Annotated in this window: 51 protein-coding genes, 2 pseudogenes and 1 riboswitch (1 of these 54 only partly in view); of the genes and pseudogenes, 21 read left to right on the plus strand and 32 right to left on the minus strand. The window is 66.4% G+C overall.

Features of this window, described 5'->3' with window-relative positions; translation table 11 throughout:
* Both AB4061_RS05970 and AB4061_RS05975 read left to right on the plus strand, forming a co-directional pair.
* Positions 1-351: pseudogene (locus tag AB4061_RS05970) on the plus strand (copper resistance protein CopQ); the annotation flags it as partial.
* Between the two features lie 318 nt (positions 352-669).
* Positions 670-1,236 carry a TetR/AcrR family transcriptional regulator gene (locus AB4061_RS05975; protein WP_441631845.1) on the plus strand — a complete coding sequence of 189 codons (567 nt, stop codon included), beginning with the start codon at positions 670-672 and terminating at the stop codon, positions 1,234-1,236.
* Positions 1,237-1,343: 107 nt separating this feature from the next.
* Here AB4061_RS05975 and AB4061_RS05980 read toward each other — a convergent pair.
* Together AB4061_RS05980 and fliD are read right to left on the minus strand one after the other, a co-directional pair.
* Positions 1,344-2,622 (minus strand): annotated as a pseudogene (locus AB4061_RS05980) (MBL fold metallo-hydrolase).
* A 140-nt stretch (positions 2,623-2,762) separates the two neighbouring features.
* The gene (fliD, locus tag AB4061_RS05985) at positions 2,763-4,193 is read right to left on the minus strand and encodes a flagellar filament capping protein FliD (RefSeq protein WP_441631847.1); all 1,431 of its coding nucleotides are present in this window, start codon (positions 4,191-4,193) and stop codon (positions 2,763-2,765) included.
* A 606-nt stretch (positions 4,194-4,799) separates the two neighbouring features.
* On the opposite strand from fliD, the gene AB4061_RS05990 reads away from it, so the two are divergent.
* Positions 4,800-5,063, plus strand: coding sequence for a hypothetical protein (locus tag AB4061_RS05990; protein WP_441631849.1), 264 nt, complete (start codon positions 4,800-4,802; stop codon positions 5,061-5,063).
* 19 nt (positions 5,064-5,082) lie between these two features.
* Here the strand turns inward: AB4061_RS05990 and AB4061_RS05995 are convergent, their stop codons facing one another.
* The gene (locus AB4061_RS05995) at positions 5,083-5,547 is read right to left on the minus strand and encodes a DUF4126 domain-containing protein (protein WP_441631851.1); all 465 of its coding nucleotides are present in this window, start codon (positions 5,545-5,547) and stop codon (positions 5,083-5,085) included.
* A gap of 357 nt (positions 5,548-5,904) precedes the next feature.
* On the opposite strand from AB4061_RS05995, the gene AB4061_RS06000 reads away from it, so the two are divergent.
* The 9 genes from AB4061_RS06000 to AB4061_RS06040 all read left to right on the plus strand — a co-directional run bounded on the left by AB4061_RS06000 (position 5,905) and on the right by AB4061_RS06040 (position 15,635).
* Positions 5,905-6,972 (plus strand): porin, encoded by a 1,068-nt coding sequence (locus AB4061_RS06000; protein WP_441631853.1) that lies wholly within the window; start codon positions 5,905-5,907, stop codon positions 6,970-6,972.
* Positions 6,973-7,138: 166 nt separating this feature from the next.
* Positions 7,139-8,326 carry an alpha/beta hydrolase gene (locus AB4061_RS06005; protein ID WP_441632124.1) on the plus strand — a complete coding sequence of 396 codons (1,188 nt, stop codon included), beginning with the start codon at positions 7,139-7,141 and terminating at the stop codon, positions 8,324-8,326.
* Positions 8,327-8,422: 96 nt separating this feature from the next.
* On the plus strand, positions 8,423-10,123 hold the full coding sequence (locus AB4061_RS06010) for an AMP-binding protein (protein ID WP_441631854.1): 1,701 nt from the start codon (positions 8,423-8,425) through the stop codon (positions 10,121-10,123).
* A 1-nt stretch (position 10,124) separates the two neighbouring features.
* Positions 10,125-10,997: a VOC family protein gene (locus AB4061_RS06015; RefSeq protein ID WP_441631856.1), complete on the plus strand. Its 873-nt coding sequence runs from the start codon at positions 10,125-10,127 to the stop codon at positions 10,995-10,997.
* A 20-nt stretch (positions 10,998-11,017) separates the two neighbouring features.
* Positions 11,018-12,175 (plus strand): FAD-dependent monooxygenase, encoded by a 1,158-nt coding sequence (locus AB4061_RS06020; RefSeq protein ID WP_441632126.1) that lies wholly within the window; start codon positions 11,018-11,020, stop codon positions 12,173-12,175.
* Positions 12,172-12,636, plus strand: a complete 465-nt coding sequence (locus AB4061_RS06025) for an acyl-CoA thioesterase (protein ID WP_441631858.1) — start codon at positions 12,172-12,174, stop codon at positions 12,634-12,636. The genes AB4061_RS06020 and AB4061_RS06025 overlap by 4 nt, the downstream gene beginning before the upstream one ends.
* A 28-nt stretch (positions 12,637-12,664) precedes the next feature.
* Positions 12,665-13,420 carry a maleate cis-trans isomerase family protein gene (locus AB4061_RS06030; protein WP_441631860.1) on the plus strand — a complete coding sequence of 252 codons (756 nt, stop codon included), beginning with the start codon at positions 12,665-12,667 and terminating at the stop codon, positions 13,418-13,420.
* 29 nt (positions 13,421-13,449) lie between these two features.
* The gene (locus AB4061_RS06035; protein ID WP_441632128.1) at positions 13,450-14,712 is read left to right on the plus strand and encodes an MFS transporter; all 1,263 of its coding nucleotides are present in this window, start codon (positions 13,450-13,452) and stop codon (positions 14,710-14,712) included.
* Positions 14,713-14,807: 95 nt separating this feature from the next.
* The gene (locus AB4061_RS06040; protein WP_441631862.1) at positions 14,808-15,635 is read left to right on the plus strand and encodes a TetR/AcrR family transcriptional regulator; all 828 of its coding nucleotides are present in this window, start codon (positions 14,808-14,810) and stop codon (positions 15,633-15,635) included.
* A gap of 109 nt (positions 15,636-15,744) precedes the next feature.
* On the opposite strand, the gene AB4061_RS06045 is transcribed toward AB4061_RS06040, so the two are convergent.
* The 6 genes from AB4061_RS06045 to AB4061_RS06070 form a co-directional block, all read right to left on the minus strand.
* Positions 15,745-16,191 (minus strand): MarR family winged helix-turn-helix transcriptional regulator, encoded by a 447-nt coding sequence (locus tag AB4061_RS06045; RefSeq protein ID WP_441631864.1) that lies wholly within the window; start codon positions 16,189-16,191, stop codon positions 15,745-15,747.
* Complete coding sequence (locus AB4061_RS06050) at positions 16,188-16,412, minus strand: hypothetical protein (protein WP_441631866.1); 225 nt, start codon at positions 16,410-16,412, stop codon at positions 16,188-16,190. The genes AB4061_RS06045 and AB4061_RS06050 overlap by 4 nt, the downstream gene beginning before the upstream one ends.
* Before the next feature lie 129 nt (positions 16,413-16,541).
* The gene (locus tag AB4061_RS06055) at positions 16,542-18,200 is read right to left on the minus strand and encodes an FAD-dependent monooxygenase (protein WP_441631868.1); all 1,659 of its coding nucleotides are present in this window, start codon (positions 18,198-18,200) and stop codon (positions 16,542-16,544) included.
* A gap of 81 nt (positions 18,201-18,281) precedes the next feature.
* Positions 18,282-18,707, minus strand: a complete 426-nt coding sequence (locus AB4061_RS06060) for a rubredoxin (protein ID WP_441631870.1) — start codon at positions 18,705-18,707, stop codon at positions 18,282-18,284.
* Between the two features lie 58 nt (positions 18,708-18,765).
* Positions 18,766-19,470, minus strand: a complete 705-nt coding sequence (locus tag AB4061_RS06065; protein WP_441631872.1) for an alpha/beta hydrolase — start codon at positions 19,468-19,470, stop codon at positions 18,766-18,768.
* Positions 19,471-19,535: 65 nt separating this feature from the next.
* Positions 19,536-20,366, minus strand: coding sequence for a dioxygenase family protein (locus tag AB4061_RS06070; protein WP_441631874.1), 831 nt, complete (start codon positions 20,364-20,366; stop codon positions 19,536-19,538).
* Between the two features lie 153 nt (positions 20,367-20,519).
* Between AB4061_RS06070 and AB4061_RS06075 the strand changes: the two genes are divergently transcribed.
* Complete coding sequence (locus tag AB4061_RS06075; protein ID WP_441631876.1) at positions 20,520-21,416, plus strand: LysR family transcriptional regulator; 897 nt, start codon at positions 20,520-20,522, stop codon at positions 21,414-21,416.
* A 20-nt stretch (positions 21,417-21,436) separates the two neighbouring features.
* Here AB4061_RS06075 and AB4061_RS06080 read toward each other — a convergent pair whose 3' ends face one another.
* On the minus strand, positions 21,437-22,294 hold the full coding sequence (locus AB4061_RS06080) for an IclR family transcriptional regulator (protein ID WP_441631878.1): 858 nt from the start codon (positions 22,292-22,294) through the stop codon (positions 21,437-21,439).
* A 102-nt stretch (positions 22,295-22,396) separates the two neighbouring features.
* Between AB4061_RS06080 and AB4061_RS06085 the strand changes: the two genes are divergently transcribed.
* The 6 genes from AB4061_RS06085 (at position 22,397) to AB4061_RS06110 (ending at position 31,058) form a co-directional block, all read left to right on the plus strand.
* The gene (locus tag AB4061_RS06085; protein ID WP_441631880.1) at positions 22,397-23,401 is read left to right on the plus strand and encodes a tripartite tricarboxylate transporter substrate binding protein; all 1,005 of its coding nucleotides are present in this window, start codon (positions 22,397-22,399) and stop codon (positions 23,399-23,401) included.
* A 21-nt stretch (positions 23,402-23,422) separates the two neighbouring features.
* Positions 23,423-24,976, plus strand: coding sequence for a class I adenylate-forming enzyme family protein (locus tag AB4061_RS06090; RefSeq protein ID WP_441631882.1), 1,554 nt, complete (start codon positions 23,423-23,425; stop codon positions 24,974-24,976).
* Positions 24,973-25,770: a citryl-CoA lyase gene (locus AB4061_RS06095; protein WP_441631884.1), complete on the plus strand. Its 798-nt coding sequence runs from the start codon at positions 24,973-24,975 to the stop codon at positions 25,768-25,770. Before AB4061_RS06090 ends, AB4061_RS06095 begins: the two co-directional genes overlap by 4 nt.
* Before the next feature lies 1 nt (position 25,771).
* On the plus strand, positions 25,772-26,644 hold the full coding sequence (locus tag AB4061_RS06100; RefSeq protein WP_441631886.1) for an SDR family NAD(P)-dependent oxidoreductase: 873 nt from the start codon (positions 25,772-25,774) through the stop codon (positions 26,642-26,644).
* Positions 26,645-27,014: 370 nt separating this feature from the next.
* Positions 27,015-28,589, plus strand: coding sequence for a methyl-accepting chemotaxis protein (locus AB4061_RS06105; RefSeq protein ID WP_441631888.1), 1,575 nt, complete (start codon positions 27,015-27,017; stop codon positions 28,587-28,589).
* Positions 28,590-28,664: 75 nt separating this feature from the next.
* Positions 28,665-31,058 carry a DNA polymerase II gene (locus AB4061_RS06110; RefSeq protein WP_441631890.1) on the plus strand — a complete coding sequence of 798 codons (2,394 nt, stop codon included), beginning with the start codon at positions 28,665-28,667 and terminating at the stop codon, positions 31,056-31,058.
* Positions 31,059-31,277: 219 nt separating this feature from the next.
* Here AB4061_RS06110 and AB4061_RS06115 read toward each other — a convergent pair whose 3' ends face one another.
* On the minus strand, positions 31,278-31,910 hold the full coding sequence (locus AB4061_RS06115) for a LysE family translocator (protein ID WP_441631892.1): 633 nt from the start codon (positions 31,908-31,910) through the stop codon (positions 31,278-31,280).
* Between the two features lie 20 nt (positions 31,911-31,930).
* A riboswitch (ZMP/ZTP riboswitch) is annotated at positions 31,931-32,014 on the minus strand.
* 163 nt (positions 32,015-32,177) lie between these two features.
* Entirely contained in the window at positions 32,178-33,098 is a 921-nt protein-coding gene (locus tag AB4061_RS06120) for a LysR family transcriptional regulator (protein ID WP_441632130.1), read from the minus strand.
* Positions 33,099-33,259: 161 nt separating this feature from the next.
* Here AB4061_RS06120 and AB4061_RS06125 point away from each other — a divergent pair, with 161 nt between their 5' ends.
* The gene (locus AB4061_RS06125; RefSeq protein WP_441631894.1) at positions 33,260-33,625 is read left to right on the plus strand and encodes a nuclear transport factor 2 family protein; all 366 of its coding nucleotides are present in this window, start codon (positions 33,260-33,262) and stop codon (positions 33,623-33,625) included.
* A 30-nt stretch (positions 33,626-33,655) separates the two neighbouring features.
* On the opposite strand, the gene AB4061_RS06130 is transcribed toward AB4061_RS06125, so the two are convergent.
* From AB4061_RS06130 to AB4061_RS06220, 19 genes are all read right to left on the minus strand, one after another.
* On the minus strand, positions 33,656-34,153 hold the full coding sequence (locus AB4061_RS06130) for a VOC family protein (protein ID WP_441631896.1): 498 nt from the start codon (positions 34,151-34,153) through the stop codon (positions 33,656-33,658).
* A 399-nt stretch (positions 34,154-34,552) separates the two neighbouring features.
* On the minus strand, positions 34,553-35,947 hold the full coding sequence (locus AB4061_RS06135) for an MATE family efflux transporter (RefSeq protein ID WP_441631898.1): 1,395 nt from the start codon (positions 35,945-35,947) through the stop codon (positions 34,553-34,555).
* A 159-nt stretch (positions 35,948-36,106) separates the two neighbouring features.
* Entirely contained in the window at positions 36,107-38,071 is a 1,965-nt protein-coding gene (locus tag AB4061_RS06140; protein ID WP_441631900.1) for a sigma-54-dependent Fis family transcriptional regulator, read from the minus strand.
* A gap of 125 nt (positions 38,072-38,196) precedes the next feature.
* The gene (locus tag AB4061_RS06145; RefSeq protein WP_441631902.1) at positions 38,197-39,771 is read right to left on the minus strand and encodes a GMC family oxidoreductase; all 1,575 of its coding nucleotides are present in this window, start codon (positions 39,769-39,771) and stop codon (positions 38,197-38,199) included.
* Positions 39,772-39,850: 79 nt separating this feature from the next.
* On the minus strand, positions 39,851-40,435 hold the full coding sequence (locus tag AB4061_RS06150) for a gluconate 2-dehydrogenase subunit 3 family protein (RefSeq protein ID WP_441631904.1): 585 nt from the start codon (positions 40,433-40,435) through the stop codon (positions 39,851-39,853).
* 145 nt (positions 40,436-40,580) lie between these two features.
* Positions 40,581-41,357, minus strand: a complete 777-nt coding sequence (locus AB4061_RS06155) for a lipoyl protein ligase domain-containing protein (RefSeq protein ID WP_441631906.1) — start codon at positions 41,355-41,357, stop codon at positions 40,581-40,583.
* On the minus strand, positions 41,357-42,094 hold the full coding sequence (locus AB4061_RS06160; RefSeq protein WP_441631908.1) for a 2-oxo acid dehydrogenase subunit E2: 738 nt from the start codon (positions 42,092-42,094) through the stop codon (positions 41,357-41,359). The genes AB4061_RS06155 and AB4061_RS06160 overlap by 1 nt, the downstream gene beginning before the upstream one ends.
* The gene (locus tag AB4061_RS06165; RefSeq protein ID WP_441631910.1) at positions 42,091-42,342 is read right to left on the minus strand and encodes a lipoyl domain-containing protein; all 252 of its coding nucleotides are present in this window, start codon (positions 42,340-42,342) and stop codon (positions 42,091-42,093) included. Before AB4061_RS06165 ends, AB4061_RS06160 begins: the two co-directional genes overlap by 4 nt.
* Positions 42,339-43,412, minus strand: coding sequence for an alpha-ketoacid dehydrogenase subunit beta (locus AB4061_RS06170; protein WP_441631911.1), 1,074 nt, complete (start codon positions 43,410-43,412; stop codon positions 42,339-42,341). Before AB4061_RS06170 ends, AB4061_RS06165 begins: the two co-directional genes overlap by 4 nt.
* A 13-nt stretch (positions 43,413-43,425) precedes the next feature.
* Positions 43,426-44,454: a thiamine pyrophosphate-dependent dehydrogenase E1 component subunit alpha gene (locus tag AB4061_RS06175; RefSeq protein ID WP_441631913.1), complete on the minus strand. Its 1,029-nt coding sequence runs from the start codon at positions 44,452-44,454 to the stop codon at positions 43,426-43,428.
* A gap of 314 nt (positions 44,455-44,768) precedes the next feature.
* Complete coding sequence (locus tag AB4061_RS06180; RefSeq protein WP_441631915.1) at positions 44,769-45,917, minus strand: hypothetical protein; 1,149 nt, start codon at positions 45,915-45,917, stop codon at positions 44,769-44,771.
* Between the two features lie 168 nt (positions 45,918-46,085).
* Complete coding sequence (locus AB4061_RS06185) at positions 46,086-47,159, minus strand: 2,3-butanediol dehydrogenase (RefSeq protein ID WP_441632132.1); 1,074 nt, start codon at positions 47,157-47,159, stop codon at positions 46,086-46,088.
* Between the two features lie 346 nt (positions 47,160-47,505).
* Entirely contained in the window at positions 47,506-48,411 is a 906-nt protein-coding gene (locus AB4061_RS06190; protein WP_441631916.1) for a sigma-54-dependent Fis family transcriptional regulator, read from the minus strand.
* Positions 48,366-49,544 (minus strand): sigma-54-dependent Fis family transcriptional regulator, encoded by a 1,179-nt coding sequence (locus tag AB4061_RS06195; RefSeq protein ID WP_441631918.1) that lies wholly within the window; start codon positions 49,542-49,544, stop codon positions 48,366-48,368. Before AB4061_RS06195 ends, AB4061_RS06190 begins: the two co-directional genes overlap by 46 nt.
* Positions 49,545-49,807: 263 nt before the next feature.
* Positions 49,808-50,521, minus strand: coding sequence for an orotate phosphoribosyltransferase (locus AB4061_RS06200; protein ID WP_441631920.1), 714 nt, complete (start codon positions 50,519-50,521; stop codon positions 49,808-49,810).
* 64 nt (positions 50,522-50,585) lie between these two features.
* Positions 50,586-51,839 (minus strand): hydantoinase/carbamoylase family amidase, encoded by a 1,254-nt coding sequence (locus AB4061_RS06205; protein WP_441631922.1) that lies wholly within the window; start codon positions 51,837-51,839, stop codon positions 50,586-50,588.
* Between the two features lie 73 nt (positions 51,840-51,912).
* Positions 51,913-52,863, minus strand: coding sequence for a dihydroorotate dehydrogenase (locus tag AB4061_RS06210; protein ID WP_441631924.1), 951 nt, complete (start codon positions 52,861-52,863; stop codon positions 51,913-51,915).
* Positions 52,856-53,704, minus strand: coding sequence for a dihydroorotate dehydrogenase electron transfer subunit (locus tag AB4061_RS06215; RefSeq protein WP_441631926.1), 849 nt, complete (start codon positions 53,702-53,704; stop codon positions 52,856-52,858). Before AB4061_RS06215 ends, AB4061_RS06210 begins: the two co-directional genes overlap by 8 nt.
* Before the next feature lie 65 nt (positions 53,705-53,769).
* Positions 53,770-55,041 carry an MFS transporter gene (locus AB4061_RS06220; RefSeq protein ID WP_441631928.1) on the minus strand — a complete coding sequence of 424 codons (1,272 nt, stop codon included), beginning with the start codon at positions 55,039-55,041 and terminating at the stop codon, positions 53,770-53,772.
* Between the two features lie 431 nt (positions 55,042-55,472).
* On the opposite strand from AB4061_RS06220, the gene AB4061_RS06225 reads away from it, so the two are divergent.
* Entirely contained in the window at positions 55,473-56,210 is a 738-nt protein-coding gene (locus tag AB4061_RS06225; protein ID WP_441631930.1) for a TetR/AcrR family transcriptional regulator, read from the plus strand.
* 28 nt (positions 56,211-56,238) lie between these two features.
* Here the strand turns inward: AB4061_RS06225 and AB4061_RS06230 are convergent, their stop codons facing one another.
* Positions 56,239-57,120: the 3' portion of a carotenoid oxygenase family protein gene (locus tag AB4061_RS06230; protein WP_441631932.1), read on the minus strand. It continues 540 nt past the right edge of the window; 882 of the gene's 1,422 nt are visible here — the last part of the coding sequence; the start codon falls outside the window, past its right edge; the stop codon is at positions 56,239-56,241.

The raw sequence follows: 57,120 nt of genomic DNA on the forward strand, positions 1-57,120 counted from the left end.
CTCTTCGCCAAGACCCTGATCACCGCCGCCGCCCTTGCTGCCGCTTTCGTTGCCGGCACCGCTCAGGCTTCGGGCCCGAAGGACAGCACCTTCGCCGGTGACAAGTACGGCTACGTGTTCCGCACCACCACGCCCGACGCCTTCACCGATGGCGCCCGCAGCGGCAAGTTCGACCCGTTCACCGAAGGCGCACGCGTTGGCAAGGCTGACCCGTACACGGACGGTGCGCGCATCGTGGCCGGCCTGGATCGTAGCGGCGTGTCCGCCAGCCCGGCCCGCAGCGTTGACGCCTACACCGATGGCGCGCGTGGCGGCAAGTTCGACGTGTTCAGCGAAGGCGCCAATGCCTGAGCGCGGCAAGGGTATCCCGGCGATCGCCGCCTGGATGCCCGATACCCGATAGCAGTCGGGAAACAGAGTGAGCGTGAAATAGAGTAGGGGTGCATCATGAATTTACGGGACAGCTTCCTGATCCTGGCCGGCTGGGTGGTTCTCTGTGTCGCCAGTGGCTCTGCCATCACCGTGGTGGCGCAAGTGCTCCCGGCGTGAGCCGGCACAGGGCGGTAATAAGCGCAATGAAGGCGTAACTTGGGGCCAACTAAGCCGCCTTGTTGCGACTGCACACGAAATTGGCTTGAGGATCTATCGATAGATAGATAAGATCACGCTATGAAAACGCAATCCGTACGCGAACAACTGCTCGAACACACGCTGGTGCTTATTCGCCGGCGCGGTTTCAATGGTTTCAGCTACCGCGACCTGGCCGAACTGGTTGGCGTGAAGACGTCAAGCATCCACTATTACTTCCCCGCCAAGGACGACCTGGTGCTGGAGGCGGTGAAAGAATACAGCGCCCGCATCGCCGAGCGGCTGCGTAGCGTGGATGCCTCGCTTCCCCCTGCCGTGCAAGCCGAGGGCTACCTCAACTTCCTGCGTACCGCGGCCTGCGGCGACCAGATCTGCCTCGCGGGCATGCTGTCCACCGAGACGCTGTGCCTGCCGGAGTCGGTCCACGCCGAGCTCAAGGCGTTCTACCGCATGAACGAGAACTGGCTGATGGGGCTGATCGAGCGCGCGCAGAAGGAATACGGCAAGGTCTACCCGGTGACGGCTCGCGCGCTGGCGCAAGTGATCTACGGCGCGCTGCAGAACGGCCTGATCGTTGCGCGGCTGTTTGGGGCGCCCGAGCGGCTGGAGTCCGCCGCCGACCTGCTGATGGCTTCGGTATCCGAGTAATACGTATAAGACATCCGGGAAGTATCAGACGACATAGCAGCCCGCTGCTGGCACATGAAAAAGCCGACCCATCGAGGTCGGCTTTTTGTTTGCATTGCCCGCGCGTTTCAGCTTGCTGCGTGCTTCAGCACCTGCCACTTCTCGCCGGACTCCTGCACGCGGCCGTCCTGCACCAGCTTGAGCAGGTGCGCCAGCAGCGAGCGCTTTGCCACCGGGAGCATGCGCTCCGGCACGTCGTCATAGACCCGCAGGAGCAGGATATCGATGCCGGTTTCGCCAAGCTCTCGCAACGCGTTGAGCACCTTTGCCTCGCGCTGCATGCGATGGCGGATCAAAGTGCGGATGGCATCCGCGGGCCGGGGCATCAGGAAGCCGTGGCCGGGCGCAAGCCATTCCAGGTCCTCGTCCTGCAACGCGGCGAGCGAGCCCAGGTACGCGCGCATGTCACCGTCGGGCGGGTTGATGACGACGGTGGAGCCCTGCATCACGTGGTCGCCGGTGAACAAGGTCTTTTCTTCCTCGAGCAGGAAGCAAAGATGATTGGATGCATGTCCCGGCGTGTGGACGACGCGCAGCGTGCAGCCTTCGCCCAGCGCCAGGCGTTCGCCGTGCGCCAGGATGCGCTCGGGCTGGAAGGTCTGGTCCTGGCGTGGCGTCTGCGGCGCGGGGCGGCCCAGCACCGGCGCGCCGGTGGCGGCCTTGAGCCTGGATGTCGCCGGCGAGTGGTCGATGTGGGTGTGGGTGGCCAGGATCCAGCGGATCGGGCCGGGCATCGCTCGGGCGTATCCAGAGATGCTCCACGGCCTCGTCGCCATCGTGCGTGGCGGACTGGCCGGCGGGCGCCACGGCCACGAAAAAGCGTGTGTCGAAGCGCTTGGGCAAACCGGGTGGCGTCAGCCAGTGGCTGTGATACGCCAGGCGGTCCACCGCCAGGCGCACGCCAAGCCGCTCGCAGAGCTGCGCCATGCCCGGGCCGCCGCTGCGCGCGGACTGCCGCAGCCATGCCTGCTGCGCGGCATCCAGCGTGTCCAGCGCGATCAGCTTGCCGCCGGCATCGCTCGCGAACAGCAGGCCGGCTTCCTCGAAACACTCGCGCACGGCTGCCAGGTAGAAATCCAGGCCGCCGTCAGGCAGCTTGAGACGGGCGCTGGCCGCGGCATCGTCCAGGCCGGCGCAGACATCGTGCAGGGTTCTGTCCTGGGGGTCGAGCGTGCCGCCGGGAAAGACGAAGGCGCCGCTGCTGCGGTCGTCGTTGCGCTCGGGGCGGCGCACCAGCAGCACTTCCATGCCGGCCGCGCCATCGCGCACTACCAGGATGCTTGCGGCTTGACGCAGCGAGGGGGGGCGTGAGGGAGGAGGGCTTCCGCTCTGTTCTTGTTCGCGCATGTGGGGCGGTTCCTGATTGACTGGCTAGTATCAGGCGACAGTGTAGCGGCATCGCACGGTTATGCCACCAAGGGAAAGCGAGACGGTAAGCCGTGGGCGGGGCCGTCCCGCACTTGCGGGCAGGACGGCTGCGGTGGTGATTACTGGTTGGACGTCTTGTTCATCGCCGCGAATTGCTGCGTGAGGTAGGTTTTGGTGGAGTTCATCCGGCTCATCATCAGGTCAAGCTGCTGGAACTGCGCGCGATAGCGCGACATCGTGGCGTCGATCCCCGCGGAGGTGCGGGTGTAGGCGCTGTCGAGGTTCTTCAGGTCGGTGTTGATGCCTTCGGTGGCCGTCGTCAGCGCGCCCTTTGTCGCGCTGAACGATTTCACCATTTCCGCCAGCTGATTGCCATAGCCGGACTTGCCGTCGGCACCGCTGAACAGCTGCGCCACGCCGGTCCGGTTGGAGCCGAGTGCCTTGTTCAGCTTGGCGGTGTCGAGCCCCATGGAGCCATCGGCCTTGAACGAGATCCCGATCTGGGTCAGGTTGACCAGGCTGGCGTCGCCGGTGCCGGTCTGCGGCGTGTTGAACACGGAACGCAACTGGTTCTGGATCGTGCGCAGCGTCGCGTCGCCCAGCAGCGGCGACTGCGTGCCCTTGTTGTTCTTGTCGAAGGCGGACAGCTTGGCGGCGGTGCTTTGCAGCGTGTTGTAAGCGGTGACAAAGCTCTGCACGGCGCTAGACATCGCTCCGGTGTCGGTGACGGCGGTCACCGTGCTGTCGCCCTTGCTCAGCAGGTTCAGCGTCAGGCCCGGCGCGGCGCCTTGGACCGAGTTGGTCGGGCTGCTCACGTCGATGCCGTTGATGTTCAGCTTGGCATCGAGGGCCTCGATGTTCTGCTTCATGGCCTTGGTGCCGGCCGGGTCATACGCCAGCAAGCCGGCAATGGTGCTGGGGTCGCCGGCGCCGTTGCTGTCCACGGAGACGCGCATGCTGGATTTGGCGCCCGTGGCGTTGGACGTCAGCACCATGCGGTACGGCGTGCTGCCGCCATCGTTGACGATGCTGGCGGTCACGCCGGAATTGGATGCGTTGATCGCATCGCGGATGCCGGTCAGCGTGTTGTTGGTGCCGTTGATGTTGATCGAGGCGGGCTTGCCGGTGCCGGGCGTGAAGACGGCGCCCTCGGTAGTGCCGAACTCGATCGTGATCTTGGCGCTGCCCAGCAACATGCCCGTGCTGTCGGCGATGCCGTTGGACACGAGCGTTTGCGACTGCGCCAGCTGCGACACCTTGACCGCATAGCTGCCCGCCATCGCGGACTTGTCGGCCACGACGCCCAGCACGTTGGTGCTACTGGAGGTGGTAGTGGTGCTGTTGTACAGGCTCGCCGTGCCAAGCGCGCTGGCGGCATTCTGGAACGAAGCCAGCGCCCCTTGCAGCAGACCATAAGCGGAGAGCTTGGTGGTGTGGACGGTGGCCTTCTTGGTCAGGGCAGTGAGCTTGGTCTCTTCCGCCTTTTGCAGATTGTCCAGCAAGGTGCTCAGGTCCAGCTGGGACCCGACTCCTATCGAGGAAATAGCCATGGTTGCAATCCCTTAGTTGCGTGTTGGAGGAGGTCGGCCCGCCGAAGCGGCCCGGCTAGTCAGGAGAGCCAGTTGCGCGCGGATGATACGGCCGGCACGCAGGGCTTCCTCGGGCGAGGTACTGATCGATGGCGTCGCCATAGGCGTGCGCTGTATTGCGACAAGCCGCTGGTTCGTGGCAGGAAATCCGGTGCCCGTGGCCTGGCTGTCGCGTCGCCCTTGATGCTGTCGACACGAGGTTAGATACGGGTGCGCCGGGACAGCCGTGGGACGCCACTGGCCATTGAGATGTTGCTGACTTCACCCCGGCTCGCTGATCTGTCGGCTGTGTGCGCCGATCTTGTCCTCGTCTCGCGCTGAAGATGTGCGCATCGACCGAAAACAGGGGGTAACCCCGATCGTGTGCTTCACTCTTCACGCTCAAGATCGTAGTGGCGTGGACCTGGGGCCAATTGAGAGAATAGGGGGGGAAAGTCCGCGCATATCGTTTGGGTTGGCGCCGCGCACGGCGTGTCGCCAACCACAGCGAAACCCATCGCCGGGCCTGCAAAAAAATGCACCGCGGGACCGCTCATTTGCCATTAAGTTCGAGAGGGAGATGCCGATATGGACCGCAAGGGTTTGCTCGACGCAGCGGCAGTACTGGAAGACCTGGCGTCCGGCCTGCAGCCGGACCCGGCGCGCCTGGCGGCTGGCGCGCAGGCGCTGGAGGCCATGCACGCCGACCACCCCTCGTGGCGCGACATGACCGACGCTGCGTTCGGCCTGCAGGCGCTGGCCGCGGGCGGCGCGCTTGGCCTGGACGCGAAGGGGCGCGCACGCGCGGCCCGCCTGGCGGAGGTCGTGCGCAGCCTGGTCGATCCGTTGTAGGGCCAGCTGGCGGCGGTGCCTAAGCCAGCGACAGGACGAGGACCGCTGCGCCAACGACGGCAACCAGGTCCTCGATGACCGCCGCCGGCAAGTCCCTGCCGAATACCGCCGCAAGGCGCGCGCGCGCAGCCGCGCCGCCGAGCGTGCCGATCACCGCGCCCACGGCGCCAAGAATGCCCCCGCCCACCAGCATGCCGCCACCCGCGCCGATCGTGGCCCCGCACAGCGCTCCCGAGAGAATGCGCGCGCCGAACTGCGACGGCACCTTGCGGCTCGGCGTGCCGGGCAGCTTGTCGGTGATGAGCTCCACCGCGGCCAGCACGCTGAAGATCCATGGCGTGAACCGGTAGCCCATGAAGGCAAGCCAGCTGCCCGACAGATCCAGCAAGCCCGCGTGGACCGCCCAACTGACAGCGGCGGGTGCCGTCATGGCGCGCAGGCCAGCCACGATGCCGATAAAAAGCGAGAGCAAGTACAGGGTCATGGCGGCTGTCCTCAATCAAGGCTGGCAAAGGTGGCACGGCTGACGCAGTGCGCCTAAGCCGGTGCCGTGCGCGGGTACGTGCGCCAACCCGCTTGGCGAGTATGCCAGCGGCGCTTGTCGAAGCAAGCGTTTGAGCAAKAAGACGCGACCCCGCCCGGGGCTTGTGGCGCATCAGGCTGCGGTGCCGCGGCACCGGGAAAACCATTATTTAACACCATATCAAAAAACAATAACATTTATTGAGTGTATATCAATTGATTGGGCGGACATCCGTTGTCGAGGCTGCCTGTCAGGCGACGGCACGATAGCCCGCGGGCCGATCGCAGCTCGCGGACCAGACCCGATCAAGGAGGAACAATGAAGAAAGCACTGGCCATGGCCGCGGCCACGCTCGCGGCACTGACCCAAGGGCAGGCGCAGGCCCAATCGTCCGTCACGATGTATGGCGTGGTGGACGCGGGCGTCGAATACCTGAACCGCGTGCCGAACACGGCAAAGCAGGGGGACAGCCTGTTCCGCATGACTTCCGGCAACATCGCCGGCAGCCGCTGGGGCATGCGTGGCGTGGAGGATCTCGGTGGCGGCCTGAAGGGTGTCTTTGTACTGGAAGGCGGCATGGTGCTCGATACCGGAGCGTCCTCGCAGGGCGGCCGGATCTTTGGACGCAAGGCCTATGTCGGCCTGGACAGCAGCACCTATGGCCAGTTCACGCTGGGCCGGCATCACAACCTGATGTTCGACCTGATCATCTCGTTCGACCCCATGTTCTTCGCGCCGAAGTACTCGTCGTTCAGCCACGACAGCTGGCTGGCGGGGCGCGTGGACAACGCGGCCAAATACACCGGCAAGTTTGGCGGGCTGACCGTAGCGGCGCTGTATAGCTTCGGGGTGGATTCCACGGTGGCCAACGGCTCGGAAGTGCCGGGCAACAGCCGCGTGGGGCGCGACATGAGCGCCGGATTTACCTACCAGGCCGGCCGTTTTCGCGTGGGCGGCGTGTATGACCAGCTCAACGGCAACAGCGCGGCGACAGCCGGCAAGACCGAGCGGCGCTATGTCGGCACGGCCGCGGTGGATCTGGAGGCGGTCAGCATCTATGTGGGCTACCGCAGGCTGGCGAGCCAGTTGCTGGCGTCGATGTCGCGCACGGACCTGATGTGGACCGGCGTGAACTGGAACCTGGCGCCGGCCGTTGCGCTGACCGGCGCCGTGTACAAGACCAATGACCGCACCTCGGGGAAGGACCCGATCTCCTTTGTGCTGTCGGCCGACTACCGGTTCTCCAAGCGTACCGATGCCTACCTGACGGCTTCCTACACGAAGAACAACGGCGGCTCCGCACTCAGCGCCAACGGCTATGACGGCTCGATTGTCCCTGGCGCCAATCCGCTTGGCGCGGTGGTGGGCCTGCGGCACAGCTTTTGAGCGGCGGCGCCTGTGGTGGGGCAAGGTTTACCATTATTTGACATGCACTCAAATAATGACTAAATTATTGAGACGGTAGCATTTAATCAAAGGAGACGTCGTGGCGGAGCAGAACAAGGCACAGGTAACAGCGGGCATGCGTGGCGCGTCGTGGGATGCACAACTGATGACGCGCCCTTACCAGATGGTCCCCTATGCGCTGGGTACCGCGGACGGCCAGCGCACGCTCGGCTTTCTCTTCACGGCGACCGGCAAGGAAAAGACGGTCGTTTCCATCATGCATCCCCGCGAGATGGCGATCACGCACTATCTCGTGCCGTTCATTCTCGACGCCGGCTGCGCCTGCTGGGTGCAGGGCCCCCGCTCCATCGGCAACGACCTGCGGCTGGAGCATGAGATCGCGTTGTTCGACGTGGCGGCAGGCATGACGCACCTGCGCGATCTGGGTTTCGCGCGCATCGTGCTGCTGGGCAATTCCGGCGGCGCTTCGCTGTACACCTTCTACAACCAGCAGGCGCTCACGCCGGCTGCGCAGCGCATCGCGCGGACCCCGGGCGGCCGTCCGACCAACCTGGCTGAGCTGCAGATGCCCACGGTTGACGGCATGATCCTGGTCTCTCCCCATCCCGGGCAGGGCAAGCTATTGATGACCGGGCTCGATCCCTCCGTTGTCGACGAGAACGACCCGATGCAAACCGATGCGTCGCTCGATCCGTTCTCCGCGGCGAACGGCTTCGACGCCGCCAGTGGACGCGGCAGCTATGCGCCGGACTTTGTCGCGCGCTACAGCGCCGCGCAGGAAGAGCGGGTGAAGCGGATCGACGAGCACGCCAGGCAACTGCTGCGCCGCAAGCAGGCCGCCCGCCAGCGCATCAAGGCAGGCGCCGGCAGCGAGCTGGACCGGCGTGTGGCCGCGCATGCGCCCATCTTCCACGTCTGGCGCACGGACGCTGACCTGCGGTCCTGGGACATTACCCTGGACCCGTCGGACCGCCAAACGGGCACGCTGTGGGGCAAGGACCCCTTTGTTTCCAACTGGGGCAGCGTTGGCTTCGCACGCGTGGTGACGCCGGAGTCCTGGCTGTCGACCTGGTCGGGCCTGACTTCCAACGCATCGCTGTACAAGACCATCGGCGCGGTGCACCAGCCCACGCTGCTGCTGGAATACACCGGCGACCAGTGCACGTTCCCCGCCGATATCGAGTCCATCTACGCGCAGATCGGCAGCACGGAGAAGCGCCACATCCGCGTGCGCGGCAATCACCATGGCATGGCACTGAGCCGCGACGAGGAGCCGGGCCAGCGTATCGCCGGTGCGCACATCGTCGAGTGGCTGCGCGAACTGATGGTGTAAGGAGAGTCATCCCGCGCGCCGCAGGCCAATGTGGCGCGCTGACAGACAACAACAGAAAACAGAAAACAGAAATCTGACAAGCAAGGGTAGAGAGACATGATGCAATCCCAATCGGTACGGCCCCAGGAATTGCTGGCGGGGGTCAGGTACCCCGACGAAGACCGGCTGCGGCGCTATGTTGCCGACGGCGTGCTGACGCAAGAAACGCTGACAGGGGCCTTCCGCGCATCGTTTGCGACCCATGCGGACCGGCTCGCGCTGGTGGGCCCGGAAGGCCGGCTGACCTACCGCGACCTGGACGAGAAGACCGAACGCCTTGGCGCCGCGCTGCTGGCGCTGGGCCTGCGGCCCCTGGATCGCGCGGTGTTCCAGTGCGGCAACAGCAATGAGCTGCTCCTGGCGTTCCTGGGCTGCCTGAAAGCGGGCATCATTCCGCTTTGCTCGCTCCAGGCGTTCCGCAAGCTGGAACTCGGCTACCTCGGCAAGCTCTGCGAAGCCCGTCTGCATGTCGTGCAGGGCGACGACACCAAGTTCGACGACGTGGCCTTCGCGCAGGAAATACAGGCCGAAGTGCCGAGCTTATCCATCATCCTGCAAACACGTGGCGAGCGTCGTGGCAGCGCGCTGCTGCTAGCCGACCTGATTGAAGAGATGCCGCTGGCCCACGCGCGCGCGATCCTGGCGGGCGTGACGCTCGATCCCTTCCAGGCCGCCGTGTTCCAGCTCTCGGGCGGCACCACGGGCGTGCCGAAGATCATCCCGCGCTTCCAGAGCGAGTACCTCTACAACATGCGCGCAGTGGCGGCGTGCAATGGCTACACGAAGGACGACGTGCTGTTCTTCCCCACGCCGTACATGCACAACCTCAACATGGGCTGCTTCTTCGGCCCGTTCCTGCTGACTGGCGCCACATTGACGGTCACGCCGGATCTTGGCGAGGAAAGCCTGCGCGGCCTGGTGCGCGACTACCAGCCTACCTGGTTCGGCGTGGCCGGGCCGATCCTCACGCGCATTGCGCCGGAACTGGAGCAGTCGGATGCCAGCGCGCGGGCGCGCAGGAATTTCGTCGCCCCCAAGAACGCCGCGGGCCTGACCCGCCTGACGGGCTCGCCCACGCACCATATCTTCGGCATGACCGAGGGCGTGATCATGTTCACCCGCAAGGATGACCCGCAAGAGATCCGCGACACCTCCGTCGGCAGCCCGGTGTCCACGCATGACGAGGTCAAGCTCGTGTCACCGGGCACAGAGGATCCCGTGGCCGACGGCGAACCCGGCGAGGCCCTGTTCCGCGGGCCTTACACCATCCGCGGCTACTACAAATCCGAGAAGGAGGACGTGACGCGCTTCACCGCGGACGGCTTCTACCGCTCCGGTGACCTGATGACGTCGCGCGTGGTGGACGGCAAACGTTACTACTTCTTCTTCGGGCGCATCAAGGATGTGGTGGATCGCGGCGGCGAGAAGATCAATGCCGAGGAGCTGGAGAACGTCGTCAACCTGCACCCGGGCGTGTTGGCCTGCGCTGTAGTGGGCATGCCCGACCGCGTCTATGGCGAGCGCGTGTGCGCCTTCGTCATACCCAAGCCGCCCGCAAGCGACCTTACGCTGGCGCAACTGACCCAATACCTGCAGGAAGCCGGCCTGGCCAAGTTCAAGTGGCCAGAGCGGCTCGAAGTCGTCCAAGAGTTCCCGCTGACCGCATCCGGCAAGCTCAGCAAGGTGCTGTTGCGCCAGCAGATCATCCAGTTGCTCGAGGCCGAGACGGCTGGCAACACCGTAACCGAAGGGAAGTGAAATGACCGAAGCGAAACACCTTGTCGGCGTGCCGTCCGTGCAGTTGCATGGCGTGCATCACACCGCGCGTCCCACCTGGAAGCTGGCCCAGACCGTACATTTCTACCGAGACCTGCTTGGCCTGCCGCTGGTCCACGCCATCTCGGCCAAGGGCTGGGGCCCGGACAATCATGCGGACTTCCTGCACTTCTTCTTCGATAGCGGCAACAGCAGCACCATTGCCTTCTTCTACTACATCGGCACCGAGCGGCCGGACTGGCTGGCGGTGCGCGAGCACTACCAGGATCGCGCCACGCACACCGCCTGGCGCGTGCGCGACGAAGCGGAGCTGCTGGAATGGCGCCAGCGCGTGGAAGCGGTCGGCATTCCGGTGCGCTACCAGATCCGCCACGAGGTCATCGAGTCGATCTACTTCAACGATCCCAACGGCTATCCGATCGAGATCACCTGGCAACTGCGCCCGTTCAGCGAGGCCGATGCGCTTGACGCGGCGCTGACCATCGAGGCAGCCATGCAGCTGGAGAAGGCGGCGGACGCCGCCACGGCTTTCACGTCCATCGAGCCGGTCTGGCAACGCAAGGCCGTGCAGATCGGCACGGCACCGGAGCAGGCTGGCAAGGCATCGGTCTATGTGCTGGACGTGCCGGAGTTTGCCGCGCTGATTAGCGTGGCGCGTACTACCGACGGCTATGCCACCACCTCGCTGAAAAACGGCTATGTGCGCATCGACGGCAATCCGCAGATCTGCTTCCGGCGCAAGGCGCTAGGCTTCAAGCCGGCAGTCTGGTATGGCGCGCTGACCGGCGGCCTGGTCGGGCGCATCGTCCAGTTCGATATGGACGCGCTGGTGATTTCCCCGGAGGAGGCGCAATGAAAGCCGCAATGAAAGCCGCGATGAAAGTGGCCATCATCGGGGGCGGCCCTTCCGGGCTCTTCCTCTCCATCCTGCTCAAGGAGCGGCTGGCACCGGTGGAGATCGACATCTACGAGCAGAACCCGGAGGACGCCACCTTCGGCTTCGGCGTGGTGCTCGCCGACACCGGCCTGTCCAACCTGCGCGCCGCATCCCCGGCGGTGGTCGACGAGCTCGCCAAGGCGATGCGCTTCAGCGACCGGCACACCATCGTGAGCCACGAGGCGCCGATCACCATGAAGCGCCCCGGCGCGGGCGGCGGCGCGATTCCTCGCATCCAGCTGCTGTCGGTGTTGCAGGCGCGTGCCCGCGAGCTCGGGGTGCGCGTGACTTACAACAAGCGCATCAGCGACTTTGCGGCCATCGAAGCCGACCTGATCGTGGGTGCCGATGGCGTCAACTCGCTGCTGCGGGCGTCTAACGAGGGGGGCTTCGGCACCACGCGCCACAACCTGACCAACCACTTTGCCTGGTACGGCGTGGCGAAGGCGTTCCCGAATCCGGCCCTGGTGTTCCGGCAGTACGAGGGCGGCTATTTTGTCGCGCATTACTACCCGTATTCGGACGCCATGAGCACGTTCGTGGCTGAGTGCGACCACCGGACCTGGCAGGATTTCGATATGGACGCAATGTCCAACGCGGCGCGCCAGGCCTTGTTCGAGACGGTGTTCGGCGCGGAGCTGGGTGGCTACAAGCTGGTCTGCAACAACTCGAACTGGCGCCAGTTCCCGGTCGTGATCAACCAGACCTGGCACGTCGGCAACCAGGTGCTGATCGGGGACGCGCTGACCAGCGCCCACTTCTCGATCGGCTCGGGTACCCGGATCGCCATGGAAGACGCGATCGCGCTGGCCGAGGCCATCGTCGCCTTCCCCGGCGATGTGCCGGCGGCGCTGCAGCGCTACGACGAGGTGCGCCGCCCGCAAAAGGCCAAGCTCATCCGCGCCTCGGAGGCTTCGTACAACTGGTACGAGCGTATCCGCGAATGGATGAACCTGGCGACGCCGCATGAGTTCGTCTACCGCTTCATGACCCGCACCGGCCGCGTGGATGTGAGCCGGCTGCGCGAACAGTATCCCACCCTGATCGCCGAGCTGGCGGCCGCGGGCGTCACCGATCTCACCGCGCCGCAGCCATGATGCGCGCCACCGAATACGTGCTGAGCGAGCAGCCGTTCGTGGTGCGCCGCACCGTGCGCTGGGGCGATTGCGATCCCGCTGGCGTGGTGTACACGGGCCGCTTCACCGACTACCTGCTGGGCGCGGTCGGGCTGTTTGCCGACCACATGGCCGGCGGCGCGGGGCGGCTGGGCGAGGCGCACGGCGTGGGCACGCCGTGCAAGGCGATGCGCTTCGAGTTCATCGGCACGTTGTGGCCGGACGACGTGATCGACATCGAGTGCTTCGTCGAAGCCATCCGTACGCGCTCCTATGACATCCGCTGCATCGCCAGGCGTCCCGGCGGGGCGCCGGTGTTCGATGCCGTGTTTTCCCCGGTCTGCGTGCGGCTGGACGAGCGCGTGGGCACGCCGATCCCGGATTCCCTGCGCGCCGCGCTAGGCGCGTTCCTGCGCAAGCCGGCCGCAGAGCCCCGGACTTAACGAGAACAAGCGAACAAGCGAACCCAAGATGAATTACCGAATTGGCCAGATCGTCCCCAGCTCCAACATCACGATGGAGCGCGAAGTGCCCGCCATCTTCGCCGGGCGCATGCAGCAACTGCCACAGCGTTTCTCCTTTCATTCCAGCCGCGTGCGCATGCACCGCGTGGTGGCGCAAGAGCTGGAGCGCATGAACCGCGACATGGGCCGCTGCGCGCTGGAGCTTGCCGATGCGCGCGTGGATGTGATGAGCACGGCCTGCCTGGTGGCCACGATGTGCATGGGCAAGGGCTACCACCGGCAAGTGATTGAAGACCTCAACGCGGCTATCGCCGATGCACCTTACCGGCCCGCGATCATGACCTCGGCCGGCGCGCTGGTCGAAGAGCTGAAGGACTTTGGCGCCAGGCGCATTGCGCTGATGGCGCCCTACAGCGATGCGCTGACGCGCACCGTGGTCGAGTACATCGAAAGCGAAGGCATCGAGGTCAAGGACGCGATCAACTTTTCGATCCTCGATAACCTGGAGGTCGGCGAGCGCGATCCGCTGCAATTGCTGGAGGACGTGAAGCGCCTGGACACCGCCGGCGTGGACACGGTGGTGCTGTCCGCCTGCGTGCAGATGCCGTCGTTCGCGGCGATTGAGCGCGCGCAGCTGGCGCTGGGCGTGCCCGTCACCTCCACGGCTGTCTGCACGGCGCGGCAGATGATGCGGCGCCTGGGCCTCGAAGCGGTGGCGCCGGATGCCGGCGCGTATCTCGGCAGCAAGACCGGGCTGGTGTAAGGGCCGTAAGTGCCCGAGGAGACGACATGATGCAAGAAACCGATGGAACGGCGTCCCGGACTGGACGTTGGCCTTATATCGCGGTAGTGCTGGGCGCGGCGCTGGGCATGCTGGCCGGCTATGCGCCGCTGTTCAATGCCACCGCTGGCGTGTTCGTGCGCCCGCTGGCCGCTGAGTTCGGCTGGGGCCGCTCGGAGGCGTCGCTTTCCTACGCGGCCTCGATGTTCGGGCTGGCGGTGGTGAGCCCGCTGGTCGGGACCATGATGGACCGCTACGGCATCCGGCGCGTGATCGCCGTGTCCGCGGTGGTCTTCGGCATCGCCACGGCGTGCATGGCACTGCAGGACGGCAGCAAGGCCATGTGGATCAGCCTGTCCGTGGTGGTAGGCGTGTTCGGCGCGGCCACGTCGGTGCTCGGCTATCTCGCCGTGCTGCCGCAGTGGTTCGACCGCCGTCTTGGCCTGGCGCTTGGCGTTGCCATGTGCGGCCTGGGGGCCGGCACCATATTGATGCCAGCCGCCGCGCAGTATCTGGTGACCGGATATGGCTGGCGCACTGCCTATGTGGCGCTGGGCGCCGGGTCGATCGTCTTGTCCTTGCTGGCGTGCTCGCTGTTGCGGGAACGCAAGACGGCGGGAAGGCCGCAGGGTGCCGCGCGCGGCCAGGTGGTTGACGGCGTGCCGTTTGCCGAGGCGCTGCGCAGCTATCGCCTGTGGGCCATCTGGGCGGTGTTCGTGCTGGGGTCCTCCGCTACGCTGTCGCTTGGGCCGCATCTGCCGGCAATGTTTGCCGATCGGGGCTTCAGCCCGGCGGACGCAGCGCGCAGCGCCTCGATGGTTGGCATCGGCCTGCTGATCGGCCGCATCCTGACCGGCGTGCTGATCGACCGGATCCACGCACCATTCGTCGCCTGCGTGTTCTTCGGCGGTGGCGCGCTGGGCATCTTCCTGCTGCGCTCGGCGCATGACTACCAGGCGTTGCTGCTCGCCACCTCGCTGATTGGCCTCACCATCGGTGCGGAAGGCGACCTGATCTCGTACCTGGTGCGTTCGTACTTCGGCTTGCGCTCCTTTGGTGCCTTGTTCGGCATCGCGTTTTCCGGCTATGGCTTTGGCGCGGTGCTCGGCCCGATCGGGCTCGGCGCCTGGTTCGACCGCCATGGCAGCTACGATGCGCCGCTGCTGGCACTGTCCTGCATGCTGTTGCTGGCCGCCGCGCTGACGCTTTCCCTTGGCCGCTACCGGCGGGCGGGCGAGCTGCCGGCCGTGACGCCGGCGGCCGCCGGCGCCTGAGCACGGGTCAGGACCGGACCTGGCCCGTTGACAGGTAGAATTAGCACGGGCGCAATTATCAAGCCGCGCCACCTGTGCCGATCCGCCACTGACCTATGCCAGCCGCCAAGAAAACCGCCACCGTAGCCGAACCCCCTCCCGCCATGCCGCGCCGCCGGGGCCGTCCGCCCAAGACGGACTCGCCGATCGGCGCGGAGGCGACGCTGAGCCGGGTCGCCATCCTGCAGCGCGCCATTGAACTAACGAAGACCATGCCGCTGGACCAGATCTCCATGGTCCAGCTGGCCAAGGATTTCGGCGTGGCACCCGGGCTCATCCACTATTACCTGGGCGGGCGGGATCAACTGGTTTCCGGCGTGCTGAATGACTACTACCGGCAGCGGCTGGGCCGGCTCTCGTCGCTCACCGGGGACTGGCGCCGCGACGTGGAGTCTTTCTCGCGGCTGAGTTTCCAGGTGGCGATCGAAAACCCCGGCGTGAGCATCTATGTGGCCTCGCACAACCGGTTCCGGCTGTTCCAGGATGTGCAGCCGGGGGAGACCGACTACGGGATGGAGTTTTTCAACCGCATGACGTCGGCCATGATGCAAGGCGGGTTCAATGCGGACCAAGTCGCGCTTGGCTATCACCTGCTGGCGCAATACCTTGTTTCCGCCAGCATGGCGGAGGCTTCCCGCCAGTTGCCGGCCTACCACCAGGCCTTCATCGAGAACAAGCTGGAGTCCGTGTCGCCGCTGCAATATCCCGGCGCCCGCTTTGTCAGCAAGTCGTTCTCGCGGTTGAGCTCGGACATGGCGTTCGAGGAAGGGCTGCGCATTACCTTGGACGGCATCGAGGGATGGAAACGGGGTGCAGGCCTTGCCGCCATCCCAGTGGCCAGCGGTGCCGCCACGCCGCGCAAGCCCCGCGTCAAGAAAGCCTGACTTTTCCACGCCTTCGGGCTCGATGACGGCGAGAGCGCATTGCGCCTCGCCGCGTCCGCTGATTTCCCTCTCCGCTTGCACAGGCCCCCGCCGAGCAACGCAGGCATCCCTACAGCATCGACTCCACCTGCGCCAGCAGCTTGCCCAGCGCGAGCTCCATCACCGCGCGCTCCTGGGGGGAAAGCGCGGACATCAGCGTCTCGTGCCGGCTGGAGGCGATCCGCATGATCTTCTCAAACAGCGGCTTGCCTTCGGCTGACAGCGAGATCAGCACCGCGCGGCCGTCGGTGGGGGATGGCTCGCGCCTGACCAGGCCTTGCTTGATGAGGTGATCGGCCGCGCGGCTGGCCTGGCTTTTGTCCAGGTTGGCGAAGCGCGCAAGGTCGATGACCAGGAAGGGGCCGAACTCGCCGATGGCGGCGAGCGTCCTGGCTTCGCTGAGCGACAGGCCTAGCGCTTCCGAATAGGCCTGCGCGATGCCGCGGTCGAACTGCTTGACGATGCGGTGCAGGCGGTACGTGGCGAAGCCGGAGAGGGAGAGCTTGGGGCTCGTCATGATGCGCGGCCAGGCGTGTTGTCCGCGTCCGTTGCTTCGAAGCTGCGCGAGACCTCATCGAGCAATCGCGTCGCATCGGCAAAGCCGGCATGGCGGCTGAGCGCCAGCAGCGCTACGCGGGCCAGGTAGAGCGGAGTGTCGTGCTCGCCGAGCGCGGTCATGCGGTAGCACATCGCCGTGTAGATTTCATCGAGCTCGGTCGGGCTCATGGTCGTTTGCATAGGGTTCTCCGGCCTAGAGGCCATTTCCAAAAGATGCTGGCGTCGTTGCGCGGCCTTGGCCGTACCACTTGTACTGTCTGCGGCCGCGCGCCTAGCCAGAACCGCTTCGCTTCATTTTGAAACAGCCTCTTAGGCGATCTGCATGGCAAGGGCGATGGCGTTGCGCACATCGCCGGCGCGGGCTTGTCGCCAGCGGCCGCTGACGTAGCCATCCGGGCGGACCAGGTAGAGCGTACCGTCGACGGCGTCCAGTGCGCGCCGCACGGCATCCTGCGGATCGGTCAGCCGTCCCGCCGCGGGCGCCGTGCCCGCAATCAGGTGGCAATCCAGTTCCAGGCCGCTGTCGCATAGCTGGCGCAGCCCGGGCACGGCGTCGTCCAGGTCCTGGCCGGCGCCGGCAAAGCAAAACGCGGTGAAGCCTTTGCCGATGCAGCGGACCAGCGAAGTCGGTGCGCCGTGCGGGCCGACCAGCGGCATGTCAGTCAGCGCGGCGCCCGGCGCCGGACCGGCCTTGAAGGCAGGGTCGTCCGTCGCGGCAATGGGCGAGTCGGCAAAGACCGCCGGACTGGTCTGGCGCGGGTTGATCAGCGAACGCAGTTCCGCGTGCGCCGCCGATAGCCCCAGCACGGCTTCACGCATCAAGGCAAAGGCAGGCGAGGGCGGGGCCATGAACTCCGTGCTCTTCGCGCCGAAGCGCATGTTCTCGCGCGCCGCCGCCACGCGCTCCGTGGAGTAGGAGGGCAGCAAGCCGGGGGAAGCCTTGCCGCGCACGGCAAGGGCGAGCTTCCAGGCGAGGTTGAAGGCATCGTCGAAGCCGCTGTTCAGGCCGCGCACGCCAAAGATGGGCACCAGGTGCGCGGCGTCGCCGGCAAAGAGCGTGCGGCCGTGCACGTAGCTATCCAGCGTGAGGCACTTCGCGTTGTAGATCGAGATCCACAGCGGCTCCCACGGCGCGGTCACGCCCATCATCTTGAGGTGGCTCGCCACGCGCGGCAGCACGTTTTCCGGCTTGACGGCCTGCTCCGCATCCTCGTGCTCGCCGACCTGGTAGTCGATGCGCCACACCTGGTCCGGCTGCTGGTGCAGCAAGATGGTGGAGCCGGGGTTGGACGGCGGATCGAACCACGCCAGCCGCTCGACCTCGCGCGGGGCGTCGATAGCGATATCCACGATGACGTAGCGGCCCTCGTACTGCATGCCGCGCAATGACAAGCCTAGCGCATCGCGCACGGCGCTGCGGCCGCCGTCGGCTGCCACCAGCCAGTCCGCACGCACCGTGTAGGCATGGTCGCCCGCGGCTACCGCCAGCGTCACGCCGTTGCTGTCTTGCGTGACGGCGGTAACGCGGTTCTGCCAGCGGATTTCGATCAGGTCCGGGTAGCGCGCGATGGCGTCGAGCAGGTATTGCTCGATGTAGTACTGCTGGATGTTGACCATGGGCGGAAAGACCTGCCCGGGTTCGTGCGCCATGGTGAAGTGCAGCACCTCCTCGTTGCGGTAGTAGCTGCGGCCGCCCGCCCAGGCGAGGCCTTTGTCCAAGACCGGGGCGGCGACCCCGAGCGCGTCGAGGATTTCCAGCGAGCGCCGGGAGATGCAGATGGCCCGGCTGCCTTCACAGGTGCCGTCGTCCGCCTCCAGCACCACGCTGGGGATGCCGTGGCGGGCCAGGGCTAGCGCGGCGGCCAGCCCGACGGGCCCGCCGCCGGCGATGACGACCTGGCGCGGGGCATCCATGCCGCCGGGGTGCAGCACCGGCAGGGATGCGGCGTGGACTTCGCGCTGGTACATGTCTTGTCTCCTGGTTGTGTGCGCAACCAGTTCAAGATAATCCAATCTAGTTGCGTGCGCAACCAGATTGCCTGGTCCCGATCAGAATGCCACCATCGCAAAGTCTTCCTTGCCCACGTCGCACAGCGGGCAGCGCCAGTCGTCGGGAATGTCTTCCCAGCGGGTACCGGGTGCGATGCCGTCCTCCGGAAGGCCTGCGGCCTCGTCATAGACCCAGCCGCAGATGATGCACACCCATTGCTTGAACGCGCCGGTGGCGGCGGATGCGGCCTTTGCCGCGATGGGGGCTTCCGGCTGCGCGGCGGCCTTCTCTTGTTCCGGCTCGTCCAGGCTGAAGACAAGCGGCGCCGCCGTGGCTTCGCCGCCGGGCGCCAGGCGCGCCTGCAACAGTGCAAGCAGCGCCTGTGCCTCTTCCGTGGTCAGGTCGATCCAGTATGGATCGCCCGCGCCGTCGTTCAGGCGCTTCGGGGAAAACTGGATCTCTACTGCGGTGCCTTTCGTGTACATGCGATCAGGGGGGCGGGTATCGGGTTTCTTGGTTTTTGGGTTTTGTGCAGGGTAAGGATTAGACAGGAAAAAGCACGCCGGCAAGCCATTGCTGGAAATCGGCTACCACGTCGGCGGTCAGGTCATGGCCAATGGGGTAGCGCCGCGACTGATGCGGCACACCCAGCGCGTCCAGCCACTGGTCCGCGCGCTCGGCCCACGCGACGGGCAGCTTGTTGTCGAACTCCCCGTGCGCGATAAAGGCCGATAACCCGGCAAGCGTCTCAGGCGGGGCGAGGTGCGGCTCGATCTCCGGCAGGATGCGCCCGCTCAGCACGGCAAAGCCCGCCACGTCGGCTGGCGCGCTCAGGCCAACGCTGGCGCTGAGGATGCCGCCCTGGCTGAAGCCGGCGATCACCGTGCGCGCGGGCAGGGCGCCATCCTGCGCATGGAGGGCACGGACGAAGGCAATCAACTGCTGGCGGCTGCGCTCCGCCTGGACTGCGTTGATGGCGGGCGCGCCACCGGCGAAGCTGACCTCGAAAAAGCCATGCTGGCCGGGCCCGAAGGTGAGCGGGCCTTGCACCAGCACCACGTCCACGCGCGGGTCGATACGGGTGGCCACCGGCGCGAGGCTGGTCTCGTTGCTGCCTACGCCGTGCAGCAGCAGGAGCCGCGCGGCAGGCGCTGCGGCCGCATCCGCTTGCGCCTTTCGCAAGCGATAACGCAGGCCGGTCGCGGGGTCTTCGGCCAGCGGGCCGATTTCATTGCGGGTGGTGTTCATATCGTCTCGCGTGGCTGTGAACAAGGAATCGGGCAAGGGGATCAGGCAAGGGTTCAGGCAGGGAATCAGGCCGCAACGGGCTGCGCGGCTAGCGGCCGGACTTGGCCGAGTACATACGATTCCATCGACAAGATCCCGTAGGTGATGCCGCCGTCTATCACCGCCAGCGGCTCGCCTGCTTCGGCTGCGCCGATGGCCACCAGCAGCGGCAGGAAGTGCTCGTCGGTCGGGTGCGCGCGCTCCGCGTGCGGGGCCTGGCGCCGGTAATCGATCAGCGGCTGCAAGTCTGCGGTGCGCATGGCGCTGCGCACCGCCTCGCGTACCCACTGCGTGAATGCTGCCACGTACGGGGCATCGCCGCCGCCATGGCCGCGGAATTCATGGAGGTTGTGCGTCATGCTGCCGGAGGCGACGATCAGCACGCCCTGCTCGCGCAGCGGCGCCAGCGCACGGCCCAGCGCCAGCGCGCCGGCCGGGTCCAGCGGCTGCGGCAGCGACACCTGGAACACCGGCACCTGCGCATCGGGATACAGGTGGCGGATCGGCACCCAGGCGCCGTGATCCAGGCCGCGCTGCGGATCCAGCCCGGCGTTGAACCCGGCCTGCGCCAGCAGCGCCACCGTGCGCTCGGCCAATGCCGGATGCCCGGCCGCCGGGTAGCGGATCTCGTACAGGGCACGCGGGAAGCCGCCGAAATCGTGGATGGTCTCGGGCTGTGCACTTGCCGTCACGCGCACGCCGCCTCGCGTTTCCCAGTGGGGCGAGACCACCAGCACCGCCTTGGGCGCCGGCAGCACACGGCCTAGCGCGGCGAGTTGCGGGCCGGCCAGGCCCGGCTCGATGGCGAAGGTGGGCGCGCCATGGGAGACAAACAGGACGGGAAGTGCGGTAGACATCTCGGATTCTCCGGTGGCCACGGCAAAACCCGCGGCGTGCAACGACATAGGGAATCTCGCTAGTCTATTGATTCATCCGGCAGTCATAAACCGCCGTTCGTGTGATATATAGTCCCGATTATCGAGACAATGAGCCAATGCCGAGGCTACCCCATGGACCGCGCCCTGGAAATGACCGTATTCACCGCCGTGGTCGACGCCGGCAGCTTTGTCGGTGCGGTCGAGGGCCTGCGCATGTCCAAGGCCGCGGTCTCGCGCCATGTGGATGCGCTGGAACAGCGCCTGGGCGTGCGCCTGCTGCAGCGCACCACACGCCGGCTGTCGATGACCGAGGAAGGGCGCATTTTCTACCAGCGCGCGCGCGAAGTGCTGGCGGCGCTGGATGATGCCGAATCCGAGATCACGTCCCGCAAGCAGGAACCCAGCGGGCTGATCCGTATCAACGTGCCGCTCACATTTGGCATCCTGCACCTCGCGCCGCTCTGGAGCGCCTTCATGGCGGCGTATCCGCAGGTTGATCTCGATATCACCCTCAATGACCGTGTGGTGGACCTGGTCGACGAAGGTTACGACCTTGCCGTGCGCATCGGCGACATGCCAAGCTCCGCGCTGATCAGCCGCAAACTGGTCGCAACCCGCATGGTGCTATGCGCGTCGCCCGCCTACCTGGCGCAGCACGGCGCGCCAACCCATCCGCATGAACTGGCCGGGCACCGCGTGCTGGCCTATACCAACTGGTCCGGGCGCGACGAATGGCAGTTCGATGGCCCGCACGGCAAGGTCAGCGTGAGCACCCGCGCCCGGGTGTATTCCAACAATGGCGACACGTGCCGCGCCATTGCGCTGGCGCATGGCGGCATCATGCTGCAGCCGAGCTTCATGCTCCAGGACGACTTGCGGCGCGGGGACCTGGTTGAACTGATGCCCGAGTTCCGCGCGATCGAGATCGGCGTGTACGCCGTGTATCCGACGCGCAAGCAGTTGCCGCTCAAGGTGCGCCGGCTGGTGGACTTTCTGGTGGAGGCGTTTCGGGATGTGTCTTGGGGGTAGGGGGCTGCCACTTATCGCTTTCACAGTCCCTTAGGCAACAACGCCGCCCGCGATTCACGCATGGCCCGCGCAATCAGTTGCTGGCGCTCGCGCGGCATGCGGGCCAGCGTGGAGGCCACGCTGATGCCCGCCACCGGCTCGCCGTCCGTGTTGTGCACCGCCATGCCCACGGCCAGCACGCCGCGGGTGGCGTGATTGCCGATCACGGACCAGCCGCGCTCGCGCGTGGCGCGCACCAGGATATTCATGCGCTCGGGCGTCATGCCGCCATAGTGGCCTAGCGCCGCGGCATTGGCGGCGATGCATTGCGCCACGTCGTCTTGCGGCAGCGCCGCCAGCAGGGCCAGCCCGGCGGCGCCGACGCCCAGCGGCTGGCGCGTGCCGACCTGGATCACGAGGATCTGCACCGGGTGCGTCCCGACATGGCGCGCGATGCAGTGCGAGATCGCGCCTTCGCGCACGATGGCGAAGGCGGCATCCCCACAGGCGGCACTCACGCGTGCCAGCACTGGCTGTAGCCGTGCCGCCAGGCCATCGGTGGCATGCGGCTGCGCAAGCGCCGACAGGCGCGGCCCCGCCACGTAGCGAAAGCGCCCGCGCTGCGCCACATAGCCGCTTTCCATCAAGGTGGCCAGCAGGCGGTAGACCGTGGCGCGCTCCAGCGCCGCGATGCGGCACAGGTCGACTACGCGCAGGCCTTCGCGGCCGCTGGCCAGCACCGCATCCAGCAATTGCAGGCCGCGCCGCAGCGTGCGGCTGCCGCTGTCTTCGGCGGGCTGGGCAGCATCGGCGGCGTCGGGAAGGGGGCCGAGGGCTGCCTTGCCTTTGGCAGAAACGTCCGACAGGCGGACGTTTTGATTGGCGGAGCGGGCAGGCATGGGGAAGAATTTCTCGGTCGATGGAAGCCACCCGCAGTATGCCGCAGCGCGGCCAGAAGGGGGCCAGCTACGGCATTGCACTGCCAAAACAGGAGACAAACCATGACCTTGCATCATGCCCCGCGCCGGCGCCTGTTGGCGTTCGCGGCGGCCCTCAGCCTGGCCGCCGGCCTGGCGCTGCCGCTTCATGCCCAGCCCAGCGCCCAGGCTGCCTGGCCCACCAAGCCCATCAAGCTCGTGGTTGGCTACGCCGCCGGCGGCGSMACGGACGTGATCGCGCGCATCATCGCGCTCAAGCTGGGCGAGCAGCTGGGCCAGCCGATGGTGGTGGACAACCGGGCGGGCGCCAATAGTAACGTGGGCGCCGAGGTGGTGGCCAAGTCCGTGCCCGATGGTTACACGCTCTACGTCTACACCATCGCCAACACCATCAACGCGTCGCTGTACGACAAGCTTGGCTACGACCCGCAAAAGGACTTCGAGCCCATCGGGCTGATCGCCAGGATTCCCAACATCCTGGTGGTGAACCCCAAGCTGCCGGTGAAAACCCTTGCCGACTACATCCGTTTTGCCAAGGCGTCGCAGGACGGCATCACCTTTGCGTCGTCGGGCAGCGGCTCGTCCATCCACCTGTCGGGCGAGATGTTCAAGATGCAGGCCCGGCTGAACATGCTGCACATCCCGTATCGGGGCAGCGCGCCGGCGGTGACCGACCTGCTGGGCGGGCAGGTGCAATCGATGTTCGACAACACGCCTTCGGCCCTGCCGCACGTGAAGGCGGGGCGGTTGCGCGCCATTGCCATCACCAGCGCCCAGCGCTCGCCGCTGCTGCCCGAGGTGCCGACTGTTGCCGAGTCGGGCTTTCCCGGCTTTGACGTGCAATCGTGGTTCAGCCTGGCCGCGCCCGCCGGCACGCCGCGGCCGGTGATCGAGCGCCTGAACTCGGCCCTCAACAAGGTGCTGGCCGCGCCCGACGTGCGCCAGCGCTTGCAGGATCTGGCGGCCACCCCCGAGCCTGGCACGCCTGAGCAATTGCGCCGCCTGATCGCGGCGGAAACCAAGCGCTGGCATGACGTGGTGAAACAGTCCGGCGCCAAGGCCGAATAACAAGCAAGGAGCGTTGCCTACATGTACCCGATCGACTTCTTCTGGCGCGCCGCGGCGCGCTGGCCCGGCAACATTGCCATCGACGCCCCCGAAGGCGCGATCCGCTACGACGCGCTGGCCGCCCAGGTGGCCGCGCTGGCCACGGCGCTCAATGCGCTTGACAACACCCTGCAGAGCCGCGTGGGCATTTGCGCGAAGAACAGCGCCGAGCACATCGTCGCGCTCTTGGCGGTGCTGGCCTGCGGCAAGGTCTGGGTGCCGCTGAACCCCAAGAGCACCCGGCCGGAGATACGCCGCATCATCGACGCCACCGAGCCCTCCATCCTGGTGCTCGATGTGGCCTGCGCCGGACTGCTGGAGGGCGCGGCCGGCGCGCGCATCTATAGCGGCTCGCCGCCACCCGGGGAGAGCTCGGTGGCCGCGCTGATCGCGCAGCATGCCGGCGCATCGCGCCCGGCCTTTGCGCTGCCGGAGGAGGCCACGCAGGCGATCAAGTTCACCGGCGGCACCACGGGCGCGCCCAAGGGCGTGATGCAGCCGTACCGCGCCTGGATGACCAACGTCTCCAACCAGATCCACGCCTGGGGCTTTGACGAGCACGAGCGCTACATCGTGGCCGCGCCGATCACGCATGGCACGTCGACCTACCTGTTGCCCATCCTGGCGCAGGGCGGCTGCCACGTGGTGCTGGCCGAGGCCGGTGCGGAGGCGGTGCGCACCGCGTTTCGCGAGCGGGGCGGCACCGTGTGCTTCATGCCGCCCACGCTGGTCTACATGCTGATGGCGCTGCCCGGCGCCACACGCGCGGACTTCCCCTGCCTGCGCCGCCTGATCTACGGCGGCGCGCCGATGCCGCCCGAGAAGATCCGCGAGGTGCGCGCGTTCTTCGGCCCCGTGCTGGGCACCACCTACGGGCAAACCGAGGCGCCGCAGAGCCTGACCGTGATGCGCCCTGCGGATTTCGAGGACGAGCGCAACTGGGCCGCTGTAGGCCTGCCCACCTGGTTCAGCGACGTGGCCATCATGGCCCCGGACGGCCGCCTGCTGCCCCCGGGCGAGGTCGGCGAGGTGGTCGCGCGCGGCGACCTGGTGATGAGCGGCTACTGGCGCTTGCCGGAGAAATCCGCCGAGACGCTGGTGGACGGCTGGCTGCACACGGGCGACCGCGGCCTGATCGACGAACGCGGCTACCTGTACCTCAAGGACCGGCTCAAGGACATGGTCATCACCGGCGGCTTCAACGTTTATCCGGTGGATGTGGAGAACGCGCTGGGCCAGCACCCGGCGGTGCACGAATGCACGGTGTTCGGCGTGCCCGACGAAAAATGGGGCGAAGCGGTGCAGGCTGCCGTGCAGCTGCGCCCCGGCCAGCATGCCACCGAAGGCGAACTGATTGCCTTTGTGCGCGAGCGCCTGGGCCCCGTGCAAACGCCCAAGCGCGTCCACTTTCATGCGAGCCTGCCGCGCTCCGCCGTGGGCAAGGTGCTCAAGACCGCCGTGCGCGAACGCGCCATCGGCCCCGAAGCCCCATCGGCCCCGACCCCTGCCAACGCATCCACTGAGAACCCATCATGACTTCCCCAGCTTCCTCCAAGCCCGTCACCCGCCTTTGCACCCACACCCTCACCAGCCTGCATTACCGCGACGCGGACCTGGTCGAGGACCTAATGGGCAAGAAGACCTTTACCGAGGTCATGCTCATGCAGATCCTGGGCCGCGAGCCGCGCCCGGTGGACCTGCGCATCACCGACGTGGTGCTGATCGTGCTGATGGAGCACGGCCTCACGCCTAGCGCCATCGCCACGCGGCTGATCTACATGAGCGCGCCCGAGAACCTGCAGGGCGCCGTATCCGCCGGCCTGCTAGCCGTAGGCAGCTCCTTCGTGGGCACCATGGAGAACTGCGCGCAACTGCTCGACCGCATCGGCGCGGCCGCCGATCCCGATGCCGAGGCCATGGAGATCGCGCGCCACTACAAGTCCATCAAGAGCCATGTGCCCGGCTTTGGCCACCACCTGCACAAGCCGGTGGACCCGCGCGCCTACAAGCTGCTGGAAATGGGCCGCGCCGAGCCCGACCTGGCCGGCGACAAGATCCGCGCGCTGGAGCGCCTGTCCAGCGCGGTGGATGCCGTGGCCGGGCGGCCCATCACCATCAACGCCACCGGCGCCGTGGCCGCCTTGCTGGGTGAGCTGGGCGTGCCCACGGCCGTGATGCGCGGCTTTGCCGTGATCTCGCGCGCGGCCGGGCTGGTGGCGCATATCGTGGAGGAGCAGCAAAGCCCCTCGGGCCGTTTTATCTGGGACACCATCGAGCACGCGATTCCTTACGTGGGCGAAGGCGGGCACCGGCCAGGGGAGGGCGCGTGAAATGACGAACGTATCGAACCTAGCGGACCTAGCGAACCCAGGCGACAGCGCAGCGGCGGCGCGCCCGCCAGCGTTGCCGCTCGATCTCACGGGCCGCACGGTCTTTGTCGCCGGCGCGGGCTCCGCGGGGCCGGGCTGGAGCATCGGCCGCGCGGCCAGCGTGACCTACGCGCGCCTGGGCGCGCAGGTCTGCGTGGTGGACCGCGACGCGGCCTCGGCCGAAGAAACCACGGCGCTGATCCGGGCCGAGGGCGGCATCGCCGAGACCTTCACGGGCGATGTGTCCGTGGAGGCTGAAGTGGCGCGGCTCTTCGCCGCGGCGCGCGAGCGCTTCGGCATGGTGGACGTGCTGCATCACAACGTAGGCATTGGCAAGACCGGTGGCCCGATGGAGACCACCGCGGACGACCTGGACCGCATCCACGCCGTCAACGTGCGCAGCCTGCTGCTGGCCAGCCAGCAGGTGCTGCCCGACATGGTGGCGCGCGGGCGCGGCGCCATCATCGCCATCTCGTCGGTCGCCGGCATGCGCTACGTGGGCTATCCGCACCTGGCCTACAGCGTGACCAAGGCAGCCGTGACGCAGTTCACGCGCATGCTGGCGCAACAATATGCGCCGCATGGCGTGCGCGCCAACACCGTGGTGCCGGGGCTGATCGACACGCCGCGCATCGCCACCACGGTGGCGAAGATGTTCTCCGGCACCAGCCTGGAAGAGGCGCGCCGTGCACGCGCCGCGCAAGTGCCGATGGGCCGCATGGGCAGCGCATGGGACGTGGCCCACGCCTGCGCCTTCCTCGCCTCCGATGCGGCGGCCTATGTCACCGGCACGGAGCTGGTGGTGGATGGCGGCCTCACCGGGAAATTCGTGTGACACGCAATCCGTCGCCCCATGTCCAGTAGTTGCTTAAAAGAGAGGATGGCTGGCTAGCCATATCCGCAGCGCGGATATTCGCGCAACGCCATTGCGCGAGGGACTAAAGAGCCACTCAACCTTGCCGATATGTAGTCATCGGCATGAAGAACGCCGGCATTCCTTGCCGGTACGAGCCGATGTCTTTCTCCCGAAGCCGACACTCGATCGGTTGCCACGACAAGCGAAGATCAGGCATCCGTGCAGGCGGCGTTGCCACGCAGCCGCCTGCCGGTCTCTCGCTTGTTTTTCCGGGATGGCTCTGGCCGATTACCTCTTGCATTCCTCCTTTCTTTTTCCAGGACGACGGACAACCATGCGTTTCAGTGACATGAAAATATCGACCCGCCTAACTGCCGGATTCGGCATTCTGGTTCTGTTGATCGCCTTCATGGGCGGCACATCGATCATCAAGATTCATACCGTGGAAGATGCATTGCACACGGTATTAAGTGACCACTACAGAAAAATAGCGGATCTCAACGACATTGAGGGAAACCTGAACCAGATCGCGCGATCGCTGCGCAATATGGTGATCATGACGGTGGCGACGGATATCGAGAAGGAACGTGAACTGACAGCCGCCACGCAAAAGACCATTGCCGCCCAATGGGCCCGGCTGGAGACCAAGATCACCTCTGATAAGGGGCAGGCCGAGCTCGCCAAGGTGAAAGAGGCGCGCGGCGCGTACGGGGCCCTGCAGGACAAGTTCACCGGGCTGGTGGCGGCAGGCAATGCCGACGAAGCCAGGAACATGCTGCTGGGCGAGTTGCGCCCGGCCCAGCTGGCCTACTTCGCCGCGGTGGAAGGCCTGATCCAGCATCAGGACAAGCTGATGGAAGCGTCCACCAGCGAGGCCATCGATGCCGTCGAGCGCATGAAGGCCACGATCTGGGCTTCGGGTGCCATCGCGCTGCTGGTCGCCGTTTGCATGGCCACATGGATCATCCGCGCCATCACCCGGCCAATCAATCAGGCGGTGCGGGTGTCGGCTGCCGTGGCTGCGGGTGACCTGAGCCTGCAGTTCGATGCCAGCGGCAACAATGAAACCGCCAAGCTGATGCGCGCGCTCAAGGATATGCAGGCTAGCCTGGTGCGCGTGATCGCCAACGTGCGCGAGAACGCCGAGGGCGTCGCCAGCGCGAGCCAGCAGATCGCCGATGGCAACCGCGACCTGTCCGGCCGTACCGAGGAGCAGGCCAGTGCGCTCGAGCAGACCGCGGCCTCGATGGAGGAGCTCAGCTCCACGGTCAGGCAGAACGCCGACAACGCGCTGCAGGCCAATCAGTTCGCCATCGGCGCCACCACGGTGGCGCGCAGGGGTGGCGACGTGGTCGGGCAGGTGGTGGGCACCATGAAGGACATCAACGACAGCTCGCGCAGGATTGCCGACATCATCGGCGTGATCGACAGCATCGCGTTCCAGACCAACATCCTGGCGCTGAACGCCGCCGTGGAGGCCGCGCGCGCCGGCGAACAGGGGCGTGGCTTTGCCGTGGTGGCGGGTGAGGTGCGCAATCTCGCGCAGCGCAGCGCCGAGGCGGCCAAGGAGATCAAGACGCTGATCAACGCCAGCGTGGAGCGCGTGGAGCAGGGCACGGCCATGGTGGACCATGCCGGCGCCACCATGACGGAGATCGTCGCGGCGATCAAGCGCGTGACCGACATCATGGGCGAGATCAGCGCAGCCAGCACGGAGCAGAGCGCGGGCGTGGCGCAGATCGAAACCGCCATGAGCCAGATGGACCAGGCCACCCAGCAGAACGCCGCACTGGTGGAGGAAAGCTCGGCAGCGGCGGAAAGCCTGCATGCGCGGGCACGGCAGCTGGTGCAGGCGGTGGCCGTGTTCAAGCTGCATCAGGAACGTGGAGGGCGGGGCGCGCCATCCGGCCTCACCGGGGCCTGAACGGGGCTTGAGCGGGGCTTGACTGGCCAAGGACCAGTAAAATAGCCGGCCAGGGTGGGTTTTCAAAGGCGGCAGGTGGCTCAACGACAACAGGGTTTTCTTCTGACTCGGCACTGGCGGGATACGGCCGCCGGGACGGAAGTCGAGTTCTGGCTGGCAACCGACAGTGGCCCTCGGCATATCCGCCTGGCGCATCAGCCCTCGGTGGCGTTCGTCCCGGCCGAGCAGCGCGAGACCGCCGAGGCGGTCTTGCGCGGCGAGCGCAACGTGGTGTTGCGCGAACTCCCGCTCGCGGATTTCCATCGCCGCCCGGTGCTGGGCCTGTACTGCCAGCACTACCGCCAGCTCACCAAGCTGGAAAAATTGCTGAAGGAAGCCGGCGTCAGCGTCTACGAGGCCGACATCCGCCCCCCGGAGCGCTACCTGATGGAGCGCTTCATCACCGCGCCCGTCTGGTTTGCCGGCGAGGCCAACGAAGCTAACGACGCTAACGAGGCTAACGGCAAGGGACCCCTGCTCAACAGCCAGATGAAACCCGGGCCGGCATATCGGCCCCGGCTGAAGCTGGTCTCGCTGGACATCGAGACCACCGCCCACGGCGACCTGTACTCGATCGCGCTGGAAGGCTGCGGCCAGCGCCAGGTGTATATGCTCGGCCCACCCAACGGCGACGACAGCGCGGTCGACTTTGACCTGGAGTATTGCGCCAGCCACCCGCTGATGCTGCAAAAGCTGAACCAATGGCTAGCCCGGCACGATCCCGATGCCATCATCGGCTGGAACGTGGTGCAGTTCGACCTGCGCGTGCTGCAGAAGCACGCGGATCGCTATCAGGTCCCGCTGCTGTTTGGCCGGGGCGGCAATGTGCTGGAGTGGCGCGAGCACGGCTTCAAGGAGAACCATTTCTTTGCCTCCGCCGCTGGCCGCCTGATCATCGATGGCATCGAGGCGCTGCGGTCCGCTACCTGGAACTTCCCGTCCTTCAGCCTGGAGAGCGTGGCGCAGACGCTGCTAGGCGAGGGCAAGTCCATCGACAACCCGTATCAGCGGATGGCGGAGATCGACCGCCGCTTCGCCGAAGACAAGCCGGCGCTGGCCCGCTACAACCTCAAGGACTGCGAACTGGTGACCCGGATCTTTGCCAAGACCGAGTTGCTGACCTTCCTGCTGGAGCGCGCCGCTGTCACGGGACTGCCGGCGGACCGCAGCGGTGGCAGCGTGGCCGCCTTCACGCACCTGTACATGCCGCTGATGCATCGCCAGGGCTATGTTGCCCCGAACCTGGGCGAGGTGCCGGAGGGCGCCAGCCCCGGCGGCTTTGTCATGGATTCGCAGCCCGGGCTGTACGATTCGGTGCTGGTGCTGGACTACAAGAGCCTGTACCCGTCCATCATCCGCACTTTCCTTATCGATCCGCTCGGGCTGGTGGAAGGGTTGCAGGATCCGTCCGACAAAAGCTCGGTGCCGGGATTTCGCGGCGCGCGCTTCTCGCGTACCCGGCATTGCCTGCCGGCCATCGTCCAGCAGATCTGGCAAGGCCGCGAAGCCGCCAAGCGCGAAGGCAACAAGCCCTTGTCGCAGGCCCTGAAGATCATCATGAATGCGTTCTACGGGGTGCTAGGCTCCAGCGTCTGCCGCTTCTTCGACCCACGCCTGGCGTCGTCGATCACCATGCGCGGCCACGAGATCATGCACCGCACGCGCGAGCTGATCGAGGCGCAGGGCTACCAGGTGATCTATGGCGATACCGATTCGACCTTTGTCTGGCTGAAGCAGCCGCACGCGGAAGCGGACGCCGACAGGATCGGCCACGCCCTCGTCCAGCAGGTGAACCAGTGGTGGCGGCAGCATCTGCAACAACAGTACGGACTGGAGAGCGCGCTGGAGCTGCAGTACGAGACCCACTACCGCCGCTTCCTGATGCCCACCGTGCGCGGCGCCGAGCAAGGCAGCAAGAAGCGCTACGCGGGGCTGGTCGTCAAGGCGGACGGCAGGGAAGAGATGGTCTACAAGGGCCTGGAAACGGTACGCACGGACTGGACGCCGCTAGCCCAGCAGTTCCAGCAAGCGCTTTATCAACGCGTGTTCAAGCAGCAGCCGTACCGGGAGTACGTGCAGGACTATGTCCGCCGCACCATGAGCGGCGAGTTCGACGCGCAACTGGTCTACCGCAAGCGCTTGCGCCGCACGCTCGAAGACTATCAGCGCAACGTGCCGCCGCATGTGCGCGCGGCACGCATCGCGGACGAGTTCAACCGCAAGGAGGGCCGTCCGCTGCAATACCAGAACGGCGGCTGGATCAGCTATGTGATGACGGTGGCCGGCCCGGAGCCGCTGGAAACCCGGCGCTCGCCCATCGACTACGACCACTACCTGACGCGCCAGCTGCAGCCGGTGGCCGACGCCATCCTGCCGTTCCTGGACGACGCGTTCGAGGCGCTGGTGACGGGGCAGAAGGCGTTGTTTTGACGGGGCCTCAGGCGTCGGGGTTTATCCAGTACTGAACAAAAGTCCACGAGCTTCAAAGCCATGCGAGGATATGACCGGCGACTCCTCGTCCAGCTTGCCTAGGCGTGGCCGTTGTACCCCAAATCCCGCCATCGGCTCCAGGCCCACCCGAAGGACTGCTCAGGGTGGGCCACGGACGTTGGCCGCTGGCTGTTGCGCCGACGTATGGGCAAGGTGTCGCTATTTCTTGGATTCGTATGCCATGCGCACCGCCAAGCCTGTCAGCACGCTTCCCATCAGCCAGCGCTGCACCAATAGCCATTGCGGGCGTCCTGACAGGAAGGTAGACATCGATCCGGCCGTCACGATGATCAGTGCATTCACAGCGAGGCTGATCGAAATCTGAACGCCGCCGAGCGCCAGCGATTGGGTAAGAACACTGCCGTGTCCTTCCGTAATGAATTGGGGAAGCAGAGACAGATACATGACGGCGATTTTGGGATTCGCCAGGTTGGTGATAAACCCCATGCTAAAGAGCTTTCTTGGGGTATCGACCGGCAGGTCGCGCACTGCAAACGCGGACCGTCCGCCCGGTTTGACCGCTTGCCAGGCAAGATAGAGAAGGTACAAAGCGCCGCCAAAGCGAAGCGTGTCGTATGCGTAAGGTACCGCAAATACGAAAGCCGTAATGCCGAATGCCGCGCAGAGCATGTAGAACACAAAGCCCAGAGCAACGCCGCCCAACGAAATGAGGCCTGCGCGTCTACCTTGGCAAATTGAGCGGGAAATTAGATAAATCATGTTCGGCCCTGGCGTTAAAACCATTCCCAACGCCACAAGAGCGAACATGAGCAACTGTGCAAAATCAGGCATAACCCATCTCCAAGGATTTTAGGTAATGCCCAGGCGCGCGGCGGCTAGCAACCTCACGCTCCCCGATAGTGCTCTATCTATATGCGCCAGTCACATGAGTGCGGAAATCATAGCACAGGAGAAAATACTTCGGGCTCGGAGGAGCCGTGGTTGTGCGCTGACAGACAAGCAGCGAACCTGGGACGATCTCTGGCATCCGCCGGACTGAGATCGGCCATTGAAGAAAGAGGAAATCACCTTCTGCGCTGGCCGGACGATTTCCCTTCCTTAGACGTCTCTGCGCTCCACTGCCGCGGCAGTGAGTCTGGAGATGAAGAAATCGGCCAACGCACTCACCTTGGCGGGCCGTGCGCGGGCAGTGGGTGTGACGAAATACAAACCACCTTCAGGCAAGCGCCAATCGGTCAAAACCGGCTCGAGCTGTTTGTCCCGGAAATACTGTGTCGCGACAAACTCAGGAAACTCGGTGATGGCAAGTCCAGCGAGGACCGTGGGCAGTAATGCCTCCACGCTCGTTCCTCGCAATGCTCCGGTCGGTGTGACGCTACATTCCTCGCCGCTTTCATGGGTAAATCGCCAGACGTCGCGCTTGCTCCTGTTGGTGTAGGTAAGACACTGGTGGGCGCCAAGATCATGCGGGTGCTGAGGGCGGCCATGGCAAGACAGATAGGCTGGAGATGCCACGACAAATCGACGCACGGGTGCAATGAGGCGTGCGACGAGTGACGAGTCCTCCATGATGGCGATGCGCAGGGCGGCGTCAAAGCCATCGCCAATCAGGTCAGTCTGTGCATCCGTGAGATGAAGTTCGACGGAAATATCCGGATAGGTCCGAAAGAATTCAGGCAGCAACGGAGCCACCCAGCGAGCACCAAAGGAGAGCGGCGCCGCGAGCTTTACGAGACCACGCGGTCGGCTTGACGTCTCACGTGCGAAATCCTCCGCTTCCTCCGCCTCCGCGTAGATTCTCGCCGCTCGCTCGGCAAGCGTGTGGCCATAGTCCGTGAGCGCAAGTCGTCGGGAGGTGCGGTTGAACAGTCGACCTCCCAGCCGCTCTTCAAGACGGGTAACGGCCCGAGAGACCGTGGCCACCGAGACCCCCATGGCTGTTGCCGCCGCAGCGAACGAGCCTTCTTCGGCAACCTTCGCGAACATCGCGAGCCCTTCGAAATCCGGTAGTTTTGACATCGACAATCCTGCAACGATGGCTTTCATTCATTTCTATTTCGAAAATTAGCATGACGTCGTAGATTTGTCTTGTCGCACCACACCACCCAGGAGATAGACATCAAGAGATCTCCACACCACGCGACCGCAAACGTCCAAAGTTATCGATTAAGGAGTGTGTTATGAATGACCGTACCCATGAACTGCTTTATCGCAACCTCCAGGAGGTCTTCGGCGAAGGCGACGCAACGCGTCGTCGCGCGGCGATCGAGGCGCTCTATACCGAGGACTGCGTGCTCTACGTGCCTACGGGCGTATTCGTCGGGCACGGCGCTCTCGACAAATTCGCAGGGGATCTTCGCGCGACGCACCCGCACTTTGCTTACACACCGCACGGCGAGCCTCAGGCTCTCCACAACGCCGGTCGTCTGGCTTGGGGTTCTGGCCCGCGCGGCGAAGCCCCCGACTATACGGGCTGGGACGTGATCATCGTTCGTGATGAAAAAATCGCAGCGCTCTATGTCTTCCTCGATTCCAATCCCGCATAACCATGCGATGGCCTCGCAGGCTTCGCTGCGTCAACTTGCGGATAGGCTTTGGCCCAGCCGTGCCGCTTCTATCGCGGCGATGTCGATCTTCCTCATGGTCATCATCGCGTCAAACGCGCGCCTGGCCGCAGCGCGATCGGGGTCGGATATTGCCGCGGTGAGGGCGCGCGGGGTGATCTGCCATGACAAGCCCCACCGGTCCTTGCACCAGCCGCATGCGCTTTCCTGGCCGCCATTGCCGACGATCGCGTTCCACAAGCGATCGGTTTCGGCCTGGTCATCCGTCGCGATTTGAAACGAGAATGCCTCGTTGTGCTTGAAATACGGGCCGCCGTTCAGGCCAAGGCAGGGGATGCCGGCGACGGCGAACTCAACCGTTAGCACATCGCCCTGCTTGCCGCCAGGATAGTCGCCCGGTGCGCGGTAGACAGCGCCGACAGAACTGTCGGGGAACGTTTCCGCATAGAAGTTTGCGGCGTCAACGGCGCCACCTTCGTACCACAAACAGATCGTGTTCTTGCTGGTCATTTCGTATCTCCTGATGAGTTGACCACCGGCATCCGCCACCGCCAAGATAATCCAGTTGTCCGCATCGCGGGACCTTACCTTAGATCTGATGCCAAAAGTGACTGTTGAGGGAGAGAACGGCCGGCGCCGGCGCGGCGCCCCGGATGACAGCAACGGGTCGGGAGGAGGCGACCGCGAGGTGTGTGCCACGGGTCCTTCCCCGCCAGGAGCTGGCCTTGGCCGTGCCTTCGCGAGGGGCCGGTTCACACCGGTGAGCGGCTGTTCGATGGAGACCATCGGGCTGGACGGCGTCGTCAATCGAAGTGATTGGTCCCCGGCCGGCTAACGCGGAATGGATCAAGCTGCCGGCAGACACCCCGAGGCAGGATGCCAGGCACCGAAGTCCAGCGATGTTCGACATCACGGCAGGCGGCTGGCCTCGATGCGCGGGAACACCCGTGCCAGCGTGACGCCGCGCGCGGCCATGAACAGCAGCAGCGCCGCCCATAAGCCGTCGTTGCCGAATGGGCCGGCCAGCGTAAGCGCCGCCACCATGAACGCCGCGAACGACAAGGCCATCGAGTGCATCAGGTCGCGCGTGCAGGTGGCGCCGATAAACACGCCATCGAGCAGGAAGCCCCACACGGAGACCAGCGGCAGGGCGACCGCCCACGGCAGGTAGCGCACCGCCGCGTCGTGGACCGCCCGCTGGTCGGTCAGGCAGGCGATGATCCATTCTCCGGCGCCGGCATACACCAGGGAGAAGCACAGCGCGCCCACCACGCCCCAGATCATCGTGACCCGGACCGCGCGCCGGAAGGCATGCCGGTCCCGGGTGCCGATGGCGGCGCCCACCAGCGCCTCGGCGGCATGCGCGAAGCCATCGAGCGCGTACGCCATGAAGGTCTGGAAGTTGAGCAGCAGCGCGTTGGCCGCCAGGATCACGTCGCCTTGCTGGGCGCCCGCATGGGCGAACCAGCCGAAGCTGGYCACCAAGCACAGCGTGCGGATGAAGATGTCGCGGTTGAGGGCGACCAGCCGCTTCAGTTCGTGCGCATCGGCGACCACCGCCCAGCGCAGAGGCGGCAAGCCGTGCGGGCGCAGCCGCCAGAGCAGGGCAGCGCCCAGCACGAAGCCGCATGCATCGGCGGTGGCTGTGGCGGCGCCGATCCCCGCGATGCCCCAGTCGAATACATAAACATAAAGCAGCACCGCGGCAATGTTCACCGCGTTGATGAAGAGCTGGATGAGCAGGCCGAGCCGCACGTGCTGGCAGCCCAGCAGGTAGCCGAGCACCACGTAGTTGCACAAGGCAAAAGGCGCCGCCCAGATCCGCGCATGGCTGTAGACCCGCGCGTGGTGCTGGAGTGTGTCGCTGCCGCCGATCAGGCCCAGCGCGCCGTTGATCAAGGGCATCTGCACGGCCAGCACGCCGAGCCCGATGACGGTGGCCAGCATCAGGGCGCGTGCCAGCGTGGCGCGCAGTGCCGCGCCGTCCTGGGCGCCGTAGGCTTGCGCGGCGAGGCCGGTGGTACCCATGCGCAGGAACCCGAAGCCCCAGAATACAAAGCTGAAGAACAGGCCGCCGGCGGCTACGCCGCCCAGGTAGGCCGGATCCGGCAGGTGGCCGGCAACGGCGGTATCGACCGCACCCAGGATCGGCTGGGTCAGGTTGGCCAGGATGATCGGGAACGCCAGCGCCAGCACGCGCCGGTGCCAGTCCGAAGCGGGGAGGGCCGGCGGTGCGCCGCAAGCGCTGCCGCTGGCGGGGGAAGCGGATGAGGCGGATGAGAGGGGACTGTCGGCGTCTGGCACGTGGTGCAGCAAGGGCTGGGTGTTTGGAGGTCGACCGACATTATGGTCGATCCACTGCCTTGCTGGCTTGCTGCCTCGCCGGCGAGCAGGAACGATGCCGCTCACCCACGCCGTACGTGCCGGGGATCAGGCGTTCACGGCGCTCCCACGGCCGAAGCCTTATTGCTGGTTGGGTGCGACAATGCCGTAGCGCTCCATTTGACGGTAGACCGTGGCGCGCGCGATGCCCAGGTCAACGGCAACCTGCGTAATACGCCACTTGTTACGCCGCAGGGCAGCCAGCAAGGCCTCGCGTTCGTTGCCGGGCAGCGGCGCCGCCTCCGGGCGCGCATCCGGCCGGATTTCCTGCGTGCTCTCGAGGATCTCCGGCGGCAGCGCCTCAGTGTCGATCAATCCGTTGTCGCTCATGGCCAGCGCAAAGCGCAGTACATTGCGCAGTTGCCGCACATTGCCCTGCCAGGAATAGGCCCGCAGCAGGGCCAGCGCGGCGGGCGCCAGCACGGCTCGCATATCCAGCTGCCGGCCTTCTTCTTCGGCGATGCGCGCGATCAGGTAATCCTTGTCGCGCCGCTCGCGCAGCGCCGGCAGGTGCAAAGTGGCCCCACACAGCCGGTAGTAGAGGTCTTCGCGGAAGCACTGTTCGGCGATCAACTGGCGCAGGTCGCGGTGCGAAGCGGCGATGACGCGCAGATCCACCGGGACGGGTTTCTCCGCGCCCAGCGGCATCACCTCGCGCTCGGACAGCACGCGCAGCAGCCGGCTTTGCAGGTGCAGCGGCATGTCGCCGATCTCGTCGAGAAAGAGGGTGCCGCCATCCGACTGCGCGATCAGGCCACGCATGCCTTTGCTGCGCGCACCGGTGAAGGTGCCCGGCGCGTAGCCGAACAGTTCGCTCTCGATCAGCGATTCGGGAATGGCCGCGCAGTTGACCGCGACGAAGGCTTTGCCGCGGCGCTCGCTGGCGGCGTGCAGCGCCTTGGCCAGTACTTCCTTGCCGGTGCCGGTCTCACCATGCACCAGGATATTGAGCGGCTTGTTGGCAAGGCGCCTGGCCTGCAGGATCAGGCGCTGCATCTGCGGGTCGTCCGCGCCGAGCGCGTCCAGCGCGGCGCTGGCTTGCGCGCTCGGCAGCGCGGGCTGGGCGCCGGGCGAGGAGGGCCGGCCCGGTGCGCCGCGCGGGGCGATCGCAGTGGCGTAGTACAGGCCGTGGTCATGGGTGCGCACGGCGGTGCGCTCGGACGACATGCCGGCGCGCGCGATGCGCCAGAGCTCGCTCATGTCCTCGCGGAAGACTTCGGTCAGCAGGTGGCCGCGCACATCCTCGGGCTTGCCGCCGCGCTGTCCTTCGGCGGCGTCGGCCAGCCGCAGCTTGCGCCGGCCGCCGCTGTTGATGCCCCGGATGACGCCGTCGGCGTCGAAGGCGACCATGATCTCGCTGTCCACGTCCAGCAGCGACCACGTCGAGCCCAGCCGCAGGATCCATTGGTCGCGGAAGTAGCGCAGGAAATTGGCATCCTCGATCATCTGCGCGTACATGGTGGTCATCTGCAGCGCCAGGTGCTGTCCCTCGCGCGGCGCCGGGGCGCTTAGCGCGGAGACGTCGAGCACGCCCAGGAAGCCGCCGGTGGGATCGAACAGCGGTGCGCTGTTGCACGTGAGCGAGATGTGGGACACGTCGAAGTGGTCGGTCTGGTGGCAGGTCACCGGCGCCTGCTCGACGATGCAGGTGCCGACCGCGCAGGTGCCGGCGCGCGGCTCGCTCCAGTCCGCGCCGAGGTAGAGCCCGGCGTGCTTGAGCTCCTGCTCCCAGTGGTCGTTGCCGATGAAGTCCACGGTCACGCCATGGGCGTCGGTGAGCAGCAGCACGCAGTCCAGGGCGGACACACGCTTGTAGAGCTGCTCCATGCCGGTACGCGCCACGCCGAGAAAGTCCTCGATCTGGTCCTTGTGTTCGCGCAGGCGCTGCGCTTCCACGATATAGGCGGGCACCGGCCGGCTCGGATCGAGGCCATAGTCGTTGAAGCAGCGCAGCCAGGAGCGCTCGATGGTGCCGTCGGCCGCGCCGGGCTGCCGCGAGAAGGCGAGCAGGCGCTCGATATGTGCCCGGTGTGCTTGTTGCAGCACGGTTGTCTCCTTGGCCGGTTCATGTGGTGGGCTGGCCGGGGCGATCGGATGCCCGGCGCGGCGCTGGCTCTACGCTAATCGATTTGGCCGCCCCCCGCAATGCGGCGGACGGCCATCCGGCCGGTTCAGAGCTCGCGCCGTTGCAGCGCGCCGGCAATGTACCCGGCCTGGCGGATCGCCAGCGCCACGATGGTGAGGGTGGGGTTGGACGCCGAGCTGGAGGCGAACTGGCTGCCGTCGGAGACGAACAGGTTGGGGATATCGTGGCTCTGGCCCCAGCGGTTGACCACGCCGTCGCTGGCCTTGGCGCTCATTCGGTTGGTGCCCATGTTGTGGCTGGCGGGATAGGGCGGCATGTCGATCACGCGCGTGGCGCCGACCGCTTCCGACATCTTGCGGAACTGGGCCAGCCCGTGGGCGCGGATGGCGGCATCGTTGGCGTGGTCGGTCTTGCTCACGATCGGCACCGGCAGGCCGTACTGGTCCTTCTCCGTGGCATGCAGGGTAATGCTGTTGCGCTCCTGCGCCAGGTCTTCGCCGCATACCCAGACGCAGCTCATGTGGTCGTACATTTCCAGCGCCGAGGAGACGTCGCGGCCCCAGCCGCCCGGCTTCATGAAGGCGGCGGTGAAGGGCAGGCCAAGCGCCAGCCCTTCCAGGTGATAGCCGCCAAAGAAGCCGCGGTTGGTGTTGAGCCGGGCTTCGTCGGAGACCACCGCCGCCAGCGCGGTGCCGCGGTACATATAGACCGGCTTGCGGTGGATTGCCACGGCCGCGGCGGTAGTGTGGTTGAGGTAGTTGCGGCCAACCTGGCCGGAGGAATTGGCGAGACCTTGCGGGAATTTGCTGCTGGCCGAATTCAGCAGCAGGCGCGGCGATTCGATCGAGTTGCCGGCCACGCAGACGATGCGCGCGCGCTGGAACTGGCGGCGGCCGCGTTCGTCCACGTAGAGCACGCCGGTGACCTTGCCGGCGGCGTCGTGCTCGATCTGCAGCACCATGGATTGCGGCCGCAATTCTGCTTTGCCGGTGGCCACGGCGCGCGGTACCTCGGTGTAGAGCGTGGACCATTTGGCGCCGATCTTGCACCCCTGCATGCAGAAGCCGATCTGCATGCAGCCCGGGCGCCCGTCGTAGGGCTGCGAGTTGACCGCCATGGGCCGCACGATTTCCTTGTAGCCGATCTTGCGCGCGCCCGCCGCCAGCACCTTGTAGTGGTTGTTCTCGGGCAGGGCCGGCAGGCCGGACGCGGCAGTGGTGGTCACGCCCATCTTCTTTTCGGCGAGGTCATAGAACGGCGCGAGCTCGTCGTAAGTGATGGGCCAGTCGATCAGGTTGGCGTCCTTCACGGCGCCATAGGTGCTGCGGTTGTGGAAGTCGTGCGGCATGAAGCGCAGCGCCACGCCGGACCAGTGCACCGTGGAGCCGCCCACGCCCTTGACGATCCAGGCCGGCAGGTTGGGGTAGGTCTTGGTGTGATGCCAGCCGCCGGCCGAGATGCGCTTGTCCAGCCACGAGATCTTGTTGAACATTTCCCACTCGTCATTCTCGAAATCGGCTTGCGCAAAGTGCTTGCCGGCTTCGAGGATCACGCTGCGTACGCCGCGCTGGGCCAGTTCGTTGGCGAGCGTGCCGCCGCCCGCGCCGGAACCGATGATGACGACCACGCTGTCGTCTTTGAGGTCGAACTTCGTTGCCATGCTTGTCTCCATGCGCCGCTCCGGGGGGATTGCCGTAGCCCGGGCGGCCTCTTGTCGGGGGAATGCCGGTGCCGGCGGCTCAGAGCCAGTCGATATCGTCGAAGCCGCGGTGCAGGTAGCCGCCTTTCTCCCAGGACGAACCCTCGTAGCCCAGAAGGGGCCAGACCGCCTTGTTGTTGTAGAGGCCAGTGACCAGCTCGCCGCGCACTTTCTCGAAGAAGGGCGTGGCCTCGATGTCCTGCAGCAGTGCCACGCGATCGCTCTCCTTGGCGATTTCGCCATAAGGGCGGCCGAAGCGTTCGCGCGCCGCGGCATCCAGCGCGGCAGCGCCCTGCTGCAGCAGGGTGCGCGTGGCCTTGTTGCCGGCGGCGGACTTCTCCAGCGGGACGATGGCGTCGACGTAGTAGCGGTCGGACAGCTTGTCGTGGGGGAAGATATCGCGCGACATGGCCACCAGCGTGCGCGCGGTGGCCGGGCCGAGCGCGCGCATGGATGCCGTCATGGCTTCGCGCGGCGGCTGGGCCAGCGCCGCCGGTACCACCGCCACGCCGATGGCGGCAAGGCCGCCGCCGCGCAGGAAGCCCCGGCGTGAAACGGTGGGCTGCTTGCGCAGGATACGCATGGTGGTGCCGGCGCCAGGGCCGGCAGGCTGTGGGGATTTCATCGGTTTTGTCTCCAGTTGTTGTGGGAGCGCGGTGCGGGCGTTGTCCGCCCTCCGGGCTCGGTGCATGGCATGGCTTGTCGCCGGTCGCCGCCGCCTCCCGCCGCCTCTCGTCGCTTTGCGCGGCTTGCCGGGGCGGCGCCGTTCATCACGGGCCGGGCACGGCGCGCAGCGCGCCGCCGGCCGGTGCCGGGCGCGTCCTGGGGCGGGGTTGGCCGGGTTCGGCACGCTCGCCAAGCACGTCGATCAGCATGTGGTGCAGCCGCTCGGCCAGCACCGTGGCCATCAGCGGCGCACCCAGTTGTTCTGCACAGGACGTGGTGCAGGCGCGCAGGCGGTCGGCATCGGCGGGATCGCCGCCGAGCGCGCCGCACAGCAGCGGCCATTCGGGCGGGGCGATCAGCGTGCCCGAGGTCAGCAGCACGCCGGTACGCCGGCGCACCTGTGCCAGGCCGACGATCTTGCGCTGGCCCACCACGACTTCCCAGGGCGAGAGCCCGCCGAAGCAGGCCCACTTCAGCGCATCCGCCGGCGGGGCCAGCCGCGCTTCCTCCGGCGGCACCGCATAGGCCGCGATGCCGAGGTCCCGCAGCAGCCCGGCGTGCAGCACGCCCAGCCAGCGGTAGCTCGACACCGTACCGGTGCCGACCAGGGCGTGGCCGGCGGGCAGCACGATCGAGGCCGACAGCATCCACGGGCCGGTCAGCACGGCGCCGCCGCCCGAATCCCGCTGCGCAAACGGGGTGGTGCAGCCTGCCAGGCGCTCGCGCAGGGATGCCTGCGCGCAGCCGAGCACGATGCCCGGCGCGGCGTAGGTCCACAGGCGCACGGCCGGGCGCAGCACCGGCTCCGCCAGGCGGGCCCGGTTCCAGGCTTGCTCTTCGGCACAGCTCGCACCGCTGGCGAGGAAGGCGGGGGCGAGCATCACAGGCCTTCCACGGTTTCCAGCCGCGTCTTGAGGTCGGTCAGGAAGCGCGCTGCCGGATAGCCGTCCACCGCGCGGTGGTCGAAGACCAGGTGCAGGCCCATCATTGGCGCCACCGCGATCCAGTCGTCCTTGACCACGGCCCGCTTGGCCACCCGCGTCACGCCGAGGATGGCGGCCTGCGGCACATTGAGGATGGGCGTGAAGCTGTCGATGCCGGTCGAGCCCAGGTTGGTCACGGTGAAGGTGCCGCGCTGGTAGGCGCCGGCCGGCAGCGTGCCGGCGCGCGCGCCGGCGGCCAGGGCGCGGCTCTCGGTAGCGATCTGCGCCACCGACCTGGTGTCCACGTCGCGCAGCACCGGCACCATCAGGCCCTCATCGAGGCTGACCGCGAGGCCGAGGTTGATGTTCGGCATCAGCTCGATCTCCTTTTCCAGCACGCGCGCGTTCAGGCGCGGGTGCTGGCGCAGGGTCAGCGCCACGGCGCGCAGCACGAAGGCGGTGAGCGTGATCTTGCATTCGGGCCCCAGGTTCTGCTGCATGGTGTGGCGCGCCAGTTCCAGCAGGGTCACGTCCACCTCGACCGAGTGCGCCACGCGCGGCACGGCCCAGCCCGCGCTCATATTGCGCGCGATGGCGCCACGCATGCCCGTCAGCGGCACGGTGACGCGCGCGTCGGCGCCGGCCGCCGCCGTAGCCGGCGGGCTGCTCAGGACGGAAGCAAGGCTGTGGCTCATGATCTCGGCTCCAGCCGGGCCAGCACGGCGCCGCGCCCGAAAGTGTCCTGCGCCGCCACTGCCAGCGCGGAGACGATGCCGTCGGCGGGCGCGACGATCTCATGCGTGGTCTTGACCAGCTCGGCCACGCCCAGCGGCTGGCCCGCGCTGACCGCGTCGCCGGGCTTGACCAGCCACTCCTGCAACAGGGCTTCGGTGCCGTCTTCCACGTCCTGCCAGACGGTGTCGGCCATCGTTACGTCGGTCATGCTGCTTCTCGCTTCAGTTGATAGGAAAGAGGGCGGTCCTGCACCAGGGCGCGCACCTGCGCGGCAATGGTGTCGACCTGCGGAATCACGTATTGCTCGAGCGGGCGCGAGAAGGGGATGGGCACGTCGGGCACGGCCAGGCGCCGCACCGGCGCGCGCAGCGCCACGCTATCGAGGTTCTCCGCCACGATCGCAGCGATCTCGCCAGACAGGCCGAAGCTCAGGTAATCCTCGTCCGCCACCAGCAGGCGGCCGGTCTTGGCTACCGAGCGCAGCACCGTCTCGCGGTCGAGCGGGACGATGGTGCGCAGGTCGATCACCTCCACGTCGATGCCTTCGGCCGCCAGCTGCTCGGCCGCCAGCAGCGATTTCTGCACCATCTGCGAGAGCGTGACGATGGTCGCGTCGCGGCCGGAGCGCGCCACCCGCGCCTGGCCGAAGGGAATGGCGTAAGCCTCCTCGGGGACGGCGTTGGTGCTGCCCTCGAAGTAGGACATCCACGACAAGCCCATGATGCCCTTGTGGTAGCAGAACACCACCGGGTTGTCGTCGCGGATGGCCTGGATCATCAGGCCCTTGGCGTCGTAGGCGTTGGACGGCACCACCACCTTCATGCCCGGCATGTGGGCAAAGCTGGCGTACAGGCATTGCGAATGCTGGGCGGCATCGTTGTAGCCGCCGCCGATGCCGGTCATCACCACCGCCGGCAGGCCCACGCGCCCGCCGGACATATAGGTGTTCTTGGCGAGGTGGTTGTAGATCTGGTCGAAGCACACCCCGAAGAAGTCCACGAACATCAGTTCTGCGATCGGGCGCAGCCCTTGCGCGGCGGCGCCGATGGCCGCGCCCATGAAGGCGGTTTCCGAGATCGGCGTATCCATGATGCGATCGGGCCCGAAGCGGTCCAGCAGGCCGGTGGTGGCGCTGAAGATGCCGCCGTACTTGCCGATATCCTCGCCCATCACGAAGACGCGCGAGTCGCGCTCCATTTCCTGGCCGATGGCTTCGGCGATGGCCTGCGCCATGGTGAGCGTGCGCGCGCCCTGGGGCGCGCCTTGTGCGGTTTGCATGCTGGTCTCCTGTTTATGCTGGTGCGAGGTCTTGCTGGACGAAGACGTGTTGCAGCGCTTCCGCGGGCGCGGGGTAGGGGCTGCTGCGGCCAAATTCGTAAGCGGCCTCGATGCGGGCCGAGATGGTCTGGCGCAAGGCGGCTTCGGCGGCGTCGTCGAGCAGGCCGCCGGCGCGCAGCGTGGCGCCCAGGGCGTGGATCGGATCGGCGCTGCGCAGGGTCTTGGCTTCGTCGCGCGGGCGGTAGGTTTCCGGGTCGCCCTGGAAGTGGCCGAGATAGCGGTCGGTCTTGACTTCGATCAGCGTGGGGCCTTCGCCGCGCCGCGCCCGTGCCACGGCCTCGCCGGCGGCGCGGTACACCGCGACAGCGTCGTTGTGATCCACCAGCACGCCCGGCATGCCGTAGCCGGCGGCGCGCACGTCATTGGAAGGCACCGAGGTGGAGGCGGACTTCTCCACCGAGATGCCGTACTTGTTGTCCTCGCAGACGAACACCACCGGCAACTTCCACAGTGCCGCCAGGTTGAGCGATTCATGGAACGAGCCCTGGTTGGCTGCGCCTTCGCCGAAGAAGGACACGGCCACCCAGTCCTTGCCCAGCTTGCGCGCCGCCAATGCGGCGCCGCAGGCCTGCGGCGAACTCGCGCCGACGATGCCGCTGCAGGAGAACTTGGTTTCGGCATGGAACAGGTGCATGTGGCCGCCCTTGCCGCGCCCGAGCCCGGTGGCCTTGCCGAACATCTCGGCGGTCATGGCATCGAGCGGCACGCCCTTGGCGATGGCGAAGTGGTGCGAGCGGTGCGCGCCGACCACGGTATCCTCCGGCCGCAAGTGCGCGCATACGCCCACTGCCACCGGCTCCTGCCCGGCCGCGAGATGCATCTCGCCCGGCACCGGGCCGGCGCCGATGTCGAAGGCCAGGCCTTTCTGGATCTTCGGCGGCAGCTTGCCTTCGAGGTAGACCTTGGCCATGGTCTCTTCGTATTGCCGGATCTCGATCATCTTCTCGTACATCCACAGAAGATGGCTTGGGGTGGGTTCCATTCGGGGTCTCCTCTTGCTTTCGTTTCAGCGGCCGGCTGCGGTGCCGGACCAGCCTGAATTGCAAGAGTGGTGCCAGCGCGCGCGGGAAGCCCCGCGCCTGGCCCCGGGGTTTCCCGCCAGGCCTTGCCGGAGGCCGCATACGCGTGAGGAGGGCCGGCCTGGCGCCGGGCCCGCAACAGGCAGTTGTCGCGCCTGGCGGCGAGACAGATGTCGCATCGGGCGGGACATCTGTCGCCGTCGCAGGCGCCTCTTCCGCAAGGCAAGGCACGGCGCGCGGGGAGCCGGGGCACCGGCCAAGCCTTGCGGAAGGGATATCAGCCGTTCTTCCTCGAAAGACCGTAGAACTCGAAATAGACGGCGTAGATCAGCATGACGTAGTTGAGCAGGTCGACCCAGGTAAGCGGATCGCCGCCAAAGCCGGGGACGATCTCCGCTTCATGCAGCACGGCGCCGGCAAACCATCGCGTATAGACAAAAAAGGAGATCAGTCCAAGACCCCAGCACGATGCAGCGCGTATGGCCCGGTTCGTGCCTGCGCCGAACCGTGTCGGCCAGTTGCCGGCAACGTTGGCCCAGAAGATCAGCCAGAAGGCAATCCATACGCCTAGCTGCGCAGGCCAGCTTGGAAGCATCGCGCCGATTTTTTCAACGGCGCCGGGAGGAATGAGGACCCATCTGAGCAACGCCAGATGCACGGCATAGAGCGCAGTGCCCAGCAGGAAGTTGCCGGCCAGCGCGGCGAGCGCCATGTGGCTTTTCCGGGCCAGCCTGTTCCACGGCCAGTTGTCGAAGATCAGGAATGTCGTCAGCCACGCCACGATGACGGAATAGAACCAGCCGATCGCCACCGGCAACGGCAGCAGGATCGCATGCGGCGCGGTGGCGGCCGATACGCTGGGATAGATCAGCAGGAAATAGCCCAGGCCCGTGAGGCAACAGCCGGCGGCGATTTGAGCAAGGCCGCTAGCCGCGGGGCTCAGGCCGCTGTCGGACCATGGCCATCCGGCCATGCCCGTCGCCAGTATGCCGAAGCCGTAGAAGCCGATCAGCACGATCAGGCCGGCCGCGCCGTAGCCGGCGCCGTTGATGGCGCTGAATGCCGGATCCAGTGCGCCGTAGCCATGGACCAGCGCGGCGGGCACGGCGAAGGAGAGCGCCAGCGTCACGGCCGTGGCGGCGCAGCCGCGCACGGGCTGCTTCAGCGCCGAGAATCCGGCCATGCCGAAGTTGAAGCCGATGAAGACCAGCACCAGGATGCCCCAGAAGAGGTACATGCCAAATGGCTGGGGGGCGTATTTCCAGACGGCCCGGGCGGGGTCGGCGAACAGGCGCCATACGCCAAGGCTGATGCCGTGCACGATCAGGAAGACGGCCACGGAGAATGCCAATGGCCGCAGCGCGAATCCGGCAGGCGCGAGCGCTGGTGTGTCTTGAGCTTCGATATTGGGGCTGAGGGGTTCCATGACCGGCATGTCCAGTACGATGAAAGCCCGGCACGCGAGGCGCGCGCTGGCCGCTGCGCGACGCTGCATCGCGCGAGGCCCGCATGCCGGTGGGATGGGAGGGTGGCCGCGTTGGTCAACGCGGCGCGTTGGAATGAGCGGCCGTCAAGCCGTCAAGCTGTCCAGCGGTCAGGCCGCCAGGCTGGCAACTGGCTGGACGATGATCTTGACGTTGCCATCCTTGTTGTTGACGAGTTCCTCGAAGCCCTGCGACACAATGTCGGCGAGGGAGATCCGCCCGGTGATGAGCGGCTGCACGTCGATGCGGCCATCGGCGATAAAGCGGATCACGTCGGCGAATTCGCCGTTATAGGCGAGCGATCCGATGATTTCCTTCTCCGTCGATACGATCTCGAAGAAATTGAATGCGCTGGGCTCCTCGAAGATGCCCACCATCACGCATTTCCCGGCCTTGCGGATCACGTCGATGGCAAGCTTCGTCGTGGCCTTGTTGCCGATGCACTCGAAGGACACGTCCGCGCCATAGCCGCCGGTCAATGCCTTGACCTCCGCGATCGCGTCGCATTCCTTGGGATCGATGACGACGTTGGCGCCAACCTCCAACGCCTTCTTCTTGCGCGCCGACGACATTTCGAGCGCGATAATGCGGCCTGCGCCGGCCGCCTTCGCACACATGATCGTGCACAGGCCGATGGTGCCGGCGCCGACCACCACAACCGTCTGGCCGACGATGTTGCCGGCTTTCTTCACGGCATGTAGCCCTACCGCCAACGGTTCGATCAGCGCCCCCGCCTCCGTGGGGAAGTTCTCCGGCAGCTTGTAGAGCAGCTCCGCCGGCACGTTGACGTATTCCGCGAATGCGCCGTTGTTCATCAGGCCGGTGAACGCGAGACTCTCGCAGATGTTGTACAGGCCATGGGTGCAGTAATAGCATTTTCCGCAATGCTGGYAGGCGTCCGCGGTGACACGCTCGCCGACCTTGAAGCCGGTCACGCCTGCGCCCAGTTCCGCGATCTCGCCGCTGAACTCGTGGCCGAGAATGCATTGCCCCTTCAGCCCGGTGAGCGGGTGCGGATGGTCGACCGGGATAAAGACCGGGCCCGCGACATATTCATGCAAGTCCGATCCGCAGATGCCGCACCAATGCACACGGATCTTTACCCATCCTTCGGCGGGCTTTTCGGGGACGCGTACCTCCTCGACGCGGACATCGTGGCGACCCCGCCATACGGCGGCCTTCATGCTGGGCTGATGCACCGAACCTTCGTTGCTCACGGTAGTGTCTCCATCGTAGTTGTGGGGGATCGACGAAGGGCCATGCGGGTGCCGCGGATGAATGCATGGCGTGGCCTTCGTGCAGGAGGGAAATCGCATGAACCGTGCCAGAGCGGACGGCGGACGAGGGCGGATGGCGAAGGTGCTGTGTGCGCTGCGGCGCAGCGTGGGGGGAGGGCTCAGGCGCAGGCAGGGTGAAGCGTGGGCCGCGCGGGCTTATTGCTGCGATACAGCACGACGCCGGCGACGGCCCGGCAAGCTACGGCGTGGCCCGCGTGAGACGGCCTGACTCGATCCGGTGAGACAACGTGCCTCAGTCCGCCTCGTCCGCCTGAGACATGGACAAGGGCGGCGATTCCGGCAAGGATGCCGAACCCGGGTAGACAATGTTGTATCTGGCCATCTTGCGGTAGATGGTTGCGCGGCTCATGCCCAGTGCCTTGGCGGTTTCCTTGATGCGCCAGTGGTGGCAGGCGAGCATCTGCGCGATGCGCGCCCGTTCGAGAAGCTCGCTCGGGCGCAGGCCGGCGCTGTCGAATGCCTGCGCGGCAACTGACGGGCTCGCGGGCACCGGCGCCGCTGGCGCGGCATCGGCCGGGCAGCGCAGATAGTCGGGAAGATCTTCGGCAACAATGACGCCCCGGGCCGCGGCCAGCGCGCATGCGTACCGCAACGCCATGCGCAGCTGCCGTACGTTGCCGGGCCAGCGATAGCGGCGGATGCACGCCATTGCCCCGTCGGACAGCGCGGACCGGGTGCCGTGCGCCTGCGCTTCATCCGCCAGGAAGAAGTCGACGAGCTCGCCAAGGTCGCTGCGATCGCGCAGGGGAGGCAGCCGGAACACGGCGCCGGTCAGGCGATAGTAGAGGTCTTCCCGGAAGGTGCCTTCGGAGACCATGCGCGCAAGGTCCCTGTGGGTCGCGCAGATGAGGTTGATGTCGACCCGCACCGACTGCTCGGAGCCCAGCGGTGCCAGCTCGTTCTCAGCCAGCACGCGCAGCAGCCTGGTCTGCAGCGGCAAGGCCATGTCGCCGATCTCGTCCAGGAACAAGGTGCCTCCGTGCGCCTGGAGTATCTTTCCCTTGAGACCCTTGCGCTTCGCGCCGGTGAATGCGCCTTCCGCGTAGCCGAATAGCTCGCTTTCGATCAGCGTCTCCGGGATCGATGCGCAGTTTACGGCGACAAACGGCTGCGGCGCACGCAGTGAACCGCGATGCACGGCGAGTGCGAATGCCTCCTTGCCCGTCCCGTCTCGCCCTGCAGCAGCACGGGAATACGCCGGTCGATGATCTGGAGCGCGCGGGCCAGATGCGACGAAACCTGCGGGTCGCCGGTGACCAGGCGATCACTGGCGATGGCAGGGGCCGCGGGCTCGGCGCGGCCGGTGGCCGGGTGTCCCGGCGACAGCGATATCGTGCGCAAGGCCTGGCGCGGGGGGCGCAGTCTCGCGAAAAAGCGGTCCCCGCCACGGGTCAGGCGCAACGGGAACATCTCCAGGCCGCTGTTCAGGTCGATGACCTGTCCGGCATTCAGATCGAACAGATGCTGGACGTTCGCCGGGATCGCGGTGTATAGCGTGCTCAGCATGCTTTTTGCCTGCCGGTTCATCGATGCGATGTTCCCGGCATCGTCGAACGCAATCAGCAGTTCAGGGTGCAGGCTCAGGTAGTCCTGGCTGCGGTGCAGGTACAGGGTCCACAGGTGGCCGGTATCGTGCAGCAGGTAGGCGTTCTCGATCATCTCCGCCGCCTGGCACACCCAGGCGTAGATCAGTTCCTGCGAGTCCCGGTTTTCACTGTTTCGCACGGCCGATACGTCCAGCACGCCGGTGAGTTCGCCGGCTGGCGAGATGATGGGCGCGGCGGTACAGGTCAGGCAGGTGAACGCTGCCCTGAAGTGATCCTCGGTGTGGACGGTGATGGGTTCCTTGTCGGCCAGCACGCAGGCAACCCCGCTGGTTCCCTCGGCGTCCTCCGTGAAATAGCGGCCGTGATACAGGCCGTGCTGCCGGTATTCCTTGCGGCGGTCTTCCTGCCCACGAAAATCGATCAGGGCGCCGCCGGCATCGGCCACCAGCACGCAATAGCCCGCCTTGCCGACGACGCCGTGCAAGCGTTCCACAACCGGGCTCGAGAAGCGCAGCAGGGCCTCGGCGCGATTGCGCCTGTCTTTCAGTTCCGTCGCACTGATGACGCGCGGACCGGACGTATTTCCCGGATCCAGCTGAAAGGTATTGAGCGAGCGGGTCCACGAGCGAAACAGGCGCGCTTGCGCCGCAGCTTCATGGAATGCAGCATTGTCGACCACGGATGAAACGCGTCGCGCGTGTTGCAGTGCATATGATTGCGTCATGCCAGCGTTCTCAACATGCGTAACTCCGATTGCAGGGTGCGTCAGCGTTCGATGGGTCGACACGGCCGCGTTGCATGCCACTATCACGCGGCATTGGTCTGCGTGCCGCGTCTTTTTAGCACATCCCGAACCAGCGCTCACATTGCAGTGCAGCACGGGAACCGCACCGGACGCGCTTCGTACCTTACGCAAGGCGGGACCCGAGTCTCTTCCAGCGCCTTCCTTGGGGCCGACGAATCCGGCAGCCAGACCCTGGGCGCGCGTTACGCCTTACAGGGCAATGTCGTCGTTGCCGTCTCGCCGGCCCCGATGCCGCCGTGGTCCCGCGACCATCGGGCCGGGTCGGCCAGAAAACGCTGCAGCTCGTCAATGCCGCGGCTGTCCACGTTGCCGCTGTCACGCGCGGCCTGCAGAACGTCCTGCCAGTTCGCGAGGGAATGGATCTTGGCCTGCCAGGGGGCGAGGATGCGCTCGGTGAGGAACGTGCCGTAGTCGAACACCACGAAGATGTCCGTCACCACGGCGCCGGCGGCGGCCAGCGCCTCGCAGAAGATCCGCTTGGAACGCGCGGCGGCCATCATGTCGTCCACCAGCAGCACGCGGTCGCCAGCGTTGACGGCCCCCTCGATCTGCGCGGCGGGCCCCAGCCCCTTGGCTTCCTTGCGCACATAGTGCAGCGGGAGCGCCAGCGCATCGGCCATCCAGGCGCCAAACGCGATGCCGCTCGATTCGGCGCCGACCACGGCATCGATGCCGCCGATGCGGTTGCGTTCCCGCAGCAGCGTCAAGCCGCGCTGGATCAGGGCCTTGCGCAGCAGCGGAAACGAGATCAGCCGGCGGCAGTCGATATAGACCGGGCTGGCCCAGCCGGAGGGCAGCCGGAACGGCTCGTCCGTGCGGAATTTCACGCAGCCGGCATCCAGCAGGGCCTGGCCTACCGGCAATGACGGGTCGGGTTGAGGGCGTGGTTGAGACATACGGGGCTCCAGTGCTCCAGTGTTTCAGTGCTTCAGTGCTTCAGTGTTTGTGCTCGGCCGCGGCTCAGAGGCTCGCGATGGTGTCGTCCAGCACCTGCACGCCAAGCAGGAAATCATCGATGTCCATGGCCTCGTCGGGGTTGTGCGAGCCGTGCTCGTTGCGCACGAAGAGCATGCCGGTGGGGATGCCGGCGTTGGCAAACAGCGATGCATCGTGCCCGGCGCCGCTCGGCACCGGCTCAACCGGGAGGTTACGTTGCCGGCATGCTTGCGCAAGCAGCTCGGAGACCCTGCCGTCCATGGTGGCCGGGGCCGATTCGATGCGGCGGTCGAACTCGAACCGCACGCCGCGGTCGCGCGAGATCGCCTTGCATTCCGTGCGCAGCAGTTGATAGAAGCCTTCCAGCGTTTCCACGCTCTTGCTGCGCGCCTCGAAGCTGAAGTTCACCATGCCGGGGATGCGGGAGATCGAATGCGCCTCCGGGCTGGTGCTGACCACGCCGGTGGTGACGACCAGGTCGATGCCGCGCTCCAGCAGCACGCGCCAGTGCTCGTCCAGCCGCGTGATCAGGTCGGCCACGGCAAACATGGCGTCCTTGCGCAGCCACCGTGGCACCGCGCCGGAGTGGCCGGCCTCGCCGATGCACTGGATCCGGTTGTGCCGCACATTGCCGCGGATGCCGGGCACCACCGCCACCGGCAAGCCGCGCGCGACCATCACGGGGCCTTGCTCGATATGCAGCTCGAGGTAGGCATGGACCTTGGCTTTGTCGAACAGCGGCGCCTGCGCGCGGATCGCCTCGACATCGGCGCCGGCGGCTGCCATGCAGGCCGCCAGCGACTCGCCGGAATGCCGGTGCGCCAGCGCCAGGTCGTCGGCGCTGAGCTTGCCCAGCAGCGCGCCAGAACCCATGTACGCCTTGCCGAACCAGGCACTTTCCTCGCCCCGGAAGCCCACCACCTGGAGCGGCACGCGCGAGTGCCGGCCGGTATGCTTTTGCCGGAGCTGGCAGAGCAGGCCGGCGACGATCCCCGCCAGCCCGTCGAAGTTGCCGCCTTGCGGGACGGAGTCCAGGTGGGAGCCGACCCACGTAGCTGGCGCGCCCGCGTCGGCTTGCGGCAGGCGGAAGACGAGATTGGCGGCGCGGTCGGCCTGCGCTTGCAGGCCGTGGCGCAGCGCGAAGTCCCGCAGGTAGGTGGCCGCCGCGGTCTCGCCCGCGCCGTAGCTGTCGCGGGTCACGCCAACGCCATCGGACGACAGTTCGCGTATGTCCTTGAAGAGCTGTTCGGCGACCGGCTTGAGTTCCAGAATTTCCATGACACTTTTGTTGATCGTTGCAGTGACGCGCCAGCGGCATGCGCCGGCGCGCGCGGCTTTATGCCGGTGGCGCTCAGCCGGATTGCTGCGCGAAGCGTAGCCAGCGGTCGCTTAAGTGCCGGTCGAGCCGGACCTGGCCCACCAGGTCGCGCAGCGCTTCGGTGCCGGCTTCCTGGCAATAGTCCTGCAGCCCGTCGATGATCTTTTGCATGATGCCGGGGTCCCGGAAGGACGCCGTGCCGACCTGGACGGCGGCGGCGCCGGCGAGCATGAACTCGACGCAATCCTCGGCGCTCTGGATGCCGCCACAGCCGATGATGGGGATGCGCACGGCGCGATAGCACTGGTGCACCATCCGCAGGGCAATCGGCTTGATGGCCGGGCCGGACAGTCCGCCCATGACGTTGCCCAGCTTAGGCTTGCGGGTACGCACGTCGATGGCCATGCCCAGCACCGTGTTGCCCATGACGATGGCGTTGGCGCCGGCGTCTTCCGCCGCGCGGGCCACGGCCGCGATGTGGCTGGCGTTTGGCGTGAGCTTGACCCAGACGGGGTGGCGCGTGCGCTGGCGGATGGCGCAGACCGCCTTGTAGGTAGTCTCGGGCAGCATGGCAAAGGCCATGCCGTCGGCTTCCAGGTTGGGGCACGAGATATTGGCCTCGATGGCGGCAACCTCGGGCAAGGACATCTGTTCGCACGCCAGGGCGAACGCCTCCGCGGTATCGGCGGAGATCGACACCACCACTGGCGTGTCGTAACGCGTGTAAGGCGGCAGCACGCATTCGCGGTAATAGTCGAGCCCCTTGCTCGGGATGCCGATGGCGTTCAGCATGCCGCCATAGGCCTCGGCTACCCGTGGCGTGGGGTTGCCGGCCCGGGACGTGGGGGAGACGCTTTTGATCACCAGGGCGCCAAGCTGGTTGAGGTCCAGCGCTTCGCGGTACTCGATGGCAAAGCAGCCGGAGGCGGGCATGACCGGGTTGCGCAGCGTCAAGTCGCCAACCCGAACGGTGAGATCAGCCAAACTCCACCTCCCCAACCACTTCATGAATGGAAAACACCGGGCCTTCCCGGCAGACCCGCAGGAATTGCTTGTCGCCATCGCAATCGAACAGCCGCACGCAAGACAGGCACACGCCCATGCCACAGGCCATGCGCTGCTCCATGGCGACTTCGCCCACCACCTCGGGATGGTCGGCCAGCACGCGCTGCAGCAGCATCAGCAAGCGGTGCGAGCCGCAGGTGTAGACCGCATCCGGCCGCTGCTGCCCGATCAGGCCGCGCATGCGTACTTCCATGGCCTGCACCGACGAGGAGCCATCGGCATCGAACACGCTATGCACTTGGGCGTTGGCCCCGCGCAGGAACTCGTGCTCCATCAGGTCGGCGCGGGTGCGGGCCGACATGACCGCGGTAATGGCGACGCCGGCTTCGGCCGCCTGCTGGATCAGCGGCGCCATGGTGGCCAGGCCCACGCCGCGCGCCACCACCAGGATCCGCCTGAAATCCGGCCTGAAGGTGAAGGTGTTGCCGAGCGGGCCGACGATCTCCATGTGGCCATCCACCGGCAGGCTGGCCATGGCGCGCGTGCCCACGCCGGTCACGTTGTAGAGGAACTCGATGCGGCCATCCTCCGGCCCCGCGCCATAGACGCTCATGGGGCGCAGCAGGAACGGCTGTTCCGTGTCGGTGGTGGGGCAGCGGAGCTGGTAGAACTGCCCGGGCTTCGTGATCCTGGCAATGGGCGCGTCCGCTTCGAGGCGGATGTGCTTGTAGCGCTGGTTGACCCACGAATGTTCGACCACGCGGCAGCGATAGGAAGCTACCGTGGCGGCGCTGTCCGGGTGGCACAAGGTTGCAGGCATGATGACTCCTGAGTCCTGGCTAATGACTAATGCAATGCGGTATGGGGCGATGCAGTGCGAGCCGCTTATTCCAGCTCGACACCCTTGAGCTCGGGGATAAGGAAGATCGTGGCGATCATGTCCAGCACGTAGATGCTGGCCAAGAGGGCAATGGCCACCTGGAAGGAATAGGTTGCGGCAAGGGCCCCGACCACGATAGGCCCGAAGCCGCCCACGCCACGCCCGATGTTGAACAGGACGTTTTGCGCGGTGGCGCGCGCCGCGGTGGGATAGGCTTCCGAGATCAGCGCGCCGTAGCCGCCGATCATGCCGTTGACGAACAGGCCCATGAGCGCGCCGGCCCAGAGCATGGTGACCGGGTCGGACATCTGCGCATACGCGATCACCATCGCCACCGCGCCCGCCTGGAAGATCAGGAAGCTGGGCTTGCGCCCGATGCGGTCGGCCAGCTGGCCAAACGCGTAGACGCCGACCATCATCCCCACGATGGTGACCGAGGTCCACATGGCGGACTTGGTCAGCGAGAAGCCCAGGGCTTTGGACAAATAGGTCGGCAGCCAGATCATGATGCCGTAGTAGCCAAAGTTCTGGACCGAGCACAGGATCACGATGCCAAGGCTGGTCCGCGTGGTGCGGCCATCGGCCACCAGCAGCTTGAACGCGCTCGGCTTGTTCTTGTGCTGGGTCTTGTCCTGGGCCTCGGCATGGCGCACGAACACTTCCGGCTCATGCAGCCGGTTGCGCACGAACCAGGCCACCAGCGCCGGCACCACGCCCAGCAGGAACATGCCGCGCCAGCCGATATGCGGCAGCAGCAGCGGCGTCAGCAAGGACGCCAGCAGCACGCCGCTCTGCCAGCCTAGCGCCACGTACGACGACACCCGCGCGCGCTTGCTGGCGGGCCAGGCTTCCGCAGCCAGCGCCATGCCGATGCCGAACTCGCCGCCCAGGCCGATGCCGGCGATGGTGCGGTAGGCCAGCAAATCCCAGAACCCCTGCGCGAACGCGCACAGGCCGGTGAAGACCGCAAACAGCACGATGGTCCAGGTGAGCACGCGCACCCGCCCGTAACGGTCGCTCAGCGCGCCGAAGAGGATGCCGCCGGCAACCGCGCCGATCAGCGTCCACGTCACCAGGGCACCGGACTGGCCGGTGCTCAGGCTCAACGCCACGCTGATCGCGGGCAGCATGAAACCGAGGATGAGCAGGTCGAACCCATCCATCGCGTAGCCGATGGCCGAGCCGGCCAGCGCCTTCCAGGCGTAGGGCGAGGCCCGGTCGGGTTGTAGGGGCGGGGCGTCGGACGTGGGGACCGATGCGCGAGCGTTGGCTTCCATGGGGCGTTCCTCTGTGCCTTTGTTGAGCATGTGCGCCGGCCGGCGGGCTGAGCCGTCGACGGGTAGCGCCTTTGGGTTCACTTGTTGCGCGGGTTACCGGTGCTGCCGGCTGGCCCGGGTTACGGGACACCACTGGTAATCCGAAATCTGTCTCGATTTATAGACTGCATGGAGAAAAAAATAACCGGATGGATCGGGCTGCAGGTACTACGCTGCAGATAGCCTTTGCCACTCGGCATATGTCTTTTTTTTTAGATTACGCGTGAGAAATCGCGTTTGCAAGGGATTTCTAGGTGCCTGGTGGCATCCCGGGCGCCGCCAGAGGGCACCTCACGCTGGTCCGTAGCAGCCGTGACGGCACAATTGTCTAATTATTGAGAAAACCGTGGGCATTCATGCCGCGGCGCGGGCATTTGATAAACTCCGCTTCCATGAAAAAACCAGCAACAGCACGCGGCGACACCCCGGTAAAGCAGGGCCAGTCCCAAGGTGGAACCACCAAGCCGGAAGGGCAATGGCACCATGGCGACCTGCGCGCTTCGCTGATAGCGTGGGGCACCCATCTGCTCGATACCGAGGGGATCGCGGGCATGAGCATGCGCACGGCAGCCAAGCTGGCTGGCGTCTCGCCGGGCGCGCCGGCCTATCACTTCAAGGACAGGAACGGGCTGCTGGCCGCCATTGCGGCGCAGGCGTTTCGCGACCTGGTGGCGTATCGCCGCCAGAGCGTGGAGAACATCGACCCTGCCGATGCGCAGGGCCGGCTGCGGGCGATCATGCTCGCCTACGTGGAGTTCGCCCAGGCGCACCCCGCGCGGTTTCACCTGATGTTCGGGCCGGAGATCGCGGACCGGGAGCAGTATCCGGATCTGGAGGAGGCGGGCGCTGCCTCGTTCCAGGTGCTGCGCAGCGCCATCGGGCCAGTACTGCAAGCGCCAGGCGTCGGCGAACTCAGCGAAGAACAACTGGCGTTCTCCGTGTGGGCCGCCACCCACGGCCTGGCCACGCTGACCATCGACCGCCGCCGCCTGCCAGTCGCCTCCACGCACAGGCCCACGGCCGAGCAGATGGCCGATGTTGTCGTGCAGTTCTGCCTGGCGGCRTTGCGGGGATCGGCAACGCCGCGCCAGGCCGGGGGGGCTGGCCCGGTCAGCCCACCAGCACCTTGAGCTGCGTGCATGGCGGCATGCATCCGCCTCAGTCGGCGGGACGCCAGTTGCCATGGAAGCCGGCGGGCACGCGATGCGACAGGTGCACCAGCGCCACCGGGCCCTGCGCCAGCGCCTGCGCGTTGAAGATGGCCATATCGCTGCGGTTCTCCGCGGCGCGCCAGATCACGGACAGCAGCCAGCCGTCGCCCTCGTCGGCATCGGCATGGCGCGGGACAAATACAGGTTCGCCGCATTTGTCGCCGGCCGGCGGCTGGTACTGCGTGACCTGCCCGGTGGCCAGGTCGATATGCGCCAGGCCGCTGCGCAGGCTGTCGCCCTTGGTGGAGGCGGAGATATCGCCGCTGCAGTAGTAGCCGTGCCGGTAGGGCAGCATGGCAAAGCGCTCGTCCAGGCGCGGAAACTCGCCCGGCGTATCGCATAGCGGCTGCTCGCGGTACGAGCCGGATTTCCCCGCCAGGTCGAACGTCCAGCGCACCAGGCTGGCCACGGGGGCGCCGTTGGAGAGCGGGCGTCCGTCCGGCCCGGGGAACAGCGGCGGCACGTCGTACTTCATCATGTCGCAGACGATGCCGCCGTGCGGCGCGTCGAAGGCGTTCATCGGATGGAAGACGTAGCACGGATCGCCGGTAAACCAGCGCACGTCCGCCGCGGTGCCGTCGCGCGGCAGGATGCCGATGTGCGTGCCTTTGTCCGGTTCCCACGCATAGGCCGGCTGGCCGTTGGTGGCGCGCTCCATCGATCCCGTCAGCGGGAAGATGGGAAACAGGATGTGGGTGCGTGTCACCACGAAGTCATGGACCATGCTCGGGAACGGCGCGACGATATGCACGGAGCGCAGCAGCTTGCCCTGGCTATCTGCCACATGCAGCATCAGGTCCGGCGTGAACGGGCCGCGGGCCCCATAGCC

The sequence above is a fragment of the Cupriavidus sp. YAF13 genome (assembly GCF_052113425.1).
GTDB lineage: Bacteria > Pseudomonadota > Gammaproteobacteria > Burkholderiales > Burkholderiaceae > Cupriavidus.

Bases quoted from the DNA above. Each gene is read 5' to 3' on its own strand.
- AB4061_RS06100 (WP_441631886.1), top strand. From the start codon at position 25,772: ATGACGAACGTATCGAACCTAGCGGACCTAGCGAACCCAGGCGACAGC.
- fliD (WP_441631847.1), bottom strand. From the start codon at position 4,193: ATGGCTATTTCCTCGATAGGAGTCGGGTCCCAGCTGGACCTGAGCACC.
- AB4061_RS05995 (WP_441631851.1), bottom strand. From the start codon at position 5,547: ATGACCCTGTACTTGCTCTCGCTTTTTATCGGCATCGTGGCTGGCCTG.
- AB4061_RS06205 (WP_441631922.1), bottom strand. From the start codon at position 51,839: ATGGAAATTCTGGAACTCAAGCCGGTCGCCGAACAGCTCTTCAAGGAC.
- AB4061_RS06195 (WP_441631918.1), bottom strand. From the start codon at position 49,544: ATGACGCAATCATATGCACTGCAACACGCGCGACGCGTTTCATCCGTG.
- AB4061_RS06060 (WP_441631870.1), bottom strand. From the start codon at position 18,707: ATGTACACGAAAGGCACCGCAGTAGAGATCCAGTTTTCCCCGAAGCGC.
- AB4061_RS06030 (WP_441631860.1), top strand. From the start codon at position 12,665: ATGAATTACCGAATTGGCCAGATCGTCCCCAGCTCCAACATCACGATG.
- AB4061_RS06125 (WP_441631894.1), top strand. From the start codon at position 33,260: ATGAATGACCGTACCCATGAACTGCTTTATCGCAACCTCCAGGAGGTC.
- AB4061_RS06005 (WP_441632124.1), top strand. From the start codon at position 7,139: ATGACGCGCCCTTACCAGATGGTCCCCTATGCGCTGGGTACCGCGGAC.
- AB4061_RS06010 (WP_441631854.1), top strand. From the start codon at position 8,423: ATGATGCAATCCCAATCGGTACGGCCCCAGGAATTGCTGGCGGGGGTC.
- AB4061_RS06200 (WP_441631920.1), bottom strand. From the start codon at position 50,521: ATGTCTCAACCACGCCCTCAACCCGACCCGTCATTGCCGGTAGGCCAG.
- AB4061_RS05990 (WP_441631849.1), top strand. From the start codon at position 4,800: ATGGACCGCAAGGGTTTGCTCGACGCAGCGGCAGTACTGGAAGACCTG.
- AB4061_RS06070 (WP_441631874.1), bottom strand. From the start codon at position 20,366: ATGTCTACCGCACTTCCCGTCCTGTTTGTCTCCCATGGCGCGCCCACC.
- AB4061_RS06040 (WP_441631862.1), top strand. From the start codon at position 14,808: ATGCCAGCCGCCAAGAAAACCGCCACCGTAGCCGAACCCCCTCCCGCC.
- AB4061_RS06015 (WP_441631856.1), top strand. From the start codon at position 10,125: ATGACCGAAGCGAAACACCTTGTCGGCGTGCCGTCCGTGCAGTTGCAT.
- AB4061_RS06130 (WP_441631896.1), bottom strand. From the start codon at position 34,153: ATGACCAGCAAGAACACGATCTGTTTGTGGTACGAAGGTGGCGCCGTT.
- AB4061_RS06170 (WP_441631911.1), bottom strand. From the start codon at position 43,412: ATGCAAACCGCACAAGGCGCGCCCCAGGGCGCGCGCACGCTCACCATG.
- AB4061_RS06000 (WP_441631853.1), top strand. From the start codon at position 5,905: ATGAAGAAAGCACTGGCCATGGCCGCGGCCACGCTCGCGGCACTGACC.
- AB4061_RS06155 (WP_441631906.1), bottom strand. From the start codon at position 41,357: ATGCTCGCCCCCGCCTTCCTCGCCAGCGGTGCGAGCTGTGCCGAAGAG.
- AB4061_RS05975 (WP_441631845.1), top strand. From the start codon at position 670: ATGAAAACGCAATCCGTACGCGAACAACTGCTCGAACACACGCTGGTG.
- AB4061_RS06080 (WP_441631878.1), bottom strand. From the start codon at position 22,294: ATGCCTGCCCGCTCCGCCAATCAAAACGTCCGCCTGTCGGACGTTTCT.
- AB4061_RS06020 (WP_441632126.1), top strand. From the start codon at position 11,018: ATGAAAGTGGCCATCATCGGGGGCGGCCCTTCCGGGCTCTTCCTCTCC.
- AB4061_RS06160 (WP_441631908.1), bottom strand. From the start codon at position 42,094: ATGAGCCACAGCCTTGCTTCCGTCCTGAGCAGCCCGCCGGCTACGGCG.
- AB4061_RS06105 (WP_441631888.1), top strand. From the start codon at position 27,015: ATGAAAATATCGACCCGCCTAACTGCCGGATTCGGCATTCTGGTTCTG.
- AB4061_RS06180 (WP_441631915.1), bottom strand. From the start codon at position 45,917: ATGGAACCCCTCAGCCCCAATATCGAAGCTCAAGACACACCAGCGCTC.
- AB4061_RS06165 (WP_441631910.1), bottom strand. From the start codon at position 42,342: ATGACCGACGTAACGATGGCCGACACCGTCTGGCAGGACGTGGAAGAC.
- AB4061_RS06055 (WP_441631868.1), bottom strand. From the start codon at position 18,200: ATGTACCAGCGCGAAGTCCACGCCGCATCCCTGCCGGTGCTGCACCCC.
- AB4061_RS06025 (WP_441631858.1), top strand. From the start codon at position 12,172: ATGATGCGCGCCACCGAATACGTGCTGAGCGAGCAGCCGTTCGTGGTG.
- AB4061_RS06090 (WP_441631882.1), top strand. From the start codon at position 23,423: ATGTACCCGATCGACTTCTTCTGGCGCGCCGCGGCGCGCTGGCCCGGC.
- AB4061_RS06065 (WP_441631872.1), bottom strand. From the start codon at position 19,470: ATGAACACCACCCGCAATGAAATCGGCCCGCTGGCCGAAGACCCCGCG.
- AB4061_RS06150 (WP_441631904.1), bottom strand. From the start codon at position 40,435: ATGAAATCCCCACAGCCTGCCGGCCCTGGCGCCGGCACCACCATGCGT.
- AB4061_RS06120 (WP_441632130.1), bottom strand. From the start codon at position 33,098: ATGTCAAAACTACCGGATTTCGAAGGGCTCGCGATGTTCGCGAAGGTT.
- AB4061_RS06075 (WP_441631876.1), top strand. From the start codon at position 20,520: ATGGACCGCGCCCTGGAAATGACCGTATTCACCGCCGTGGTCGACGCC.
- AB4061_RS06115 (WP_441631892.1), bottom strand. From the start codon at position 31,910: ATGCCTGATTTTGCACAGTTGCTCATGTTCGCTCTTGTGGCGTTGGGA.
- AB4061_RS06050 (WP_441631866.1), bottom strand. From the start codon at position 16,412: ATGCAAACGACCATGAGCCCGACCGAGCTCGATGAAATCTACACGGCG.
- AB4061_RS06220 (WP_441631928.1), bottom strand. From the start codon at position 55,041: ATGGAAGCCAACGCTCGCGCATCGGTCCCCACGTCCGACGCCCCGCCC.
- AB4061_RS06045 (WP_441631864.1), bottom strand. From the start codon at position 16,191: ATGACGAGCCCCAAGCTCTCCCTCTCCGGCTTCGCCACGTACCGCCTG.
- AB4061_RS06215 (WP_441631926.1), bottom strand. From the start codon at position 53,704: ATGCCTGCAACCTTGTGCCACCCGGACAGCGCCGCCACGGTAGCTTCC.
- AB4061_RS06175 (WP_441631913.1), bottom strand. From the start codon at position 44,454: ATGGAACCCACCCCAAGCCATCTTCTGTGGATGTACGAGAAGATGATC.
- AB4061_RS06145 (WP_441631902.1), bottom strand. From the start codon at position 39,771: ATGGCAACGAAGTTCGACCTCAAAGACGACAGCGTGGTCGTCATCATC.
- AB4061_RS06035 (WP_441632128.1), top strand. From the start codon at position 13,450: ATGCAAGAAACCGATGGAACGGCGTCCCGGACTGGACGTTGGCCTTAT.
- AB4061_RS06095 (WP_441631884.1), top strand. From the start codon at position 24,973: ATGACTTCCCCAGCTTCCTCCAAGCCCGTCACCCGCCTTTGCACCCAC.